Genomic DNA, 57,671 nt, shown 5'->3' on the forward strand with positions numbered 1-57,671 from the left:
TGGAGTGTGAGCGTACCGGGCAGTGGTTTATTGGCGTCAATGGTCAACCCGTGTTAACAGATGGTACGGTGATTATTGGTACCTATGGTAACTTGGTCATCAATCTTGATGGTTCATATGTCTACACACCGAACTCAGCAGCGGCAGGGATTGGTCAAGTCGATCACTTTACTTATGTCTTAAGAGATTCAGCAACGGGTGATCTGGCTCAAGCGACACTGAACATCCAATTAAGCTCTGTGAAAGCAGCCGATAACCTTGCTGTCGCAGAAATTAATCCAGAAGCCTTGCTTGTTACTGATGATCTTGCTCTTGGTAGTGCGAGTTATCTGGCTGCCGTTTCTCTGGCTGGATTGAACTTGCAATTGTTAGGAAATGCCACAATTGCATTTAATGTTGATGCCGATCGTGAAGGAACTGCAACATTTACATTCAGCGGATTACTGACTGCGAATGTATTGAGCGACTATACATTGGTTCTTCAAAAATATGATGCAACAACACAACAATGGATCTCTATTGGTGGTACTAATCCACAAGCGACATTGGTTGATTTATCCCTCATTGGTGGGGTTGCAACTGCGGTGGTGGAAGGTTTGGAAGCAGGCCAATATCGTGCCTTCATTGGTTATGAAGGCTTGTTGGGTGTTGGTTTAGGTGGAACATTGACAGGTACAATGGATGTTTATAATCCATATGTTGTGGCTGGATATTCAGTTGATCCTATCTCTGGTAACGTCATTAAAGATGTTGGTCTGAATGGTGCGGTTGATGCAGCAAGTCACAATGCCATTATCTCAATGGTGAATAGCAATCCAGTAAGTGCAACAGGAACAACAACCGTTGTAGGTACTTACGGCACTTTGGTAATCGATCAACATGGTAACTATACTTACACACCAAATGCCAATGGACTGAATCTCGGTAAAGTTGATGAATTTACCTATACCTTAAAAGATCCAGTAACAGGCAATACTTCGCAAGCTGTTCTCTATATTCACTTGGATAGTAGTGGTGTCGATATGACTTGGAATCCAGCGGACCCATCTCAACCTGCTGTGATTACAGGTCCAGTGCCTGTAGATGCAATGGATAACGTTGCGTCAGCTGAGATTGATCTGGTTTATCCAACAACGACACAGTTCTTTGATAATGCAATCAGCTACAACTGGTTACTCGGTGTCGGTGGTATTGTGATCGGAACCAAAGAGGGCACAGCAACCTTCACTGTTGCTCCAGGACATATTACAGAAGCAATTTTCGCGGTGAACTTTGGTTCAGTTGCGACGGTTGTTGATGGTTTACATGTGGTGTTAACCCGAGTTAACCCAGACGGTACGCGTACGGTAGTTGCGGATAGTTCTAATGCGGGTATCCTTGATTTACTCGGTATTTTTGGCTCTGAAGTGAAATTCAAAGTGGATAATCTAGGTGCAGGCACTTATGAGTTGTTCATGGAGAGCAACACACTTCTGACTGCTCTTGGTAATGTTACTGCGGATATCACCTTGAATCATGGTGACATTACTCAAGTACCGACATTGGTTGTAGATCCAGTCATAGGTAATGTGCTTGCAGATAACAATTCAGGTATATACGGCCCAGGTTATACGCCAGACTATATTACGACCACAACGGTTGTGACTTCGGTGACAGCTGAAAATGGTAATACAGCAGGTGTAAGCACAGGCTTAGCAACCATTATTGTGGGTGCATACGGTAGCTTAACCATTAATTCAGATGGTAGTTATAGCTATCAAGCGACAGCAAATACCTTGAATATTGGTAAAGTAGATAGCTTTACTTATACCGTGGTCGATCCTGTCACTGGTAGAACTGATACAGCCAACTTACATATCCAAATCGGTTCGCCAGATGTGGATGTTAATTGGAATGTTGCTAACCCAGGCGCAGATGCTGTTATCCCTGCACCAGTAGCAAACGCAGATACTAATGATGCAACAATTAGTATGAAGCCAGTCACTGATGCGGCTGTCGATGTAGCAAGTGGTAACGTAACCATCGGTAATTTAGCTGGTTTCCCTCCACTTCCTGTATTGAGTAGTACGGTTACATCGAACCAATTTGTTATTGCTGCAAATTCGGTGAGTGATGTACATGTTGCATTGAATTATACGACAGCAGGTGTATCAGTCTTACCAACTGCTGGTTATACCATTCAACAATTCGTTGGTGGTTCGTGGGTAAATACTGTTTATACCGGATCTGCGACAACTATACTTGGTGGTCTTGGTGCTTCAGCATTCTCTGCCGATATCGCACATTTATCAGCTGGCACATATAGAGTCGAGTTTAGCCTAGCAGGAGTGAGCGTTGGAGCACTTACACTTGATTCTGTAGTGACAACCAAAGCCACACACTTGAACACCTATACACCAGATAGCTTAACAGATTGGATTCACGGCAATATCTTGTTAGGTGATACTGCTGGTGGAGTGGCAGATACAAAAGATGCTTCTCAGTTGTTGGTTGAAGTCTCACCGGGCAATTATCAAATTGCGGCAGGCCAAGCGATTAATACGGGTGAAGGTACATTGTATCTTTACAATGATGGTTCGTATTACTACAAAGCACTTGATAGTGCAGCGAATGCAACCTTTGACTCAATTAACTACAAACTGGTCTCTGTGACTGGTGCTGAGTCTACCAGTACATTGACCATTAACTTAAGTCAAGAGTTGAATAGCCTTGCAGTCAGTACTTCTGCAAATGATACCTTCACGCTTGGTAATGGCTCTGATACCTTGATTTATAACACTTTGACAGCTGCAAGCGTTAACAGTGCAACTGGTGGTAATGGGGTAGATACTTGGACTGACTTCCATGTGGGCAATGTCGCGACGGATAGTCAAGCTGATAAGATTGATCTAAGTAATTTATTACTTGGTGATCCAACAAGCTTAACGCTTGGTCTGTATGTCTCGGTTAACTACGATGCGGCAACTCAAAATGCCACGATTAGTGTAGATCGTGATGGTTTAGGTCTCACTTATTCAAGTACACAGTTGTTGACACTGCATGTTGATGAACCGACAGCATCGTTAACACTGAATGATTTACTGAATAATGGACAAATCATTTACTAATCCAAATCCTTTACTTTAAAAAGAGAACCTTCGGGTTCTCTTTTTCATTTTGTGAAGTACATATAAATATATGCTATGGTGTTTAAAACACTTAAAAATTCTAAAAATTGAAGATATGAGCATTACAACGATTTCAGCACTCGAACAATTGATACATTTGCTGAGTGAGCAATTTTTTAAACAGGTACAGCCGCATATTGATGTGCCTAAAGCAGTGATCTTCTGTTCTTATGGAGAACAGACACAACGTTGCCAAGTTTGGCATTCAACCTGTTCAGATTTTGCTGATAGTCAACAACAATTATTTGATTTCTTAGAGCAACAATTCGCTGTAACTGAAAAGCTGCCTATATTTATGAAATTTGATGTTGCTTTTAATATCCAACAAGAAAATTGGCAAGACATTGAACAGACTTTAAAAAACCAATTCCATAATAATCATTACCGGAAAGGAATCAGTTTTGATGCAGATTTTAACTGTTGTTTCTTGGAGCAAGAGCTATACGGCAAAGCCATGATTCGTGCGCTGAGCTATAACACGCCTAACTTTATTGATGAGAAAAACCTAAATAGTAGCCTTTTAAAAAAATATCCAAATCAGCACCGCACTATAAAAATTGAAGAGCTTCAACAACTCTGGACGTTTGATACTCATGCTGTGTTTTATGAAGCAGGGCAGTTGATTCCTTTGCAGAGTCAGTTCACTGAAAATGGCGTGCGTTATCTACTGGAACCGAAAAAACAGCATTTTAAAAAGATGATTGAAGGGAATGCCCAATTTCTCTATCAGCAAATCCAAAGTGATGGGCGATTCGCTTATGGTTTTTTCCCTGCCTATGATCGTGAAATCCGAAGCTATAATACGGTTCGGCACTGTACGTCGGTTTATGCCTTGCTCGAAACTTTAGCAATTCAATCACATCAGGCTTATATCGAAAAAATTCAGGCGGCGATTGCTTATGCTTTGCAGCATTTCTATATCGAGAAACAGACGAAATTGGCGTATATGCTGGATGGTAATGAAGCGACAGGTCTAGATGAAATCAAGTTAGGTGCCAATGCCGCAGCGATTTTAATGCTCAGCAAATACCAAGAAATCACAGGAGATGATCGCTATCTAGTTTATGCACAGGCTTTAGCCAATGGTATTTTATCAATGGTCAATGATGCAGGCGAAACCACGCATGTATTGCATTACCCAAGTTATGAGATTAAAGAGAAATTCCGCATCATTTATTATGATGGCGAAGCAACCTTGGCCTTATTACGTCTTTACCAGCTTCAAGCAGATCAAAAATTACTTCAAACCGTCAAATGTATGTTTGAACGCTTCATAGAAAAAAAATATGACCGTTATCATGACCATTGGCTCAGCTACTGCAGCAATGAACTGACCAAAATCTGCCCCGAAGAAAAATATTTCCAGTTTGGTCTGAATAATTATTTAAGGCATCTGGTGTTTATCCGCAACCGTAAAACAGCTTATGCCACTTTGTTGGAAATGATGATGGCAGCCTATCAAATGGTTCTTCGGATTCGGGCACTTGGTTTAGAACATTTGTTTGAGAAGGCACAATTCGATGATTTAAAAAAGCTGATTGAGTTTCGGGCTGAGTTTCAGCGCACAGGATTTTTCTATCCAGAAGTCGCCATGTATATGGCACGGCCAGATAAAATCTTGAATGCCTTCTATGTGCGGCATGATCGTTTTCGTGTACGGATTGATGACCAAGAACATAATCTTTCTGGCTATGTTGCTTATGTTCAGCACTTTGAAACGGAAGCTTGAGGATGGAATCAATGAGTACGCCTCAAGAAATCAAAATTATTAGCCAGATAGGCAACCAAGACTTTCAATCTCCTGTTTGGCAGACAGAAATTTCAGGGGATTGTTCAGCTTGGATTCTATTGTATATGGCTTTAGAGGCAGTTGTTGACGGTCAGTTACAACTTGAAGATCTGATAGTTGTTGATTCAACTCTCCAAGCGAAGCAAATGGATTCCTCTGATTTGATCTGGAACCCAAGCAATTCAGTTTTACAGTTATTGCAATATCTCAGCTTTACTCAAAGCCATGCTGCCCAACAGTTACTAGGTTGCCATCTGTTTGGAAATTGGCAACAAGCAGAAATTGAAATCGCCAATAAAGCAGGGCAGTTTGGATTGAACATTCAGCATCAATCTACTGCGAACAAAAATACCCTGCAAAAACTCTATGGTTTAGCCGAATCCATCTTTAATCTACCGATTGAATTGCTGAAGCAGGTTTTTGTGAAAGGACTCAAGATTAATGAACAGGAGATTGCTTCTATTCATTCATTATTGACCTGCACACAACTTGATGCAGTGATTTATCTCACTGATCAAAAACACGATTACTTTTTTTCTTATCGTCATCAAAATCAGACACTCGGTATTTTTCTGCTCTTAGATCAGTTGCATCGTATTGATCATTTGGTGCCGTACTATCATTTTTTCCAACAAGGTCTATTACAAACTAAACAACTACAAGCCAAAACTGAATGGATCAATATTCTTGGTGATACCTATTTGGGTGAGTTTTATACCGAAAAAAGAAAAAACAAAGGCATAGATGATGCTTTACAACGTTATGGTTATAGCCATTCTTTTGAAGCAATTAAACAATTTTTTGGGTCTGATGATATTAATATTGCTAATTTAGAAGCAGTTTTCAATCTTGAAGAAAATTCAATTTTAGCAGGAAGAAAAGACTATATTTTGGGAGCAAAAGCTCAGGAAACCTTAGCTGAATTTAAACGTGTTCATCTCAATACTTTGTGTTTGGCCAATAATCATTTAAAAGACTATGGTGAAGCCAGTCTAAAATATACTTTAGGTCAGTTAGAACTCGCTAATATTGACTTTATTGGGGCGGGTGAGAATCAACAACAGGCACATCAATGTCTAGAAATTAAAAATAATCAGGGGCAATGCTTGGCTATTTTTAATGGCTATTGGCATAGAAGAGCTGCCTATCAAGCGTATGATTTTTATGCACTCGGTAACAGTGCTGGGGTGGCCTGTCTCAATGCGATTTTATTCGAACAGCTGATGCAATATCGTTTAGCGCATCCAACCCATAAAATTATGGTGATTTGTCATTGGGGTGTGGATTTTAAATTGATCCATCCTGAGCAAGAAAAACTGTCCAAGGTACTGACTCAGATTGGGGCTGATGTGGTGATTGGTCATGGCGCTCATACCATTCAGCCAATTCAAACGATTCATCAAAAGCCTGTTATTTTTGGCATTGGCAATGGGGTATTTAATAGCAATGGTCATTTTGAAAAATATCAGGCCTTGCCTTATGGGGCTGTTGTTCGAATCAATTTAAGCCAATCGCAATTAAAGCTGTATCCAATTTATACCCATAATCAGAAGACCTTTTGGCAACCTCACGTTGTTGATGAGATGCAATTTGAACAGGCAAAATCATTATTGACCCATCAATTAGATCCAGCAAATTACATTGTGGGGCAGGATGATTTAGGTCATTATCTTCAGCTTAACTTTTAAGGATATTGGTTGTAATTGTTGAGCATGATGTTCAGTTGTTCTTTGTTAAATCCCAGATTGCGTAAGCCACCACTGCCTAAGCGACAATCATAACTGCTCATAATATTGGTCGGTGTGGTTTTGGTCGCTTTAGGTGAACAAACATGACTGAGACCGAAAGCATGTCCCATTTCATGGATACTGGCAGCTTGGGTTTGGTAATTGAGCCGTTCCCAATCAATCAAAATAAAAGGTTGCCCTTGATTGCGGAATCCCCAACTGGTGATATCGGCATCTTTTAATTTTTCGCCATAAGAATCATAAATAATAAACAGCACTTCCTTGCTCTTTCGGCGAGGGAAGCAGGTTCTGACCGCACTAGGTAAATTGTCTGGAACGATGGCTTTGGATTGGCTTAGTTGATTGGCGAGATCACATTTACGTTTACTAAAATCTTGATAGGAATAGTAACGATGAATTTTAAACTTAAAGATTTTTTGATTATTTTCATCGACAAAGTATCGGTTCAAAATTGCCAGTTCTTTATACATTTGTGCTTTACGATCTAGGGCTTTTACTTCTGGACGATTGCTAGTCACAATAAAACTGACATTGACTACAGGTAAATGGTCTACATCTAGCGGATACTGATAGGGTAATTTTTTTATCGGGGCTTTTTGAGTGGTACAAGATGCACTAAAGATCAGACATAATAGCGTCAGGGCAGTGATTTTTAACCGCATTTTTTGTTCTCTCAAATGGTCGCGTTTTAATTATTGTAAAGCTAGCTTTTCGCATGATTTTTATTATCTTAGCAGATTTTTGGAGCTTGTATGGTGCAAGATACCAATGAACTACATCGGCAAATTTTAGAAGTGATTGCCTTGATTCCTTATGGAAAAGTAGCAAGTTATGGACAAATTGCCAAGTTGGCAGGTTTGCCTAAACATCCACGTTTAGTGGGTTATGTACTCAAGCATTTAGATAAAGATAGTGAGATTCCTTGGTATCGTGTGATTAATTCACAAGGCAAGATCAGCGTGACTCGAATCAATGAGAAAGGGGAAAATGTTCAACAGGCGTTGTTGGAACAAGAAGGGGTCTATTTGTTAAATGGTAAGGTCAGTTTAAAAATCTTTGCTTGGCAGCCTTAAATAGTTTTGGACGAATCAGAATTAATATTGAAATTAGCTTACGGTTTATTTACAATCCAGATACATAAAGTTACATTGAAATAATTTTGGTATTTAAATGAAAAAACTGTCTGTTATTTTCGGGGTTGTCGCACTAAGTTTATCTGGGTGTGCAAGTATTATATCGGGTAAAACCCAAACCATGACATTCCAAAGTACGCCAGAACTTAGTGATATTACAATTTTAAATCGTGATGGCAAGAAAATTCATGTTGGAAAAGCACCTATAACCGTAAGTCTGAATCGTGGGGCTGGTTTCTTTGTTCCTGAAAGATATACGGTTATCTTTGAAAAAGAAGGTTATGAAAAGAAAGAAATCAAAGTTACTTCGAGCATGAATGGTTGGTATATCGGGAATATTTTATTTGGTGGGGTAATTGGCTTGTTAATTATCGATCCTGCGACTGGGGCGATGTATAGTTTAAATACAAAAGATACCAACGTTGTTCTAAATGACTTAAAGAAAGAAAATCTTCAAGCCAATGCTCAATCATTAACAATTGTTTCTACGAATGTGCTTTCTGAAGAAGTTTTAGAAAAAGCAAAACCAATTCAATAAAAAGCTTAGTAATAAAACAATAAAAAAGCATGCTAAATATTTATCATGCTTTTTTAATATTTCTAAATGATTAATATAAATTATCAACGTACAATTAATACTGGAATGTGACTTTCCGCTAAAACTTTCTGTGCCACACTACCGAGTACAAATTGTTTAAAGCCTGTTCGTCCATGAGAACCCATAATAATCAGATCTGCACCTAGGTTTTGCGCCGCACCAATAATTTCCTGATGGACTGAAAAGCCTTCTAAGACTTGAGTGGCGACGGTAAGCCCATGTTCTTCAAACTTTTGCTCAGCTTTAGTTAAATTCTCTTGAACATAGCCTCTGACACGTTCAATCAAATCATTGCTTTGTCCCATACGCACATAGGCATCGGCGAGATAGGGATCTAAGGTCATTACTTCAGCAACCGTGATTTCACTGTTTAAAGCCTTTGCGAGTTGAGCTGCTTCTCGAATGACATTTGCCGCAATTTCAGAGTCATCGATCGCCACTAAGATTTTTTGATAAGCCATGAGGGATACTCCTTATATTTATGATTTTGCATTGAATTAGGTATTTAAAAATTGTTTAAATTACAAGCTATATTGTTATAGTAAACCTCTTTGGAGATAAATAAAACCTAGCATTTTTATAGGGATAGTTATTATTTATAGCATTATGGTTAAGCTTGAAAGAGTTTAAGAATAGATGAAATTTCCATAAAAATAAAAGCATGTATCATCATGATTTATCTATAAAAGCAGTCTTAATCACGCTCAAAGAATTGAATCAGTGCATCAACATTATCCGTCTGCAATTGTTCACGCATTTTCAAAATCTGTTTTTCATCTAAGTCATAAAGTTTAAGGGAAAGCAGTTTTTCAATGTCTTGTTCAGGAAAGCGGTATTTGATGACTTTGGCTGGGACACCACCGACAATCGCATAGGGTGGTACATCTTGGGTGACCACAGCACCTGTCGCCACCACAGCACCTTCACCCAGTTTCACACCTTGCATGATCATGGCACGGCTACCAATCCAGCAACCATCGGCAATGATTGTATCACCCGCAGGTTGAAAGCTACGTGTATCAAAAGGGAAGGTTGAAATCCAATCAGGGCGGTGCAATTGGTTGCCACCCATCATGATCACACATTCCGCGCCAAAGCAGACAAAGTTGCCAATATGTAGTTGGTCAATTGGTTTTTCAGCTGTCGAGGCTTTGTCATGTAGATAACGCACCACACAGCGTTCAAAACCCTGATCCCAATAAGCCGAATAATAAGAGTAATTGCCTTTGATATGGATATTCGGATTGTTTACCGTTTTAGCAATAAATTCGAACTCACACCAATGTTTAATAGGGGAGTTGATTAACTTTTCGGACATAAAGGAGATATAAAAAATAGGGAATTCGCCATTATACCGAATTGTAATTCAAGCTGAACCAATAATCTCAATTCAGCCTGTGAGCCGGCGGCTAAGTACTGTGAGGAATACGCGCAATGACTTTAATCTCAAAGTCAAAACCTGCCAACCAGGTTACGCCAATAGCAGTCCAGTTGGGATAAGGTTTTTGTGTAAATATCTGATTTTTAACTTTCATGATTTTATCGAATTGTTGTTCAGGATCAGTATGAAAAGTGGTGACATCAACAATATCATCGAAAGTGCAGCCAGCCGCTGCTAATGTCGCCGCTAAATTTTTGAAAGCTTGTTCTACCTGTTGTTCGAAATCGGGTTCTGGCGAGCCATCTTTACGGCTACCTACTTGCCCTGAAACAAAGAGTAAATCTTTAGATTGAATTGCAGCTGAATAACCATGCTGTTCATATAAAGCGTGGCGGTCTTGGGGAAATATCGCAGTTCTGGTCATGTCTGTTCTCCTTCAATATTTAAAATTTAAAGCCGCAATCCGAAAGTTGTTTAACTTTCACATACGCCTCGTATGTAAACATAATTGACATACGAGGCGTATGTCAATTAAAATTTTTGTGATGATTGATTGGTGACATACATGTCTGTTCGTGAACGAAAGATGGCGGAAACCCGTACAAAACTGATTGAAGTAGCACGTCGTGCATTTGCTGAATATGGCTATGCCGATACTTCAATGGATAAACTCACGGCAGAAGCAGGACTAACTCGTGGAGCGCTATACCATCATTTTGGTGATAAGCGTGGTTTGTTTGCAGCAGTTGTTGATCAGATTGACTCGCAGATGGCTGAATATGCTCAGCAGCATTTGGAGCAACCTGATGATCTTTGGGAAGGATTATTGCTTGAAGGGCAGACTTATATTAAAAATGCTTTAAATCCTGAGTTTCAGCGTATTGTGTTACGTGATGGACCTGCTGTGCTGGGTGATCCAGCGCATTGGCCAAGTCAAAGCAGATGCCTGCAGTCTACGCGTGAGTGCGTTGAGCAACTTTTGGCGGCAGATCGAATTAAAATGGTAGATCCAGAAGCTGCAGCAGTATTTTTAAATGGCGCGGCCATGAATGCTGCATTATGGGTGGCCTCTAGCGAAAATCCTGAACAGTTACTTCCTGAAGCCTTAAATGCTTTTCAAATTTTCGCATCAGGTTTTTTGAAAAATATATAGCTAATTATATTTTGATCCAGCATCTGAAATATAAAAAACCCCTCAAAATGAGGGGTTAATTGCATATAGAATATTAAATATATTCCACACTCACGATTTCGTATTCAACTTCACCTTGTGGTGTTTGAATTTTTGCTTCGTCGCCTTCGTTCTTACCTAAAAGACCACGTGCAATCGGTGAGTTCACTGAGATTTTATTGATTTTAAAATCTGCTTCGTCATCACCAACAATTTTATAAGTCTTACGTTCTTCGGTATCAAGATTTTCAATCGTTACAGTCACGCCAAAGACAACACGGCCATTTTGCTCAAGTGTTTTGACATCAATTTCTTGTACTGCGCCCAGTTTACCTTCGATATCCTGAATACGACCTTCGCAGAAACCTTGCTGTTCACGCGCAGCATGATATTCAGCATTTTCCTTTAAATCACCGTGTTCACGAGCTTCAGCAATCGCTTGGATAATACGTGGGCGATCCACTGTCTTGAGCTGTTGTAATTCTTTCTCTAAGGCAACCTTGCCTTCGGGAGTCATAGGATAACGTTGCATTCTGGTCCCCTCTAAATTGGTTGGGAAAATACAGGATTAAAAAAAGAAAAAGCCCGCCACCGATAAGGTGACGGGACTTTATCGGTAGAGAATTAACCTACAGTTTGTAAATCTTGCAAGCGGTATACATCCATTGGCAATTTCACAGCAAATGCTTGGCAAACTGCTTCAGCACCGTTAATTGTCGTGGTGTAATACACCTTGCCTTGGAGGGCAGCACGACGAATCATGGCAGAATCATACTGAGCTTGTTTGCCTTCAGTTGTGTTGACAATAAGATGAATTTCACCATTTTTCAAGCGGTCAACAATATGTGGGCGACCTTCGGTCACTTTATTGACTGCTTCGCACTCAATGCCTGCTTCTTTTAGGACACGATGCGTACCATTGGTTGCAACAAGCTTAAAGCCATAAGCGATTAACTGTTTTGCAATGTCGGCAATGTATTTCTTATCTGATTCACGAACAGATAAGAATGCATGTTTGACTTCGCCTTCGGTTGGTAAGCCCGGTAAACGTTCATTTGAACCAAGCACTGCTTTGTAGAATGCTTCACCAAATGTTTTACCAACGCCCATCACTTCACCTGTAGATTTCATCTCAGGCCCAAGCATTGGATCTACGCCAGGGAATTTGGCAAATGGGAACACCGCTTCTTTAACAGCAAAATGTGTTGGAATGATTTCTTTGGTGAAACCTTGTGATTCCAAAGATTGGCCAGCCATACAGCGAGCAGCCACTTTTGCTAAAGAGTCACCAATACATTTAGAAACGAAAGGAACGGTACGTGATGCACGTGGGTTCACTTCAAGGATATAAATGTCGTCGCCTTTCACCGCAAACTGAACGTTCATCAAGCCAATAACGCCAAGCTCTTTTGCCATCGCAACCGTTTGACGACGCATCTCATCCTGAACTTCTTGTGAAAGCGAGTAAGGAGGAATTGAACATGCTGAGTCACCTGAGTGAATACCGGCTTGTTCAATGTGCTGCATGATACCGCCGATCACAACATCTTTACCGTCAGATACGCAGTCCACGTCAACTTCAGTTGCATCGTCAAGGAAACGGTCAAGTAGGACAGGGGCTTCATTCGACGCTTGTACTGCTTCACGAAGGTAACGTTTAAGTTCCTCTTCGTTATAGACGATTTCCATTGCACGACCACCCAATACATAAGATGGGCGAACAACTAGTGGATAACCCACTTTAGCCGCTTCAGAAATACCTTCTTCAGCAGATTTTACAATGCTGTTGTTTGGTTGACGAAGTTGTAGACGTTGAATCATTTGCTGGAAACGTTCACGGTCTTCTGCACGGTCAATTGCATCAGGAGATGTACCAATGATTGGTGTACCTGCTTCTTCCAAAGCACGTGCCAATTTCAAAGGTGTTTGACCACCGTACTGTACGATCACGCCTTTAGGCTTCTCGGTACGTACGATTTCAAGTACATCTTCAAGTGTTACTGGCTCGAAGTATAAACGGTCAGATGTGTCATAGTCGGTTGAAACAGTTTCAGGGTTACAGTTCACCATGATCGTTTCATAACCGTCTTCACGCATTGCAAGCGCAGCGTGTACACAGCAGTAGTCAAACTCGATCCCTTGACCAATACGGTTAGGACCACCACCAATCACCATGATCTTGTCACGGTTTGATGGATTTGCTTCACATTCTTCATCGTAAGTTGAATACATGTAAGCAGTACCAGATTCAAACTCTGCTGCACAGGTATCAACACGTTTGTAAACTGGATATACACCCAAGTTCCAACGTTGTTTACGGAATTGCTTTTGTGAAATACCCATCAAGTCAGCAATACGCAGGTCAGATAAACCTTTGCGCTTGAATGAACGGATATTGTCAGCATTTAAGTCACCAAAACCTAATGCTTTCACTTGAGCTTCAGTTTTAATGATGTCTTCGATTTGGATCAAGAACCAACGGTCGATCTTGGTTGCTTCAAATACGTCATCTAGAGAGAAACCATGACGGAATGCATCAGCAACGTACCAGATACGCTCTGGACCAGGAACTTTAAGCTCTTTTAAGATGATGTCTTTGGCATTGGCTGTACCAGCTTCAACTTTCTCGTCAAAGCCGCTTACGCCCACTTCAAGACCACGAAGTGCTTTTTGTACAGATTCTTGGAAGTTACGACCAATCGCCATCACTTCGCCCACAGATTTCATCTGAGTCGTTAGTACTGGCTCAGCTTGTGGGAATTTTTCGAAGTTAAAACGTGGAATCTTAGTGACAACATAGTCAATCGATGGTTCGAAAGATGCAGGTGTAATACCGCCAGTGATGTCATTTTTCAATTCATCAAGGGTATAACCTACTGCAAGTTTCGCCGCGATTTTAGCAATCGGGAAACCTGTTGCTTTAGATGCAAGTGCAGATGAGCGAGAAACACGTGGGTTCATCTCGATCACAACCATACGACCGTCTTTCGGGTTAATACCGAATTGAACGTTCGAACCACCAGTCTCTACACCAATTTCACGAAGAACTGCAACAGATGCATTACGCATCAATTGATATTCTTTGTCTGTCAATGTTTGAGCAGGCGCAACGGTGATTGAGTCACCTGTGTGAACGCCCATTGGGTCGAAGTTTTCGATCGCACAGACGATGATGCAGTTGTCGTTTTTGTCACGAACAACTTCCATCTCGTATTCTTTCCAACCAATCAAAGATTCATCAATCAATAATTGTTTGGTTGGAGAAAGATCGAAACCACGTTCACAGATTTCTAGGAATTCTTCGCGGTTATACGCGATACCGCCACCTGAACCACCCATCGTGAATGATGGACGAATGATCACAGGGAAACCGAAGCCTGCTTGAATCGCCAATGCTTCTTCCATTGTTTCAGCAATGGCAGCTTTTGGACATTCCAAACCAATTTTACGCATCGCGATATCAAACAGTTTACGATCTTCTGCTTTTTCAATCGCTTCTTTTGATGCACCAATCAATTCAACATTATATTTTTCAAGAACACCGTGCTCATCTAAAGCAAGGGCACAGTTCAATGCAGTTTGGCCACCCATGGTTGGCAGAACTGCATCTGGACGTTCTTTTTCAATGATTTGTGCAACTGTCTGCCAAGTGATTGGCTCGATATACGTCGCATCCGCCATTGCAGGGTCAGTCATAATGGTCGCTGGGTTAGAGTTCACCAAAATAACGCGATAACCTTCTTCACGAAGCGCTTTACATGCTTGCGCACCTGAATAGTCAAATTCGCAGGCTTGACCAATGACAATAGGACCAGCACCAATAATTAAGATGCTTTTAATATCCGTACGTTTAGGCATTATTCGCTCCGTAATTACTTCTTAGCTGCTTCGATAAGTTCGATGAAATGATCGAACAATGGGGCACAGTCATGTGGACCAGGGCTGGCTTCAGGGTGACCCTGAAAACTGAATGCTGGTTTGTCAGTGCGATGAATACCTTGGTTTGTACCATCAAACAGTGAGCGATGTGTCACTTTTAAGTTTGCAGGTAAAGTACTCTCGTCAACAGCAAAGCCGTGGTTTTGAGAAGTAATCATCACTGTACCTTTCTCAAGGTTTTGTACAGGATGGTTAGCGCCGTGATGACCATGATTCATTTTCATGGTTTTCGCGCCAGAAGCGAGCGCCAAAATTTGGTGACCCAAGCAAATACCGAATACAGGTAGGTTGGTTGTATCAACAATAGTTTTCACTGCTTCAATTGCATAATCACATGCTGCTGGATCGCCAGGACCATTCGATAAGAACACGCCATCTGGATTGAGTGTGAGCACTTTTTCAGCAGGGGTTTGTGCAGGAACAACAGTTAATTTACAACCACGGTCTGCAAGCATACGTAAGATGTTGGTTTTGACACCGTAATCGTATGCAACAACATGAAATTTTAATTCTGGTTGGGTGAAACCTTCGCCCAAAGTCCAAGAGCCTTCAGTCCATTCAAAACCTGTCGGATCACAGCATTCTTTCGCAAGATCTAGACCGTTTAAACCACCAAATGCACGTGCTTTTGCAATTGCTTCTTCTTCTGTAATATTTTCGCCAGCAAGGATGCAACCATTTTGTGCACCTTTGTCGCGTAGAATACGCGTCAATTTACGCGTATCAATATCAGCAATCGCAACAACATTATGTTGTTCTAAATATTCACTCAGTGATTGCTCAGCACGGAAATTACTATGTAATAAAGGCAGATCACGAATAATTAAACCATTCGCCCATACTTTATGGATGCGACCTGATTCAACGTCTTCACTATTACAGCCAGTATTTCCAATATGAGGATAAGTCAACGTCACAATTTGTTGTGCGTAGCTTGGGTCAGTCAAAATTTCTTGATAACCAGTCATGGCAGTGTTAAAAACGACTTCACCAGTCGTACTACCCGATGCACCGATAGACGTTCCTTTAAAGATCGTTCCATCTGCGAGGGCTAAAATGGCGGGGGTGCTCAAACCAAAGCTCCTGAACTAAGACCACAAAAATAGGGCTGTAAAAAAGCGAGAAGACATAAAAAAAGGCAGGCCGTCTTTAAAAAAACATGCCCCTCCTTCCAGTCTGCTCGCTTGTAACTTAACAGCGCATTATACGCATGAGTCGGTGAAAAGTCTATGTGTTTTATTTATTAAAGTCAGAATTTACCAATTTCTTTTATAAGCATTCGCAGGGCAGTGTCTATTGCAAAATCAATCATCCTTCTATCGATATCATGAGATATTATGCAAATTGTTAGACAATTTTTTTTGTGTTTGGGATGTGGCCGTTTTATCTTATATCTAGCCAAAAAATCAACAATCAATAAAGAGGGTAATCAAAATGGCTGAGAATCAAACCACACCTGCAACTGCTGAAGAAGTAAAAACTGCTGTAGTTGAAAAAACCACGAAAGCGAAAGAAGCTGTTGCTGAAAAGACTGCTGAAGTCAAAGAAGTGGTTGCTGAAAAAACTGCAAAAGCAAAAGAGGTTGTTGCAGAAAAAACTGCGAAGGCGAAAGAAGTGATTGCAGAAACTCAAGAGCAAGCCAAAGAAGTGATCGCTGAAACTCAAGGTCAAGTAAAAGAAGCTTTAGCTGAAACTCAAGAAAAAATTGAGGCTGAAGCGAAAGAATTGAATCAAAACATTCAAAACCAGCTGACTCAAATCAAGCAAGATCTTCTAGAGCGTATTGAAGTGATTAAGACTCAACTTAATTCATCGCAAGGTAACTTACTTGAACTTAAAAATGCATTGAAAATTGAATTAAATGCATTGATTGAAGACCTGACCAAAGTAAGCAAAGAACTGAAAGATGACATTAGCCAGATTTCAGTGAAGCACAAAGATACATTGGTAGGTAGCTTTAAACGCACTAAAGAACAAGCGGTTGAAGCTTGGAATAAAGTACGTGCTAGCTAATTAATTGCAGGCATAAAAAAAGCGAGAATTTTTCTCGCTTTTTTTATTTTTTAAATTTAAAACTGATGTAACCAATCACGTTTGTTATGAAAGTCAGCTTGAGGACTACTGTGTTGCATCGCAAAATACTGCATACCTTGCGTAGTTTCCAGAACAGCAGTCAAACCAAGATATACGTCAGCCCATTTTAATTCATGCTCGCGCATAAATTGCGACAAATCTAAACTGACATTTAAGCCATAATGGGTGCGCTGTAAATGATTCAATTCAATGTCATATGCTGCAATCGGCGGCATATTTTCAGGAAAACGGTATTCTTCAAATTGATAAACTTGCCAAGCCTGAGAAGGTGATAGATTAATTTCACGGTAGAGATCTTGATCTTTCACGCCGACAAAAATTTCAAAGCAAGTGTGTTCCCATAAAAAGTCTTGACGTGGATGTGCCGTGACTTGATTCGGGTAAATCAGAAATTGATTTGGGTCACGAACCCAAAAACCAACATTTAAGGTTGCTGGTGTTTGTTGCTCAATCGCTCCAACGACCGTAATGGCACTAAAGCGATCAAAGGCAGACAGCTCATAACTTGCCATCGTAATTACTTATTATTTAAATGAGCAAAACGAACCAAGTTAGACAGGTGTTGGTTTTGCTTTGCTGCTTTTTTATAAAGCAAAACAATTTTACCAATTTTCTGTACAGATTCTGCACCTGTTGCTTCAACAATGGCATCAATCACTGCAGCACGCGCATCACGGTCTTCACCCGCAATTTTCACTTTAATCAATTCGTGATCATTTAGCGCACGATTTGTTTCTTCAATGACGTTTTCTGTAAGACCTTGGCCACCAACCATTACCACTGGATTAAGTGCATGACCAATTTGACGTAAACGTTTACGTTCATGGATAGATAAAGCCGCCATTAAAAATACCTGATTGGAAAAACGACCTAGTATAACTTGCATCCCGATTCTAAGATAGATTCAGAAGACAAGCACTTGAAACAAATATGTGAAAATTGCTGAAATATCCAATGATGATGATCGAAAAAAATCTGTAAAAGTTCGTGTGAATGAAGTACATCCGTACTGTAATGAGAGTAATTTTCACGTACAATGACTCATCAGAAGTTTTTTGAAATTTAGTGAGTTATGGCGACACGCATTACCAATCAAAAATTGTCTAAAAGCAGTCGTGTGTGGATGCGAGAGCACTTAGATGACCATTTTGTGAAGAAAGCACAAAAGGAAGGTTATCGCGCACGCGCGGCATATAAGTTACTTGAAATCCAAGAAAAATATAAAATGATCAAACCTGGGATGACGGTTGTCGACTTAGGCGCGGCGCCAGGTAGCTGGTCGCAAATTGCAGGTAAATTGGTCGGATCAAATGGTTTAGTGATTGCTTCAGATATTTTGGCAATGGATGCTCTTCCAGATGTGACCTTCTTGCAAGGTGACTTTCGCGAGGAAGAAGTTTTCGAAAAATTGTTAAATATTTTAAATGGACGTCAAGTAGACGTTGTAATTTCAGATATGGCCCCCAATACATCAGGTAATAGGGCTGTTGATCAACCGCGTCAAATTTACTTATGTGAATTGGCTTTGGATTTTGCTCAGAAAGTACTCGGACCCAACGGACAGTTTCTTGTTAAAGTGTTCCAAGGTTCAGGATTTGATGAGTTCAGAAAACAAGTGGTCGATGGTTTTGATGTATTAAAAACAGCCAAACCTGCGGCTTCACGTGCTCGATCGAAAGAAGTTTTTTTGATTGGCCAAGGTCGTAAAAAGGCATTGCAATAAAAGTGTACTTGCCAAGTTGTTAAAAATTGTGCATTTTGTACCTTTTAAGTTTTTTGCAACGCAAATTCATTGCTGTTTTTGTGAAGGTCAGCCAAGATTAGGTATGATCAAATTAGATTGATATGGGAATAAAGCCTTGAGCGATTACTTCAAGAATGCCGTATTGTGGCTCATCATACTCGGTGTTTTGATTTTTAGCAACGTCAGTGACCGCAATAAGCCTGCAGCGATGAAATATTCTGATTTCGTTGCAGCGGTGAATGCTGGGCAAATTAAACAAGTCACAATTGACGGTTTAAATATTAATGGTGAAAAAACCAATGGCTCTGCCTTTGAGACGGTTCGTCCTCAAGTAGAAGACACTGAGTTGCTACCAAGCTTGAATAAACAAAATGTAGTTGTTGAAGGCACAGCGCCACAACGTCAAGGCATTTTGATGCAACTTCTCATTGCGAGTTTCCCTGTATTGCTCATCATCTTATTATTCATGTTCTTCATGCGTAATATGGGCGGTGGTGCAGGTGGCAAAAACGGTCCTATGAGTTTTGGTAAGTCAAAAGCAAAAATGTTATCTGAAGATCAAATCAAGTTAACATTTAGTGATGTTGCAGGCTGTGACGAAGCAAAACAAGAAGTGGTTGAAATCGTTGATTTCTTAAAAGACCCTGCTAAATTCAAACGCCTTGGTGCAACCATTCCACGTGGTGTACTCATGGTTGGTCCTCCAGGTACTGGTAAAACATTATTGGCGAAAGCCATTGCTGGTGAAGCTAAGGTTCCATTCTTTAGTATCTCTGGTTCTGACTTTGTTGAAATGTTTGTTGGTGTCGGTGCATCTCGTGTCCGTGACATGTTCGAGCAAGCAAAACGCCATGCGCCATGTATCATCTTTATTGATGAGATTGATGCAGTTGGTCGTCATCGTGGTTCGGGTACAGGTGGTGGTCATGATGAGCGTGAACAGACCCTGAACCAGATGCTTGTTGAAATGGATGGTTTTGAAGGCAATGAAGGCGTTATCGTTATTGCTGCAACCAACCGTGTTGATGTCTTGGATAAAGCATTGCTTCGTCCAGGTCGTTTTGACCGTCAAGTGATGGTTGGTTTACCAGACATTCGTGGTCGTGAACAAATCTTGAATGTTCACTTGAAGAAACTTCCTTCTGTTACAGGTGTAGATCTTAAAGTTCTTGCACGTGGTACGCCAGGATTCTCAGGTGCGCAACTTGCAAACTTAGTCAATGAAGCTGCATTGTTTGCTGCTCGCCGTAATAAAAACACGGTAGATATGCATGACTTTGAAGATGCAAAAGACAAGATCTACATGGGTCCAGAACGTAAATCGATGGTGATTCGTGAAGAAGAACGTCGTGCGACGGCTTACCATGAAGCTGGCCATGCCATTGTTGCTGAAATTTTGCCAGGTACAGACCCTGTGCATAAAGTGACAATCATGCCACGTGGTTGGGCATTGGGTGTGACTTGGCAGTTGCCTGAACAAGATCAGACCAGCCACTATAAAGATAAGATGTTGAATGAACTTTCTATCTTGTTTGGTGGTCGTATCGCAGAAGAAGTATTCATTAACCAAATGTCGACAGGTGCATCTAACGACTTTGAACGTGCAACCAAAATGGCACGTGCAATGGTAACCAAGTACGGTATGTCAGATCGCCTTGGTGTCATGGTTTATGAAGACGAAAACCAAAGTGGTTTCTTCGGTAATGTGGGTAGCCGTACGATTTCTGAAGCAACTCAACAAAAAGTTGATGAAGAAGTACGTCGTATCTTGGATGAACAGTATAAAGTTGCGCGCGACATCTTGGAAAATAACAAAGATATCGCACATGCAATGGTGAAAGCGTTGATGGATTGGGAAACAATCGATCGTGATCAAATCCGTGACATCATGGAAGGTCGTGAGCCGCAACCACCTAAAGTTTATGTTGCTGAAAATCCTGTGGCTGCATTTGAACCGCCGAAAGATGGTCCATCTACTCCACCACCATTACCAGCAATGGGCTAATCAAAGATAAAATAAAAAGAGCGACTTCGGTCGCTCTTTTTTTGTCTCGATTTTGGCCTAAACTGAAAATAAATCAGCTATGCACCAAGCTCTGTCTTGTTAAAATAAACATATTCCAATGTGGAGCGTTTTGATGCAGTTGATGCCCTTAGCACAATGTAAGTTACAGTGCGGCCGTTTTAGGTTAGACCTCTCCCAACCCCAAGTGATGGGGATTTTAAATGTCACACCTGATTCATTTAGTGATGGTGGGCAACATCATCAAAAAGACCAAGCCATTCAACATGCGTTGCAGATGATGCAAGATGGGGCCAGCATTATTGATATCGGTGGTGAGTCGACTCGTCCGAATGCTTCAGCAGTTGCATTGGAAGAAGAAATTCGTCGTGTGATTCCTGTGGTTGAAGCATTATCTAAATACGATGTGATTATATCGATTGATACCAGTCAGCCAGAAGTGATGCGTGCAGCCGTTCAGGCAGGAGCACATATCTGGAATGATGTGCGTGCATTAACCCGCCCAAAGGCATTAGAAACGGCTGCTGAATTAAATATCCCTGTGGTGCTGATGCATATGCGTGGTGAACCGACTAATATGAATCAGCTTGATCAATATAATGATGTGACTGAAGATGTGATCTATGAATTGCAACAACGCTTAGATCAAGCCATTGCTGTTGGTGTTAAAGCTGAACATATTATTATTGATCCTGGTTTTGGCTTCGCTAAAAATGCCCAACAAAACTTTCAGTTATTGAATGAGTTCTGGAAACTCAATCGAATGGGCTATCCGATTTTATCTGGATTATCACGGAAACGTTTTATTGGTGAAGCCTTAAATGGTGTACCTGCTCAAGAGCGAGCGGTTGGTAGTGTGACAGGACATCTCTTAAGTATACAGCAGGGTGCGAGTATTGTTCGGGCACATGATGTTAAAGCCACCAGCGATGCGATAAAAGTCTGGAACATGATGCAAGCTTAAACGTTCTTGATGTGTCAGTAGAGCTTAAGGGCTCTATTGACTTGCTTGATCAGATTAAATATAACAAAGCTATAAAATAAGATAAGTGATATTAAAAATGGAAAATAAAACAATTACATATAAAAGTTTATGGGTGTTTGCCCTTATTCTGAGTCTTGGTTTTATTGTTTCTGCTGCCGTGATGGGGTATTCGCTTAAACAGTTCAATAGTACTAAAAATTCAATTACGGTCAAGGGGTTAGCAGAAAAACCGATTCAAGCGGATTCTGCACGCTGGGAAATCAACTTACAAACCAACCACACTTCAGACACGATTCCACAAGCCTATCAATTGCTTGATCAACAAATGAAAGCATTACAAGCATTCTTTGTTGAACATGGTTTTAAAGCAGCGGATATGCAGCTCGGTAATAAGAGTTCTCAATCTTATTATGAGGAAGTTGATACAGGCGAGGGACGAACCAAGCGTGAGTTTAAAGGCTATATCGCCTTGCAGTCTTTGGTCATTAGTAGTCGAGATATTAAGAAAATTGAACAGGCGGCAAAAGATGCTTATATGTTGGATGAAAAGGGCATTGCAATTGAACAGAAGCCTGAATATTTGGTTTCTAATTTAGAAGAAATCAAAATGTCGTTGATTGCCAATGCCACCAAGAATGCCTATAGCCGTGCCAATGAGTTTGCAAAAGTTGGTGGTGTGAAAGTGGGAATGATGCGTTCAGCCAGTCAAGGCGCATTCTATATTCTGCCTGAAAGTGGTTCAGATGATGACAGTGATTATGGGGGTGCTTATGACAAAGCCACCATCAATAAAATTGCCCGTGTGGTGGTGACCATCAATTATGCGATTGAATAACTTTTCAGCCTTGCGTTAAGTCAAGATGCTCTAAATAGATCGAAGGAAAGATACATACAAATACCATGTATCTTTCTTTTTTTGCATACAATCTTTGATTATCACCTTCATTTGAAAAGACAAAATAGAATTTAGGAATTTAAGTATGCACCAATCCACAAAAATATTAACACTGAGTTTGCTCAGCTGTATGATCATGGCTTGTAGTAATCCAGTCAAAGAACAGAGTCGCGTAGCAGTTGAAACAACAATGCCAGTGTCACCTGCACCAATGACCATGTCAAATCAGGGATTGGCACAAACTCGCAAGATGATTGCACCTGCATCTTATATTGCTGTCATGCCGACGATGGAAAGACCGCGATTAGAACAGAATACGGAAAAGTATCAAAAAAATGAGGTCAATCCTGTTTACCGTGTTGCGGATCAAGCTGTTTCAACTTTTAGTATTGATGTCGATACGGGAAGCTATACCAACACACGTCGTTTCTTGAATGATGGTCGTTTACCGCCTGTGGATGCAGTTCGTGCCGAGGAGATGATTAACTACTTTGATTATCAATATCCACAGCCAAATAGTATTCATCCATTTTCAGTGACCACGGAAACCGTAGATTCACCTTGGAAAGAAAATGCCAAACTGATCAAAATTGGTATTCAGGCTAAAGATCTCACCACCAAACAATTACCTCCTGCCAATCTGGTATTTTTGGTGGATGTCTCAGGTAGTATGGATGCAGCAGACAAATTGCCTTTGGTTAAACAAACTTTGCGGTTACTCACTGAGCAATTACGCCCTCAAGACAAAGTCACCATTATTACTTATGCCAGCGGTGAAAAACTGGTTCTAGAACCAACCTCTGGAAATGAAAGAGACAAGATTTTAGCCGTGATTAATGCCTTGCAGGCAAGCGGGGCAACCGCAGGTGAACAAGCGATTCAACTGGCCTATAAACAAGCTGAAAAAGCTTTGGTGAAAAACGGGATTAACCGAATTTTATTGGCGACAGATGGTGACTTTAATGTCGGTATTACCGATTTTAATACCTTAAAAGGCATGGTGGCTGAGAAACGAAAAAGCGGGATCTCGTTAACGACTTTAGGTTTTGGTACAGGCAATTACAATGAGCAGTTGATGGAGCAACTGGCAGATGCTGGGGATGGAAACTACAGTTATATCGATAATAAAAATGAAGCGAAAAAAGTGGTGCAGCGTCAGCTTTCCTCAACTCTGGCCACGGTCGCTCAGGATGTCAAAATTCAGGTGGAGTTTAACCCAGCTACAGTGAAAGAATATCGTTTAGTCGGTTATGAAAATCGGATGTTAAAGCAGGAAGATTTCAATAATGATAAAGTGGATGCAGGTGATATCGGGGCAGGCCATAATGTCACAGCAATTTATGAAATCATTCCAGTTGGTCAACAGGGCTGGCTCAATGATTCACGTTATCAGGAGTCTGCGAAAACAGATACAGCGAAAAAGTCTGAATATGCTTTTGTAAACTTGCGCTATAAATTACCAAACCAAGAAAAAAGTATTTTGCTCAATCAAGCAGTAAAGGCAGAAAGTAAAACCCTTGCACAGGCCAATAACGATACCCGTTTTGCGATTGCAGTGGTTTCCTATGCGCAGCAACTAAAAGGTGGCCAATATAATGGTGCCATGGGTTGGGATCAAATTATTCAGTTGGCACAGCAATCAGCAAAACCAGATCCTTATCAAATGCGAGAAGAGTTTGTGGAGCTGGCGAAGATTGCCAAAAGCTTAAGCGCCAAAAAAGATTAGACATCATTTAAAAAAAGCGGTCAGAAAAAACCGCTTTTTTTATGACTTAATATCGTGATTTTGGCCAGATTATGTTATAAGCATGGCGTTTTATTGGCATATTATTTTTTATGTTTGAAAATTTACTCCTCCCCATGTTTGACGATGAATATTATCCCGATATTCTCGTTGCCGAAGTGAAACAGCATATCCAGCAGTTTTCCAAAAAGGTCAGCCGTACCGACCTATCTGAAACGGAAATCTATCGTTATGCACATCAGACCATGATTGAAATTAACGAAATGAAGCCGCAGTTTGAAGATTTGGAATCAAGCTTGGATGACACCGCCGCAGACTATATTGCTGAAGCCATGATGATGGTGGTGCAAGATGTCGGCTATCTAGATGTTGAAATGGAAGAATTGATTGCCAATCGAGAGTGGTAAAATACACTCTACCATTGGCGTTTTAAAAAGCGTTCACGTTTTAGAATAAATACCGCAATCAAACCTGACCAGAGTGGCGCTGTACCATAAATAATTGAAATCATACCCGATGAAACACGGGTTGCGCCCATATAACAAAAAGTCATAGAACCAAATAAACCAACCGCACCTGCGCCATAACTGATCAAGGCCTGAGGTGTCAGAATAAGCTTTTGTCGAAAATAAAATAGGCAAATCAATGCCAATGGAATGGCGATACTGAATCGGAAAAACAGTCCCCAAGCCCAATGAATTTCGTGCACAGTCAAAACCGCGGCCAATGGCGTGAATGACCAGATCAGCACGACTGCAATAAATTGACCGACTGTGGCAAGGCGAGGGGAAACGAGGACCACAGCCGGTTGCATCTGTGTACTGGATATAAAATTCTTTTCTGGTAACTGGCTCATGTTGAGGCTCCTGTTATAACAATGGTAGATTGGGTTAAAAAATTTAGGCAACAAAAAAGGTCGCTGTTGAGGCGACCTTGGGATTCAAATGATGCTTTTTTTAAAGGGTCATCGGATGAAGCTGTACAAAGTCTCCTCGCATAAAAATGCAGACGCGTCGCCATGCCGCATGGACAGCAATAGCATGCGAAATTACGATGAGGGATATTGAAGACACTTTGTTGCTGAACATATCAATATTCTGAAATAAGCTTGAGATTTTTATAACATAGGCTTTGGGTGAAAAAATAGTCGTTTTCTCAAATAAAGATAAAAATATAAGCAAAGTAAATAAACAATTGGGCATTGCTAAAATTGCAGATTTTTCCATAATGTTGCCATCAAATTCTGAAAGAAGTTTGCTCTTGTCTGCCTTTGAAATTTTTGCGGTAGTGATTAGTCTGATTGGTGTGACCTTGACCATTCGACGCAATATGTGGTGCTGGTGGTTTAACTTTCTGGCGTGTAGTTTGTATGCCTATTTTTTCTTTACCATCAAGTTATATGGCGAAACGATCCTGCAGTTTTTCTTTATTGCGATGAATGTTTATGGATTCTATTACTGGCTCAAAGGCAAACGTCAAGACCATGATATTCGGATTGAACCGATTGCCAAGACCACTGTATTGGCGCAAATGTGCTTGGCGCTGATTTTTGGTTTGTTGTTTGGCTTGATTCTTAAACACTTTACCGATGCTGCTGTACCGATGTTAGATTCACAATTGGTGGCATTTAGTTTACTTGCTACCTACTGGACCAGTCGTAAGCATATTGCCACTTGGATTCTCTGGATTTTTGTCAACATTATCTATGTCGGTATGTTTATTTACAAAGAGGTTTTCCTGACCGCAGGACTATATGCTGCTTTTGTTGGATTGGCAGCCTATGGTTGGTGGCAATGGCAACAGGTCAAACAAAAACAACAGTTTCAACTATAAATAACCAGGGCAGCTGAGCTGCCCTTGTTATTGTGGATAAAGATTATTTCGTCGTTGCCTGATAGGTCTGTACAGCTTGACGGCCTAAGGCTGGATCATCGGTAAATACGCCATCGACCCCCGCTTTAAAATAAAGCTGCATTTCTTTAATGGACCCTGTGCTGCAACGCTCAGCTGCTTTTGCAACATCAGCACTACATTTCAGCGTATCGGGTAGGAAGTTGTTTTCTGGACGGAAGGTATAAGGATGTACTTTTAAATTCACTTTATGTGCATCTGCAATAAAAGAGGTGGTCTGTGTCATTCCAGCATCTTTAAAGACATAGACTTTCCATGGACCGACACCATTGGCGTAGGCCGAAACGTCTTTGAGGCCCTGTGCCGTTGCCAGATCCGCATAGGTTTTAGGATTGTTTTGAACAACATAATCTGCCGGTCTTGCTTCTGGTGCATCATAGAGCTGAATTAATTGTGCATGCTTAACACTCTTGTGTAAGTCGAGTTGGCTCTTTAAGTATTTTAAATTTCCAACTTCAAAAGACTGTAAATAAATAGGCGCAATATCTCGGCTGTATTGATACTTTGATAAGGTTTTTAGTAAAGCATCTTCCATCGCCAAATTCTGTTGCTGGAAGTAGGTCGGATGTTTAGTTTCAATATATAGACCAATGATTTTGCCTGTTTTTTTATAATGTGCTTCTGCCAGTTCAATGATTTGTTCTAAGGTTGGAATGGCATAGAGATCATTATATTTCTGGTTGTCTGGTCGGAATTGTGGAATACGTTCACGGGCTTTAAGTTGTTGTAACTCTTTTAAAGTGAAGTCTTCGGTAAACCAGCCTTCTAAAGTTACCCCATCAATGACTTTACTTTTTTTACGATCTGCAAATTGAGGTAGGGTGGACACATTGGTGGTCCCACCAATTTCATTTTCATGGCGTGCGACCAAGATGCCATCTTTGGTTGAAACCAAATCAGGTTCGATAAAATCAGCGCCGTCGTCAATGGCTTTTTGATAAGAGGCGAGGGTATGTTCTGGTCGAAGTGCACTGGCACCACGATGTCCAATCACTAAAATTTTTGGCAGTTGATATTCAGGTGGGGTGGTATTACTTTGATTATTATTGTCATCATTACAGCCTGCAAGACTGATCAGGCAGAGACAAAGCACAGCTTTTTTAAACATGAACAAACTCATCAGTTTTTATTTAAGCGGCTAGTTTGAAAGCTAAAGTTATCAAATAAATGACAGTTGCATGATGCTTTTATGAAATTATCAAGAATTTTAAAATGTCGGTGTGATTTATAGCAAACATCCAGTTGGGCAATTGAGCACAACCGGATGTTTGCTCATGATTTTAGGATTTATGTTTCCAATAGGGCCAATTGATCTCTGGGATAAATTGGTAGTTTTTATCTTGCCAATAAGACTGTCCAAGTGATGATTTATCTTTCAGTCCCATAATGTGCATCAGGTTATTATCAAGTTCGGCGGTATTGATGGTTCTGTCTTTGTTGACACCAGTGGCGAGCATTTTATCTGCCCACATGATCACAGGAACCTGATAGCCTGCTTTAGTATTGGGACTATGTCCAGCATAGTCAATCTCATGTCCCACTTCATTGCCATGATCTGACACAACGGTGAATGATCTAAAATCCGGGATTGTATCGGCTCTCAACGTATCTAAAAATTGAGCCAATAGAGAGTCTTCGTATAGCACGGCATTGTCATAATCATTACGCAAGGAACGAATCCAAGGGTCAATATCTCGATTCTTCAGTTCAGTCTCTACGGTATCATTACTTTCACTACTGAATTTATTGAAGGCAGCAGAATAGCGCTCTTTATAATTCGGATGTACACCAATCAGATGAAGAATAATTAACTTTTTCGGATCTGGGTCAGCCAGTGCTTGTTGGTAATCAGGCAGTAAACTTTCATCTAAAGAGGTGCTGCTCCGTCCGGAGCGGGTGTTTTTATACACTGCTTTATCGGCATAGGAGCCAAATAAAGAAGACAAATAAGTATCATCCTGATTACTGAGCCAGTAAATCTTATAACCTGCAGCACGTGCGTAAGCCAGCACACTCTCAGGCGAATATGTATCATGTTCAGGTGCAGGACTTTCAGTCAACAAGACTCGTAATGCATTAATTGTAGATGGTGACGGTGAGAAGGCATTACAGAAGACTTTGATGTCAGCCAGTCGTTTGGCTAATTCAGGCGTGGTATCGCGTGCATAACCACAAACCCCCAGATTCAAACTGGTGAGACTTTCAGAAAGTACCAGTACATGGGTTTGTTTACCTGCTGCTTGTTGGGTCAGTGAGAGATTTTGTTTAGCACTGACATCCCATTGCTGATGGACATCTTTATGTTGCTTAATTCTATTTTGGAAATCTTCAATTTTAGCCTCAAACTCAGTCCAAAAAATAATGGGGTGGACTTTTCGTGAAGGTTTCATCAAATAGCTGGTCACGGTCAATAACATCAATAAAATAATGCAACTGCGATAAATGCGACTGTGCCAGAGTTGACTAAAATGGGCAGGCTTAACCAGTTTAAATACAGAAAAACTATAGATAGTCAACACACTGAGTAAAGCAAAAATTACCGCAGCAATCGTGACCAGATGCAGTTGTAAGAATCCCCAAATTTCTTGTTGGTTGGTATTGGCTATCGCTTCAATAACAAAATAGGCTTCATTATCACTATTAAATAAAAACCAAGTACTTGAACGTAGCAAGGCATCTAACCAAGCAATAAACCACCAAGCAACGGTCAGGACATACCAATATGTTTTCTGACGTGTAATTGCCAAATAGACAAATAATACGCCAGGGAGAGATAAAAAGCCGAGCCTTAAACCATCAGATAAGTTACCTGCAGCAATGAGCAAGCCACCGGTGATCAATGCGGGCAGCAAAATCAGCAGCAAGATATTCAAGTTTTTTAAGCTGGCCTTCATATATGCCTAGTACTGTGGGGGAGAGAAGTTAAGCGGCTAATATCGGTTTAACGGGGGAATGTGTCAATTCTAAATTAAGAAGTATTTGATTGCACAGTAAATTAAATTAATTAGCACAGCTAAACTGTTAAATTAGTGCAAAGGTTGTGCATGAAGTTATGCAGAAGTGTCTCAAAATCCATTATTTCTCCTCAATTTCTGCTTTTTGAAATGATATGTTAATAGGGATGGTGTTTGCCTGAAAGCTCGGTAATGATCATAGTTTGAACGTACTCGTATTCTCTCTATCTTTTTGAAAAATTGACTGTTTCTAGAATGGAATAAACAGCCATGTTATCTAAGTTTTTTATTCATCGCCCGATCTTTGCTGGTGTACTGGCAATCATAGTCATGGCTGTGGGTCTCTTTTCAATTCTAAAGTTACCGGTGGAGCGTTATCCCGATATTGCACCACCACGAATTACTGTTGCGGCAAATTATAGTGGTGCAGATGCACAAGCAGTTGAAGACAGCGTTACCCAAGTTTTAGAACAACAAATTAAAGGCATTGACCATCTGCTGTATTTCAACTCTAGCAGTGATGCCAGTGGTAATAGCCGAATCAGTCTATTCTTCGACCAAGGTACAGATCCAGATCAAGCACAAGTTCAGGTACAAAATGCGATTAATGGCGCGATTAACCGCCTACCCGAAGATGTACAACGACAAGGCGTCAATGTTCGCAAGTCGCTGAGCGATTCGTTTATGGTGATCGGTCTGGGAGATAAATCAGGGCGTTCAACCAATTTAGATATTTCAGATTATTTAACCAATAACTTCGAGTTAAATCTCAGTCGAATCGAAGGCATTGGCGAGGTCAGCGTATTCGGATCGCAATATGCCATGCGTATTTGGCTCGATCCACAACGCCTAGAACGTTACCAATTACAAGTGAGTGATGTGCGCTCTGCCTTGGAAAACCAGAATGCACAGGTAGCAGCAGGTGCGATTGGTGATTTACCTGCCGCTCAAGATCAATATTTAAATGCCAAAGTCACATCGGGTTCTTTATTACGGACACCTGAACAGTTTGAAAATATCATTGTCAAAGCCAATACAGATGGCAGCTTTGTTTACTTAAAAGATGTCGCTCGTGTTGAAGTTGGTGCAGAGAATTATCAGGTCTTTAACCGTTTAAATGGCTATCCCGCATCAGGGCTTTCACTGTCCTTGACGGTTGGAGCCAATGTGATGCAAGTTGCCGATGCAGTGTATAAGGAAGTGGCACGCTTAGAAAAAGCCCTACCTGAAGGTTATTTTGTGGTCTATCCACGAGATGACACACCTTTCGTAAAAGAATCCATGTCGCAAGTGGTGTCAACCTTGATCGAAGCCATTGGACTGGTGGTCTTGGTGATGTTTATCTTCCTGCAAAACTGGCGGGCTACCTTAATTCCCGCAGTCACCGTTCCCGTGGTGATTCTCGGAACCTTCGCAGTTTTAGCGGTTTTAGGGATGAGCATCAATACATTGACTTTGTTTGCGATGGTGTTGGCGATTGGTTTGTTGGTCGATGATGCGATTGTGGTGGTGGAGAACGTTGAGCGGCTTATGCATGAACAGCAACTCAGTGCCAAGGAAGCCTCAATTCAGTCCATGCATGAGATTAGTGGTGCCTTAGTTGGGATTACGTTGGTTCTCACTGCCGTGTTTATTCCAATGTCTTTCTTTAGTGGTGCAACAGGCATCATTTATCGGCAGTTCTCGATCACGCTTGTGGTCGCAATGGGGCTTTCATTAATGGTGGCATTGATTTTAACTCCTGCTCTCTGTGCCATTCTATTGAAGCCTCAACAGAAACAGGCACGTTGGGCAATCAAGTTCAATCAGGGCTTGGACTATATTAAAACGCGTTATCTCAATGTTTCCCAAAAAGTCATTAACTTAAAAACCATTTCATTGCTCGGCATTGTATTGTTGATTGCCAGTTTTATTTGGGTCTATCGTGATCTACCAACCAGTTTTCTACCACAAGAAGACCAAGGCTTGTTAGGGGTGCAATTCCGTTTACCTGAAGGGACACCGATGAGCAAGACCGAAGAGGTCGGAAAACAAATTTCAGATTATTTCCTTGAACATGAAAAGGCCAACCTGAATGGCGTGATGGTGATTCATGGACGTAACTTTTCAGGAACAGGGCAGAATCTGGGGCAGGCTTTTGTTTCATTAAAACATTGGAATGATCGCAAAGGCACAGAAAATAGCGCACAGCAGATTCGTGCGCGTGCAATGAAGTATTTCTCCCAAAATAATCAAGCGCGTATTATGGTACTGATGCCTTCGGTGATTCGTGGACTGGGGAACTCTGACAAAATGGAGTTTTGGTTACAGGACACCAAAGGCTTAGGTCGAGAAAGTTTATTGAACTCTTTCCGAAGTTTGCAACAACAAGGCAATGCACTGCCTTCGGTCGAAAACCTTGATAAAAAAGGCAATGATGATCAGGCCGTATTGAATATCAAGATTGATCATAAAGCTGCGATGATTCATGGTCTTAATGTCAGTGAAATTAACCGCACTCTCTCGACAGCGTGGAGTGGTAGCTATATCAATGACTTTATTGATCGTGGGCGTATTAAGCGTGTTTATTTACAAGGTGATGCACCTTATCGTTCTAAGCCAGAAGATCTGAATTATTGGTATGTCAAAAATGCCAATGGGCAGATGGTACCCTTCTCGCAATTTAGTCAGATTGCTTGGCAAGGTGCACCACCGATGTTGGAACGCTTTATGGGCTATCCTGCCATCAGCTTAGAAGCAGATGCAGCTAATGGCTTTAGTAGTGGGCAGGGGATGCAGGCCATTCGTGGTCTGGTGGATCAAATGCCTGACGTCGGTTTGGAATGGAGTGGATTGTCTTATCAAGAACAGGAATCCAGTAATCAGGCGATTTGGTTATATTTGGTGTCTGTTGCCTTTATTTTCCTTTGTCTTGCCGCACTTTATGAAAGCTGGTCAATTCCTTCAGTGGTCATGGCGGCGATTCCACTTGGGATTGGTGGTACGATTCTATTTAGTTATTGGTTTGGTTTCGCCAACGATATTTATTTCCAGATTGCGCTGCTGACCACCATTGGTCTGTCTTGTAAAAATGCGATTTTGATGGTTGAGTTTGCAGCAAGTTTGCAGCAGCAAGGTCGAACAGCATTAGAGGCCGCATTACATGCAGCTGGGCTTCGCCTCAGACCAATTTTAATGACTTCAATTGCATTTGGTGCAGGCGTGATTCCATTGATGTTCTCCAGTGGTGCGGGCGCATTGAGCCGACAAGCGATTGGCTATAGTGTGTTTGGTGGAGTCGTGTTTGGTACGATCCTTGTGCTGATCTTTATTCCATTTATGTATGTACTGGTCAGAACGTTGTTTAAGCCTAAAGATAACGTTGAGTTGGCTAAATAAGAACACTATAAATTAGTGGCAGACATGAATAATTCGTTCCTCCAATAAGGGTTCGAATTGTTCATTTTTGTTGTCTAAGTTGAGAATATAAAAAAATATTTGTAGTATTGCCGTGCCGTATAAGCGGCCTAATGAGGTTTGATTCCCTAAATGGACACGCAGAGTTGTAGTTTATTTCTAATTACACATTTTTATATTAATCAGAATCTGAATGAAGTTTTCTATTCGATCGTAAAATAATACGCCGCGTTTAGTCCTTCATTGCAGATACTTTGTAGTGAAGAGGCGATTATGAGCTACAACAACTTTTTATATTTATTAAGCGACGCACTTAAAAATAATCATATTGAACTGGCACTTGCATCAGTTGAAACATTTCAAGCAGTCGATATTGCAGATGTTTTGACACAGCTTTCGGCTGAACAAAGTCAATTGTTGCTCACGCATTTACCTGATCGTGCCTATGTATTTTCATATCTTCCACCCAATGAACAAGTCAAACTCGCCCAAGCGATGCCCAGAAATGTTCTGGCAGAGATTATTGGGGAAATGTCATCGGATAAACGTGCTGACGTGTTTAAGTGTTTAGATGAAGAACAACAAAATGCGCTATTACCAGCTTTAGCACAGGCGGAGAGAGAAGATATCCGTCAACTGTCCTCCTATTTAGAGGGAACAGCAGGGGCAATCATGAGCTCGGAATATGCGACCTTAAAACCGAATATGGCGGTCAATGATGCAATTAAAATGTTGCGTCTTGAAGCACCAGATACCGAAATGATCTATTTTGCTTATGTGTTGGATGAAGCGCGTAAAATTCTGGGCGTATTGTCTTTAAAACAGCTGATTCTTGCGCCTGAAGAGCAAAACATTAATGAGTTGATGGAGACCAATGTCTTAACCGCGTATGTGGATACCGACCAAGATGAAGTGGCAAAAACCATTGCCCGTTATGACTTGCTTGCATTGCCGATTATTGATCATCAACGGATGATGGTCGGGATCGTCACCTACGATGATGCGATGGATGTGGCCAGCGAAGAGGCAACCGAAGACTTCTTAAAAGTCGGTGCGGTCAATGCATCTTCTAAGCTCAGTATTAAATCGGCGCCGATTCTGCAACTCTATCAGAAACGGGTATTTTGGTTGGTCTTTCTAGTGTTCGGTAGTTTACTGTCGGGTATTGGTATTGCTCACTATGAAGATGTGATTGCGAAAAATCTGGTATTGGTGTTCTTTTTGCCCTTATTGGTGGGTAGTGGCGGGAATGCTGGTTCGCAATCTTCAACCTTGATGGTGCGTGCCTTAGCCACAGGCGACGTGCAATTCAAAGACTGGTTTCACCTATTAGGGCGAGAAAGCTTAGTGGCTTTATGCTTAGGTGGAACTATGGCAGTTGCGGTGTCATTGCTGGGCTATTTCCGTGGCGATGAGATGGTGGCCTTGGTACTGGCCTTGAGTATGATGGGCATTGTACTGATGGGTTGTCTGATTGGTATGAGCTTGCCGTTTATCTTAAATAAGGCTGGACTTGACCCTGCCAGTGCTTCTGCGCCATTGGTCACCTCGATCTGTGATGCGACAGGGGTATTGGTGTATTTATTCATCGCGTCGATGATTTTATTCTGATTGGTAATAATAATTGTACCGACAAAATGGAAAATCTGCTTTATTCTCAAGCATAAACATGGTTTTTAGGTTGCGTGAATGACGGCTCCAACAGAACAAAAAAAATTAACTCAACAGCAAGCGATTGCTGTCGAACGGGATTTAGCAAAATTTGCCAATACCATGGACAGTTTGGTTCGGATTCCTTTCACCAAACAAGGTGTCGGAGCCGATGCTGCACTGAGCACCATTCCTTTTGCAGGTGATATCGCAGGTTTTATTTTAACGCTGTATGCGTTTAAAAAGGCGAGGGAGGTCGGTGTACCACAACATAAACTGAAAGGTGTGGTCAAACTGGCAATTATGGATATGTTGGTCGGTTTTGTACCGATTGTTGGCACATTATTTGACGTATTTATTCGTCCGAGTCGCAAGACGCTTGAAATTGTACATGAGCATATCCGTGAGGAATATCAAGTGCACAGTGATATTCATGTGGTCCATCCATTCTTACATGAATCGCTAGAGCAGAAGCAAAAGACCTCGGTGTTTTGGCGTAATCCGATCGTGAGTTGGATTTGGTTGCGTATCCCAGATTTACTTGGAATTGCAGTACTGCTTTTACTCGTTGTGGCACTGTGGGCAGGTTTGAGTTTTCTGTGGCAGTTTTATCAATCTTTCCAAGCACACTAGATTCTTAAGCAAAAATAAAGCCTCCGTGATGGAGGCTTTATCGTTTATCTGATACTGATTATTGAACATTTAATTGCTGTAATGCAGCAACACGTTGTTCAATGGTTGGGTGAGTTTGGAATAAAGCAGCTAAGCTAAAGCCTTGTTCCTTACCTTCCGCAATCGCAAATGCTTTCATTTCTTTCGGCATTTGATCTGGCATTTCTGATTCTGCTTGTAAACGAAGTAGAGCAGAGATCATCGCTTGTTTACCTGCTAAACGTGCGCCGGCTTCATCTGCGCGATATTCACGTTGACGAGAGAACCACATCACGATGGCAGAGGCCATAATACCGAATACGATGTCGAGTACGATCGTAATGGCAAAATAAGCAAGACCAGGTGCTTCACCTTCTTCACGACCAAATACATTACGGTCGATGAAATCACCAGCAATACGTGCAAAGAACATGACAAAGGCGTTAACTACACCTTGAATCAGCGCAAGGGTCACCATGTCACCGTTTGCAACGTGACCGATTTCGTGCGCGAGTACTGCACGCAGTTCATCTTTGTTCATACGCTCTAATAGCCCTGTTGAAACAGCTACTAATGCGTCATTTTTATTCCAACCTGTCGCAAATGCATTGGATTGGTAAGAAGGGAAAATACCCACTTCAGGCATGTTAATACCTGCACGTTGAGATAATTGCGCCACTTCTTGTAATAACCAAGCTTCTGCTTGACTACGGGGTGCATTTGGGTCAATTAATTCAGTCCCAGTGGTTTTTTTAGCCATCCACTTCGACATGAACAGGGAAATAATAGAACCCACCATACCAAAGACAAAACAGACGACTAAAAGGTTGCCTAGATTCAAGCCCCCTGCGCCATGGTAACTACCGACACCGAAGAGTGACAAGATAATGCCAGCTACAACCAGTACCGCGAGGTTGGTTAGCAAGAACAAACCAATCCGCATCATTGAGAAAACCCTCTTATAGAGAAAAAGTGATCTGATTTATAAATTATAAATCATAGCCCTAATATGCAGGGCGAATTGTAAAAATTCAAGCAAAAAATAGGCATAGATACATTTAGCCTATAAAACGATGAACTGGCTGATAAACAGTGACTTAAAACAATTTCTGTATGAAAACAATCAGCTAAAATCACGCTGTGAGAATAGCATTCTTGAATTGTTAATCACTCAGACGGATTCGAGCAGATGCAGTGGCATTTGTGGTGGTATATGTACCTGATGGCGCATCGGTAAAGGTACCATCTGCAAGGGTAATAATTTGACGATTATATTGTTTCGGGGTCGGTGCAACTTCTGCTGCTTCGGTTGATGGTGTAGTGTAATTGGCCGATTGTGCAATCACTTGTGTAGTTGAGCTCGATGATGAGCCGATGCTTGATGCATAAAGATTTTGATAACGGCTAGTGACGCGACGGACATAGTCTTGGGTTTCACGAAATGGAGGAATACCACCATATTTATCGACATTACCTTCACCTGCGTTATATGCGGCGATTGCAAGTTGTGTATTGCCATTAAACCGCTTCAGTAACCAACTTAAATATTTTGCACCAGCAAAAATGTTTTGTTGTGGGTCATAGGCATTATTCACGTTAAAGCGGCGCGCTGTTGCTGGCATCAGTTGCATTAAACCTTGCGCTCCTACTGGAGAGCGGGCATTGATATTAAAGCCTGATTCAGTATGCATCACGGCTTTGATTAATCCCTCAGAAATGCCATGTTGCTGTGCCGCTTGGCGAATCAATGGATCAAATGCATTTTTATTACGACTATAACTCGGAAGCACTGAAGCCTCGCTTGCACCCCAGTTACTATAGCTATGGATATTACTGTCTGGATAATAAGTCGCTTTCACCACTTTTAAATGGCTATATTCTGCTTTCTTCTTATTGGTCAGCAACGTTGTACCATTGTTGTCTTTAAATTGATAAATCGTCTGCCCAGCATAGCTTGGTGCTACGCCATTAAAAAAACCGATTGTCCCCAAGCAAAGGGTAAAAAAATATGTTGTTTTGTTCATCATTATAATATTCACGAAAGGATGAGCATAAGTTCTTCACAGCAGTGTAACAAAAAAAAGTAAAAAAAGAACTTTCGCTACAATTTTTTTATTTTCGACTGTCAGACAAAAATCAAGTCATTTTGTTCGAATGTTCAGCAAAAAAAATTAAAAAAAAATTTTAAAAACTAAGTCTTGACTTATGTAAGTCATTGATTTTATTTTTATAAAATCATTGGTTAAAAAATGATCAATCTAATCAAAAGCCTTATTTTAAGATAAAAAGAGTTTGTCAATAGCGAAGAAATCCACAAATTTATCCACAGCTTTTGTGGACAACTGTGGAAAAGTTTGAAATATAAGCAATCCAGCCGAATCTAAATTTTTTTGGTCAGAATTTTACCAGTATGAAACTCAAATATGACGATTGGAAGAAATTGAAAAATTCTTTAGATGCGCATTTTTTCGGAATGAGATAAAATCTTGCGGGTATTTTTGTTTATGAGTAAATCACGTCTATGTACGCGCCAGTGGAATCCAACCAAGGATTTAATTTCAAGCCAGAACTTCCGACAAGTTCAGCGTATTATCGCCTGTTGAAAAAGCTTCGTCGTCAGGTTGGGCATGCAATTCGTGATTACAACATGATCGAAGATGGTGATAAGGTCATGGTTTGTGTGTCTGGTGGTAAAGACAGCTATACCTTATTGGATATCTTGTTGCAGTTTAAACGGATTGCACCCATCAATTTTGATGTTGTGGCTGTGAATCTGGATCAAAAGCAACCTGGCTTTCCAGAAGATATCTTGCCGCGCTATATGGAAGAGAACAATATTCCATATTACATCCTTGAAAAAGATACTTACACTATTACCAAGCGTTTAACACCTGAAGGCAAGACCTACTGCGCAGTATGCTCTCGTTTACGCCGTGGTTCACTGTATGGCTTCGCTCAAGAAATTGGTGCAACCAAGGTTGCATTGGGCCATCACCGTGATGACATCATGGCGACCTTCTTTTTGAACTTATTCCATGGTGGTAGTTTAAAGGCGATGCCGCCAAAATTACTTTCATCGGATAAAAAGAATATCCTGATTCGTCCTTTGGCTTATGTCGAAGAGAAAGACATTATCAAATATGCAGATTTACGCCAGTTCCCGATTATTCCGTGTAATTTGTGTGGCTCACAAGAAAATTTACAACGTGCCATTATTAATGACATGTTGCGTGAATGGGATAAGCAGCATCCAAAACGTTTACACAGTATTTTTGGTGCCTTACAGAATGTGTCTCCATCGCAACTGGCGGATCGTGAGTTATTCGATTTTGAAGCGTTGGATGCTCAGCGTGAGTTTGATATGAAAGACCCAGAAGAGTTGAAAAATCGCTTAGATGTGGTCAATCTCAGTTTTGCTGCTGAGTAAAGTGTAAAAGTTTTTGAAAAGGTACTTGTTAAGTACCTTTTTTTATAAAAAATTTAAAAATTGAATCACGCGTACAAAAAATCATAGCCTAAAATAAAAATTACATGCTATAACAGGGCACGAGCAAATTGCTTCATGAGATGTCGTCTGGATAGATGGCACAAGAAATTGAACAAATACATTTGAGGAATAATCATGGCTGCATTTTTAACTGATGATTGGTTTGCAACTGTTGAAAAACTTACTGCTGAAGCAGGTGATTTAAACTTGCCACCAGCACTTGCGAATTTAGCGATTAACTTGGTTGTAACAGATGCAGCTGGTAATACAGAGTTGGCTTTAGATGCTGGTAAAATCCAAAAGGGTTTATCTTCAAATGCTAAAACAACTTTGAACATGGATGCTGAAACTTTACGTAAAGTATTCTTGGAATTTGATATGGCTGCTGCAATGCAAGCATTCATGACTGGTAAAATCAAAGTTCAAGGCGATATGTCTCAGCTTATGGCTTTACAAACAGCGAAGCCAAGCCAAGAGCAAAAAGATTTATTTAAGAAAGTACTTGAGCTTACTGCTTAATTCTTTCTGAATAAAAAAGCTTACCCAGAGGTAAGCTTTTTTTATATCTATTCAGTTATACATCAATACGGCTATTGGTTTTGAGATGTTCTAAATAGGTACGAATACGCGTCACATATTGTACGGCTTGTTTATATCGACCATTTCGTGCTTGGTTACGCTGTAAATAGTCATATAAATTGACCCACTGATTTGGGTCTTTACCTTGTGCACGAATACGTTTCTGAATCTGGCTGACTGCACCAGGACCCATATTGTATGCAACCAAAGCATACCAATTACGGTCTGGATAAGGCACATTGTCAAATTGATCTAACATGAGATCAAAATATTTCGCACCACCTTGAATACTTTGCAGTGGATCTGAGCGATTACTTACGCCCATCGCTTTGGCTGTGCTGTTGGTCAACATCATTAAACCACGTACGCCAGTGGGAGAAACTGAGCTCGGTTTAAGATAAGACTCTTGATAGCCAATTGCTGCGAGTAAGTGCCAATCTAGATTGTATTTAGATGCGCTTTGTTTAAAGCTTGCCTTATAAATCGGTAAGCGCTGATTCAAATCTCTTTGAATCGTAGACCAAGACTCTGGTTTAACCACATTGCGGTTATAGAATGAGGCCAATTGCTGGGTTGTACCCGATTGCTTACTTTGACAGATAAAACCACTCGCCGTGAGTGTGAGGGGATCATCAGCTTGCTTAAACACCCAGTTTAACTGAGGATTTAAACCATTTTTGCTTAAGCTTGCTTGATCGCCACAACTTGCCGAAAATGAAACCAGTTGTTTATTTTCAATCGCAGCCAGATTGGCTGTTGTCATGGCAATGTTCGCTTTACCTTGAGCAACCCATTTCAATGCCGTGGCATTGTCTGGAACGGTTTTGAAATCAAGCTTTACATTTAAGCTTTGTGCATAGTTACGCACTAAGTCATAACCAAAACCATGTTGGAATTGGCCGTCTTTAAAGACTGTGGTTGGACTTTCAACTGCAACTACAGTTAAAACGTTGGTATTCACAACCGTATTGTATTGATGTGATTTTTCAGCATTCAAGCTATTGAAAGGAAGGATTGCAGCTCCTAACGCTAAAGCTTGAAAAGGTCGTTTGGAAGATAAAGAGTTAAGGCTAGGCCTCGACCCAGAACTTGAATTACTGTGCATGTTGTCTCCGCTACAGGTAATTTATGCCCAAAAAGTTCAGCAAAACACTGCCTTAACTTTTAAAAGTTGATAAATTCAATAAGGGTGGGCAAGTCATGAACGTCATTCAGTAATGACATTGAGTTAAAGGGAAAGATGGTGCAAATGTTTCACAACATTTACAAAGTGTATAAAAAATAAACAAAAACAAACTTAGGGGCGCATATTAAGCGGCAAAACCAAGAATGTCAAATTTTGCACAATAAAAAATTGAGAGTTACATCACAAACCTATGATTTGGAAAAGAATAAAATTTATACACTTTAGTCGTGGCGAAATAAGGCATACAATGCAAAAACTTGTAAATGGACTGTTGTATTAACGTATTTGGGCTTATGAAATCGAATTTAATTACGCGTACTGGACATGATTTATTGGTCGCTGAGCTAAAAAAGCTTTGGCATGACGAACGTCCTGAAATCACTAAAAAAGTAAACTGGGCGGCAAGCCTTGGCGATCGCTCCGAAAATGCTGATTATCAATATAATAAACAAATACTTAGAAAAATAGATCGTCGGGTTCGCTACTTAGGAAAACGTTTAGAAGAATTAAAAATTGTCGATTATGTGCCTGAGCAGGAGGGAAAAGTCTACTTTGGTGCTTGGGTTGAAATAGAAAATGATGCAGGGGAGCAAAAAAAATTGCGTCTCGTGGGTGTCGACGAAATCTATGATCACCATCCACAACATATTTCGATTGAGTCACCCATGGCTCGAGCTTTACTGGGTAAACAAGTGGATGATGAAGTTGAAGTACATACTCCATTGGGCAAAAAACTGTGGTATATCAACTCAATTCGCTATGAAAAACTTGAAAATGTTTAAAATTACAGGGTGTTGATTTTATTTTGAGCGGTTGATGCATTATTTTGAATAAAAGATTTGCCAAGTTGAACTTTTATTTATATGATAGCCGCCATTGGAAGCGTGGCAGAGCGGTTTAATGCACCGGTCTTGAAAACCGACGAGGGTGTGAGTCCTCCGTGAGTTCGAATCTCACCGCTTCCGCCACATTGAAGTTTCTGACACTGTTTAACACTATATAAGTAATTGACTTATAAGGTTAAAGTTAGAAACAAACGATATAGCAGGCTATGACACAGTACGTCAATGAGCGGTTATAAAGTAGTAAAAAATGCAGTAAGATAATCTCTTACTGCATTTTTTTTTGTTTATACGCTATGACTGCACGTGGAATTAATAAACTGACTGCTTTACAGGTTAAAAAAGCCAAAGCGAACCCTGATAAAATGTATAAGCTTCCAGATGGAGGTAATCTTTATTTACGTATCGATTCGAATGGCAGCAAATACTGGATATTTAACTATACCCGTCCCTATATCGCAAAACGCAATGATTTGTCTTTAGGTACTTATCCTGAAGTGACGCTCGAAGAAGCACGTACAGTTCGTGATGAATACAAGAAATTAATCAAGCAGGGCATTGATCCAGCCACAGTACGTTTAGAAACCAAAAATCAAAAACAGAAAGAAGCTGAGCATACCTTTCGTGTGGTCAGTACAGAGTGGCTTAAAAAGAGAGAACTAGAAGGCAAACAAGATGAAGAAACCTTACGCCGATTAAATCATGATGCTTATCCTTACATTGGTGAGATGAGCTTTCCGCAACTGACTGTAGACGTATTAGAAGTCAAAGTATTCCAACGAATTATTGATCGTGAAGCTTTATCTGTTGCTAAACGATTAAAGTCAGATTTAAATCAAATCTTTAAATCAGCACGAAAAAAGAAACTGATTCAATACAACCCAATAGAAGATATTGATTTGCCTAATCCTCAAGGAGGAAATTTTGCAGCGGTAACTGAAGAACAAGACCTCACACCGATGCTGAATAAAATCTGGAATTATTCAAAATTACATGCACGTTGCTTGATCACCACTCAAGTTGCCTTAAAGTTATCAGTCTTGACCTTTCAACGACCCGGAGAAATCCGTAAGCTTAAAAAGGCTTATTACTATCCAGAAGAGCGCTGCTTTAAATTCATTACCAGTAAAACCAAACAACAGCATGTGGTTCCTTTGTCCGATCAAGCATTTGAATTGGTGCAGTCAATCATTGATCTGCATCCACACAGTGAATATCTATTTGTTGGACGTGATGCAAAAACTTATCTATCAGACAATACGATTAATACGGCATTGAAACGCTTGGGCTATGGGGGTAAACAGACGGCACATGGCTTAAGAGCTACAGCACGAACCATGTTGGATGAAATATTGGAACAGCGTGTAGATTATATTGAGCACCAATTAGCACATAAGGTGAAAGACAACAATGGTACAGCCTACAACCGCACCAAATTCCTAAACAATCGTCGAGAGATGATGCAGGAGTGGGCGGATTATTTGGAATCTCTGCTAGATGTTTCAGCACAGAGTTTGTAAAAAGATTTGATCTCATACAAATAAAAGAATAAAAAAGCCTGTCTATGACAGGCATTTAAGCTTTTATGCAACTTTGGGTACTTTCTGTTCAAGCCAACCATTAATTTGACTTTCAGCCCAAGTGGGCATACTTGCCGTTAAATAAGTCGGTTCAGGAAAATCACCTCGACGGATCATTTTCCAAAAGGTAGATTCTGCAATATTTAATAGCCCCTTTGTTGCAGGCTTATACGATAATCGACGATGGCGACCACCACGATCGATATAATCCTTGGCTGTACGCTCAGGATAATTGACTAAATCTTTAACACGATAACGGTGTTCTAGCATGGCATATGCTCCCAGAAATTAATTTGTATTTAAGTCAAGAATCTCATTCACTGGATCCTATCTGACTCGCTATGCCACAATCATATTGATTCATATTAAGGATTAAAATAATACTGGTAAAGTAAAGAATTACTGCACTATAATGATATAAAATATATTTGATAAATAATAAATAATTGGAATGTTTGGTTTATGGCTTATGTTGAACAAGAAGAGTTACGTGTCTTCGTATTTGAAGTGTGCCAAGGCTTTCTTAACTACTGTACAAAATCAAAATATGAGCATGAAATTGAAGCGCCTGATCGAGACGAACTAAATCTCAATGCATTGCTAGAAATCCGCAGTTTTTCCAACGTGGATGAAGTTCAAACAATCATTCAACTTATGCAACAGCCGATTACGGTTCAAAGATATAACACAATTTATTCAAGCCATGACTTTTTTGAGGTTTTAGATGGGCTTGTTAACTTAATAGACGAACTGGAACAACTTACTGATAAACAGATCAAAATACAGTACAAAAGTATACTGAGTAAGTATGCCAGTATGAATGTTGATATTTTATATAGCCGAAAAATTCATACAAGGATTCGAGGGATTCGTGGAGCACAGAAACGCTATCAAGATGTGCTCTATAAAAAGCATCAAGTTATTTTTGATTTTATGTTGAATAAAGCCAAAGAGCAGGGGAAATGGCAAAACTTGAACGCTGCTGTAGATAGTGTTTTATCTGAATTAGATATTCTCCTAAAGCAATTTGACAAGGAATGGATTGCAACACAATTAGCAGAAAAAACTAAAAATCTAGTAAAACTCCAGCAAGAGTTTGATCACTTTAAACAGAATCTTCCACGTTATAAACTTGGCTCAGCCAAAATAATGACAGCCACTCGGGCACAAACCTATACCAATAAAATTAGAGAAATCCGTGTCGAATGTAGTGAACTAAACAAAGCCTTAAATATGCAAGATCCATCAATATTGCTAAAAAAACAACTTCCGTTCAATACAGCCTATCAGCCAGAAGTCATCAAAAACTTGTTAAGAAAAGAAACTGATCTGCTGGCAAAGATCCTGAAAAAACCACAAAAATAATACTTTTGAGGAAAAAATATCTTTTAGTATTTCTTGGGTTTCCCCTCAGCATCAGTCATGCATTCGGTGTAAACTTTATCAATGACAAAATCTAATACATCTGGAATAGATTTATTGAAATACTCTGCTAAGTTTTTTAATTGTTCATGTCTATTTTTAGTTAATGGGAGATGGTGAGGCTTTTTAATTTTACCAGAATCTCTATATTTTTTTTGAGACCACGTTTTTTTCATGTTATTCAAAAATAATTGTTTGGCATCAGAGTTTTTTAAGAAACCCATAAAGTCAAGAGAAGCAAGAACATAAAAATAACGATGTAAAGATTCTGTTGGCTGGTTAGGTAAAAAAACTAAGTTATTTGTTTTTTTTAGATAGTCCCAAGCCCAACTCACCTGTTCAATGTTTTTATCATTTAGCCATTTAATATCCTTATCTTTACTTTCGAAATTAGCCCAAAGCGATTTTATTTGATTTATTTGGTTTATTTTTAAATCCTTACTTAAATTTATACTATCAATTAATTCTATAAGGTAGTTGCGATCATTAGTTTGAATTAAATTAAATACATATAAATTATTCATTTTAATTAATGTATTGATGGTAAATATTATCATTCTTTCGCTTGAGGTTTTAATCCATGCTAAGTCTTTTTCATTAATTAAGAAATTGTCTTTTTCCCTAAGTGTTCTCTCTAGAAAGTACGCTCCATCTCTCTCATTATTGAATAGATTATGTACGATTTTTCTCTTTTCTAAAATAGAGCTAGATTGGACATAAGGGTGATATTGATAAAGTTTATTAAAATTCCAAATCCAATTTATATCTCTATCGGTAAAGCCTCGATCATCTTTAAAAGGCTTGGCATCATTTCCTTGGAGCATTTTGTTATCACTATGTAGAATCTTTAGTGGAATTATAAGTGAAAAACTAGATATATACGAGAGAAAAATAAGCGTTATACTCATGAAATATTAGCGATATATTGAAGATTTTAATAGTTTATTAAATATAAAAAACAAATACTTAGTATTTTATGTAATCGAATTTTATGGTTTTAAGTATTGCTTTGTAACAGATAAACTTGTTCTATAGGTTTTAGATGAATTGAGAAAGGATGAAGTTGTCTTTTCAGAATTAGGAATGAAAATCCTGACTTAACTTTAGCTTGTTCTAAATTCTAAGAATCTGCCTATTGACAGGATGAAGAGTTTTAAAATTTGATGTGTGAGACAGGGATTGATTAAATATTGCTTAATCGGTTATTAATATAATGAATATATATATATCATTTGTATCTAATTAATATTCTATTAATCTCAATTGATTACATACTATGAGCTTTTAAGTAAAAGATAACTAACTCCCTAGTGATATGAGTTAAACCATCACTAGGATATTGATATGTGTATATTACCAACAATTGTAAATGAGTCAGAAGTGCTGATTAGGATAGATCAATTTATACAATCAATCAGCATCAAAGAATTTAATCCACAGCAGTTTAGTTCTGAATTCGTTGAATTATCTTCTTTGTTTAAAACCATATATCAAGTGCATTTAAAGTATAGTATAAGTATTAATGTATTTCGAAGAATGGTACATGCATTTGATGAATATTTAAGCTCATCATCAATCACCACTATTGATGATTTAAAAGAATTTCAGTTACGTTACCTGACAACCATTGCTCTAGAGGCTTATCGTGATATTCAAGATGAATTGATATCGTTTAAGTTACAAGAAAATAAAAATAAGAATGGTTTAGAAGAGTATATAAAACAACTGACACAGCATTATTCTAAATTGCTGTTTATACGGATAGATTTAAGTATTGAGCTAAAGTATCAACATCAGATTGGTATTGAGCAATTCTATGAATATTTACGTACCTTTATAAATCGAATGCAGAATCAAGATACTTGTTTCAAAGACCTACAAGGTTATGCATGGGCGATAGAACAAGGAGGCAAAAAGGGCTACCACTGTCATGTGTTACTGATCTATGACGGACATAAGCATCAGAAAGATTTTGGTATGGCGATACAGGTAGGACAGTGTTGGAGTGAAATCACGGCGAACAAAGGGTATGTCTTTATCTGTAACGCACCTGAGTACAAGGCGCAATTTCAACAAAAGGGGACATTGGGCATCGGTATGATCCATCGTAATAATCCTCAGCAAGTTGAGAATGCGGTCAATGCAGCCATTTATTTAGTGAATCCTGAAAAGGAGAATCAGTATCTGAGAGCTAAAGTGGCTAGAATGAGGAGCTTTGGTAAAGGACAGTATGAGATCGAAAAGCGCAGAAGCTGTGTTGCTTCCACTTTATCAGTAGCGAAAGGCTTTAGGTTGTGTACAGATTACTACGATTGATATGGGAAGGGATGTGTAATGTATTACAGCATTACACATCTTATGGGGAGTGAATCAATCAAATAAGTGCGATAGAGAGGTTAAATCATCTACTTCAGTTTACAGAAAATTGCAGTGCTGATCGATGCTAAATGTTGAATGGCAGAAATTAGAAAATCATTTAAATCGGATATATATATGATTTATATGGGATGAGTCATTAGGCTTACGTTTATCTATCTCAAGATAATTGAGATTTTCAACTAATGCACCTAATTTCTCATAACCATAATTGCGAGGGTCAAAGGAAGGATCACTTTTAATCATATATCCTCCTACTCCAGATAAAGCAGCCCAATCTGAATCTTTAGAGGATGCATTAATAGCAACTCTCAGAGCCTCCTTTAACTTTTTATCTTTAGATAGTTCAACTTTTTTCGTCGTTTTTGGCTGTTTCTGATCTTCTAGTCCGATAATAGATGTTACTTCTTCAACTTTAGGCGTCAAATTTTCAACAAAAATAAATTGATCACATGCAACAATAAAGGCATTTGGAGTCTTTTTTTCACCAAATCCATATACAACTAAACCATTCTCCCGAATTCTTGTTGCTAGTCTTGTAAAATCACTATCTGAAGAAATTAAACAAAATCCATCTAAATGACTTTGATGCAGTAAGTCCATTGCATCAATAATTAAGGCAGAGTCTGTCGCATTTTTCCCTGAAGTATAGCTAAATTGTTGAACAGGTTGAATTGCATGTTTATGTAACTCTTCTTTCCAAGACTTTAGATTTGGTTTAGTCCAGTCGCCATAGATTCTTTTAATGTGCGCTGTGCCGAAACGGGCGATTTCTTTCAATAAGTTTTCACAAACGGAAGCTTGAGCATTGTCAGCATCTATTAGGACAGCAAGTTTTAAATTATTTAATTCAGACATTTTTAAATATTTATCAGTAAATTAATCAAAATTATAACAATAAAATAACAATTTCAACAACTTGTTGTCAATATTTTCTTCTTACATTTTAATTCTGGTTTTCATAAGTAGAAATGCCTAAGATTTTTTTGAGTCAAGTATAGTATTTAGTTTTTATATGCTAAAGTTGAATGGATGATCGATTTCAATTGCAATTATCCACTTACTGAATTAAAAATGAAATCCCCCTCTTGAAGAATTTAGGTCGTTAAATTTAGCGAGGGCTAATATAATTAATTCAAATTTAATCTAACACGCACATTAAATAATGGGTAACTGTCTGATCAGATTTAAGCTAGTAAAACTTAGATTTTATAAATAATTTTTAATTGGATTTTAACATCTAAATTTCGCATAAGAAATTTTATGTCAGATAATAAAAATGTTATTATTGCTCGTCTTATATCTAAGTTTTAGGGAGGTTCTTAATATCTTCATATGCAATGTAACATTCACCTGTTTCAGATGCATGTCTTAACTTTGCTTCTAATAAGACAGGAAAAGGTATGTTTGACTTCAAGCATTGATATATGTCTTTTCCTGAAATACAAACGATTCTATTACCATTTCCAAAAGCAATTAAACCATCACTACTAAATCCTTGCCAACTGATAAAAACACCTCTAGTCCACGAAGCCTTTCCATTGAGTTTCCCTTGAAATGCGTGTAGATCACTAGCAGGAGTTTCTTTACTGTGCCATTTTGCTTCCATTAAATAGTAAGCTCCATCCATTCTGAAACTACCGTCTATTTGTTCCCCAGTATTTCTAAAGCTCCCTTTAGGCGCCATTTGAAACACTTTAAATAGCTCATTTAACCATAGTTCAAATGCATATCCACGAGGATGAGGAAGTAAAAGTTTAATCCTATCCATTTCTGATATTAAATGACTGTAATCAATTCCAATAAATGAGTTTTTGGGTGGTAAACCAGCGGATAAATTTTTGTTTAAAGACTTTATACTTGTTAGCAAAGCATGGTATTCAGCTAGATATTGAGTCGCCCCAGATGCATCTAGAGCCATTCGATATAACCATAATTTATCTAAAATACGCAAAGCAGTATCTGCATCGACTTTTTTTAGAAGGCAGCGTACGCGTTTAGCTTTACTTGTCCCATCTTCTTTGTATTGCTCATCATCAATGTCGATATTGAGTTCTTCATCAAAGAACTGTGTAAGGGTTCTATCACTAAAATCTAGAAGATATCCGCTTTCAGCATTAAATATGCGATTAAATATAGTTAGGTATCTAAGTTTTAATTTCATGAATATCCGTAGTTAAACTATAAGCTGTTATTTTTACTATTTGTTTTGACATGGGGACATATATCTTCCTTTATATTAGTTTATAAAGTCAACTGTCTAAGAGCTTCCCTAACAAAAGTAGAATACAGCTAATGCGTAATGCTTGAATTTTCCTCTTTACCATCAATATCTTAAAGTAACTAGTTCTAGGGTTTAGCGCACTTGAACTGATTTTCATGATTATTCAAGTTCCAGCAGACACCTACTCATTGATCACCATTTAGTGCTTTTATTTATTTCTATTAAACACTCGAATCAATAAGCTAAAATCTTAAAATTAGTGTCAAAGTTTTACTCAATCCGATAAGCATAAGTTCCATTTGCTGTACTGATCCTCACCTCACGAATGTATTTCACCTTACAACGTGGATAAGCCAAAGCCACTGAGCCATAGCGCATATTTTGGTAATCGTACATACGAGTAACGCCACAGTTGCCCCGATTGATTTGGATGCCTGTAATCGTGGTGGCTTGGTCATTGAGCGACGTGATATCAATCTTATCAATATAACCCGTCATTGAACCTTGAGATTCAGCACGATAGACCCGAATATCAAACTGTTCTTCGACCTGTGCTGGTGTTTCAGCTTCAGCTTGTTCAGTATTGAGGGATTCATTTTCCTGAGGGACTGGATTTGATTCTGCTTCAGATAAAACTGGAACTTCATCATGAGGTGTTTTTTGTTCACTTGGATCAGTTTTAGGAGTTTGAGCGGGTTCGGTTGCTTGTGCTTTGTCTTTGCTGGACTACAAGCACCGAGAAGTGTAAATGATAACAACACAGGTAAAATGAGTGAAGTATTAGACATATTTTTCTCTGAAAGATATTGCGGTTTCAACTCAGCTTCGACATGAATATTTGTACTGATTCAATGTTGGGTACTGAGCCGAAACAAAAAAAGTGGAGATTTATTTGTATTGATTTTAAACACTTATTGCTCAACAATAGCACGATAGGTGATTTTGCCATGTGTGGTATACAGATAGACTTCCTTAATTTCCTCAGCAGAACAGCCTTTTAAAACAATGTTAAATATTGCACCGTAATAAGACACACTCGGAAATTTAGTGGTAAATGGCTCTAGCCCTACGACTTTACAGTTTGGATTGTCCATTTCGACTTTATCAATCACATCGTTCACTTCAGACACTACCTTTAGGCGAGTGGTTTCATAAACAGTACTTGTGATGACTTGAAAGTTTGGGTAAGCATCCACAGGGCGGTATTTGACTTCGAGTGCTTCACCTGCCAATAACTCACGTTTAAGCTGAGGTGGTGGAATATCAATATTATCAGCCCCTGTGTAAGTACTATCAGGATCATAACGATCATGGGCAATAGCTTCGGCTTCTTGCTCTTTTACTTGTAGATTAGATTCAGTTTGAGTTTGGGTATCTATAGATGCTTGTGCCTCCGAGGATACTGCTGAGGAATGCTCATCAGGTTTCTTTTGGCAGGCAGAGAGTGTCGACATAATCAAAGTTACTAGGATTAATTTTTTCATAATGGAATCCTCTTACTGTGACGAAAACTGAGTACGTTGCACATACTTCAGCACCGCTAAACCTTTGACGTATAACCATCGGTCATTGCCATTCTCAGCATGATAATCAAAGACTTGATAAGCAAAGTCATCAATATCCATTAACTTTGGCTCTTTTAGGTCTTTGCCTTCTCTAATCATGGCATTCAGATCAGCGCTATATATAAAATAACGGAGTCGATCACCTTTGGGGATGATTTGCCATTGTTTGCTAATCGCAACAAAAGCATTGCAGTTAATATTACCCTCACAGCGTTTCACGACGGGCGCATTGGCTGGTGTATTGATCAATGCCATGACCTGATTCATATCTGCATGACAGACTGAGGTTATAGAAAGGGAGGTAAAAACAGCACCTGACCGTAAAAAGCATTTGATTCGATTATTCATAAAATTGAATCCTGATTATTGTTGTTCGATACATTTTTAATTGAGTGATATTAATTAAACATCGAGATCGGCCATACCACGGCTTTGCCTAAGTTATAGGCATAGCTTCGATCGGCTGTGGCACTGCATCCCTTTAAATAAACAGAAAATAGCAGGGCAATCACGATATAAATTCCAATCAGATAGTGTTTGATTTGCATGACCTCCCTCCTAAGATGTTTGACAAGTTTGTGCAGCGCGATACATTTGCTCGCCAAAATCTTGCGGTAGATCAAGACGACTGACATTTTGTTGAGCCAGCTTCTCCATCACAGCAGGGGAATAATGTGCTTCGAGCTTGTCATAGACACAGGAACAGGTAGAACGATCTGTACCTCCCGATTGACAACCTGCATTAAAGTCACGTTTAGATTTGCTTTCACAACCTGCTAATACAACAGCCGTGAACAGCGTGATCCCAAGAATGGGCAGATGATAAAAAACAGACATGATGATTCTCGCCATAAATAGAGCATGAATGGTGTCTGACTTCAAAAGGCGTAGAAATGAAATGATTTACTGAAGAGGCTTATTGCAGCCAGCCAGTTCAACCAATAGCCAAAACAGCAACATCATCAGCAAAAATCCAATGACAGCAGGTCCCAACCAGATCAATACAGCGACGATTAAAATCAGACGTACAATGATCTTCATTACTGAAGCAATGTAGAGATACGATTCAGCTGAGTGAGGCGAGATAAAATGAGAATAAAGCGAAATTTTAAAAATAAAGAAACAGTCATGATTGACTCCTTTGGCTATAAAGAAGTTCTACCAATTACTGCTAAATAATGGTGGCAGAACGAAAGGGGGTTAGCAGACTGATAGCCAAAGGATCAGCACACCTGAAGGTGTCCCCCTCCCGTTCCACCGCAGAGGGGGCACGCAGGGTCGCCCACCAAAAAGTTAGACTTTTTAGTGTGCTTTGGCTGAACGGTCTGCTAAAACCGACTGGCGATGTAGACCAGCAAACACATCATAATGCCAAGCCTGATTGGGGTCAATTTCATTTACGTACTAAACTGTGATAACGAGCTAAAAACAATCAAAAATAGAATGTAAATAATTTCAGATACATAACACCTCAGTGAAGAAAGCGCGTTTGTTTACCTTACAACAAGGTCAAGGAACAGCAACATTGTTATTCACTATCAGGAGTTTTTTATGCCGTATCGAGATTTTGATCAAGAAGAAGAAGGAATGTTTCCGCAACGTGGAACGATGAAGCCCATGATGCAAGGTTTAGGTTTAACCAATTCACCGACCACTTTAGCCCTATTGGGGATGTCACTGGCACGTTCCTTGGGCTATTCACCTTTTATTGGTGGGGTTGCAGGTGCCATGTTGGGTGGTGTGATTCTAGTCATTGCCGAACAAACGCCAAATAACGCACGATCACCTTTTAGCAAATAGCTTGTTCAGCAAGCATTCAACGCAATCACTACGATCGTAAATAGCATATTCATTTTTAAATTCAAAAAATTAATTATCTTAAATTAGGACTATATTTTATGGCACATCTTATCGAACAAATGGCATATGTGGGTACAACCCCTTGGCATGGCTTGGGCAATAAGCTTTCTCAAAACCAACCGATTGAAGTCTGGGCACAACAAGCAGGCATGGACTGGCGTATAGAATCATCTGATGTTAGCTACATGGCACAAAATCAACGTGGGCAAAGCATTATCATGCCCTATGAAGAACAACGTGTCTTATACCGTTCCGATACCCATGCCCCTTTATCTGTGGTCAGTCAACGCTATCAAGAAGTTCAACCTAAAGAGATTCTACACTTCTACAAAGATTTAACCGAACAATCAGGCTTTGAATTGGAAACCGCAGGCGTCCTCAAAGGGGGTAAGAAATTCTGGGCATTGGCACGCACAGGGCAAACGACAGCACTCAAAGGCAAAGATGTCAGTAATGGCTACATACTCCTCGCCACTGCCTGTGATGGGACACTTGCCACTACCGCACAATTCACTTCAATCCGTGTTGTGTGTAACAACACCTTAGCCATAGCGCTCAAAGGGCAAGACGCCAGTCGAGGTGTGGTTAAAGTACCTCACAGTACCAAGTTTGATGCAGACAAGATCAAACAGCAATTGGGTATTTCAGTGCGTGCATGGGATGAACACATGTATGAAATGAAACAGCTCAGTCAACGTAAAGTGACTCAACAAGAAGCGGCTGCTTATTTCGATGCTGTGTTTAACAATACGACCCTCAGCCAAACAGAACAGGATGAAGGCATCATTCAGTTCTATCGCAATGTGGCTAACAATCAAGTTGAGTCAATTAAAACGAGCGTAACAAAAACAAAAGCAGAACCCAATGGCCGTGCAATGTCGAAAGTGATGACCATGTTCAATGGGCATGGACGTGGCGCAGAGCTCTCCTCAGCTAAGGAAACTGCCTATGGCTTACTCTGTTCCATCACCGAATTTTCAGACCATGAGCGTCGCTCTATGAGTCAAGATCATCGACTGGATTCAGCTTGGTTTGGTGCAGGGGCTGGTTTAAAGCAACGAGGATTAGAACAGGCTTTAAGAATGATTACTTAAGCTTTATATGCAAAGTTTCAAGAGCCTGTAAATTATTTAGACTAAGCATCAGCAAATAAAATATCAAAATTCAACCCATTTTATCTCAAAAAACCACATCTACGGATGTGGTTTTTTTATGCCCTAAATTTATCAATTAGAGGAAATACCCATGAATAGATCACAACCCAGTCATTACAAAACAACAGTCAATAGACCCACCACACCGCCATTATTCCCACCTCAAACCATACCCTCAAAACCGATAACAACAGATCGTCGCAAACTATTTACAGCCAAACGCTTCGTTGAGACCAAAAAACTTAGTCAAGCCGAATGGTTAGAAATACGCAGACAAGGCATCGGCAGTAGCGATTGTGCAGCAGCCTGTGGACTCAATCCCTATATGTCGATGCTAGAACTATGGATGATTAAAACAGGACGCATCCAACAAAATATTGAAGATGAAAGCGAAGGACATGCACCCCTGTATTGGGGCAAACGTCTCGAACCCTTAGTCGCTGAATACTACAGCATGCACACCAACAACAAAGTCCGTCGCGTCAATGCTGTATTGCAACATCCTGACGAAGATAAGCATTTTATGTTGGCAAACTTAGATTACTCAGTTGTAGGAAGCGAAGACGTTCAAGTTTTAGAATGCAAAACCGCTGGGGAGTACGGCGCAAAACTGTGGCGAGATGGCGTACCTTTATACGTGCTATGCCAAGTTCAACATCAACTGGCAGTCACAGGTAAAAAGGCAGCACATATCTGTGTGCTGATCTGTGGGCATGAAACCCGTATCTTCAAAGTGACACGGAGTGAATCGGTGATCCAGCACATCGTCAATGTCGAACGCTACTTCTGGGAATGTGTGGAAAAGGACACCCCACCTGATGCGGATGCATCCGAATCCGCAGCCAAAGCCCTACAACTGCTTTATCCCGAACATATACCACTGAGTACCACAGACTTATCCGAGGACGAACAAGCCAATCAACAGTTTAAACAATTGCTTCAAGCACGACATCAAATTGAAACCAGTCAAGAAAACTTCGATCAACTCAAACATCAATTACAAGCCAAGATGCAGAATGCTGAACGGGCAGTATTTAGCACAGGTTCAGTGACGTGGAAGAGATCAAAGGACTCAATCAGCTTAGACAGTAAGGCGCTACTCAAACTACACCCTGAATATCTCAACCAGTTCCCACAAACGAAACAAGGTTCACGACGTTTCAATATCTATAGCAAAGATGATGAATAAATAAAAATTCATCCTAACTCAAGCCCAAACCCAATTTAGCGCATATCTGCAAAAAATCGCAAAACAGCCCCCGTTCTCTGTAAGCACCGAAGTACTTACAGAGAACAAAATGGACTGAATTGCGAAGTTTAATATGCATTTAAAAATGATTGATTTCTACATATCAACCGAACATTGGTAACAAATAACTGAAGAGGACAACAACATGATTAAAGGCTTAGCCATTACACCACCGATACTTGGACGAATCAGCATTGGTAAGATTGTCGAAAAGAACGGCAAACGCATCCCTGAAAAGGATGATCAATTCACCATTACCTCTCAAATCCAAAACAAGGACGGGTGGGTAAAACATCCATTGGATGAGCAACTACGAGCGAATCAAAACCATCAACAGAATCAAAATCAAACACCCAAATTGCGCTCAATTCCAGTCAGAATGATCTTTAATGATCCTGAATTGAACCTACGAGCAGAATACAGTTTGTTTGATCGACAAACGGGACGCCCTGTATGTATTGGTAATGGTGAGACTTGTCAAAGGCAAACCAACAAAGGCATTGAACAACATCCATGCCCATCACCTGATTTATGTGCATTGGCACAAGGAGGGAACTGTAAACCCTTTGGTCGATTACATGTCAATCTAAATGAGTCGGATGAATTAGGGACGTTTATTTTTAGAACCACTGGTTTTAATAGTATCCGTACTTTGGCAGCTCGCTTGTCTTACTACCATGCAGCATCCAATGGCTTACTTTCATGTCTACCATTGCAATTGACCTTGAGGGGAAAGAGCACCACACAAAGCTATCGAACGCCAGTGTATTACGTCGATTTAACTTTAAGAGATGGTGTCAATCTTGAACAAGCCATTCAAACGGCTAAGGAGATTGACCAACAAAGCAAGGCTTCAGGATTTAATCAACATGCTTTAGATCAAATAGCACGACAGGGTTATGGCAATGCTAAGTTTGAGGTGAATTCTGAAGAGGGCTTGGATTTGGTGGAGGAGTTTTATACGGATAAGAATTCTGAAGAAGAACATCAACAGGTTGAGCATGTTCAGGCTAAATCAAAGGTAAGGGCGAAATCAAAGCCTAAATTGCAGCAAGGGCAAGACTTTGTGCAGGATATACAAAAAGGATTACAGGGGAGTGTGAGGGCGGTGAATTAGGTGTAGAAGAGAATCCGATTTGTAGGATTCTCTTTTTTGCTTGTTAGTCAATTTTTTTTGTGTAATATTATTTAATAAATCAAATAATTGTATAAAAGATAATGAGATCAGAGGCAGATACTAGAGCGAACTATATAGATCCTGCACTTGTGAAGGCATCTTGGCAAGCAGGAAACATTATTCGTGAGCATTATTTTACAGATGGTCGTAAATTAACAGGCGGTACTCGTGGCAGGCGTTGTTTTGTCGATTATCTTTTGTATAAAGATAATCGTTATTTAGCCGTTATTGAAGCAAAAAAAGAATCAGAACATCCAACTAAGGGATTACAGCAAGCTATTGAGTATGCGAAAAAGCTGAATGTGAGATTTGTCTATTCAAGTAATGGTAAGCAAATTTATGAGTTGGACTTAGAAACAGGACGGGGTGATTACATAAATCAGTACCCAACTCCTTTTGAGTTAAGCCGACGTTATGATGATGTTTCATCCGATATTGGTCAAGAGTTAAGGAGTATCCCTTTTTTATTGGAAGGAGTGATGCAACCTCGTTATTATCAAGAGCTAGCAGTAAATGCTGCTACTGATGCTATAGGTCAAGGTAAATCTCGAATTTTACTTACTCTAGCTACAGGTACTGGTAAGACGTTTATTGCTTTCCAAATAGTGCATAAACTATTTCAAGCTCGATGGAACAGCAACAATCTAGGTTTACGACGACCACGCATTCTTTTTTTAGCAGATCGAAACATCCTAGCTGACCAAGCAATTAATACCTTTAATCCGTATGAAAAGGACTTGATCAAAATTAATGGAGATGAAGTTCGTAAGCGTAATGGTGTGGTACCAACAAATGCACATATTTTTTTCGCAATCTATCAGGCGATTGCTGAAAGGGAAAATATTGATGGGTATTACAAAGCTTATCCTAGGGATTTTTTTGACTTAGTGATGATTGATGAATGTCATCGCGGCGCTGCTAATGAAGCAGGTTCTTGGCGAGCCATTCTTGATCATTTTAATAGTGCCGTCCATTTGGGGTTAACGGCTACACCCAAACGCACAGACAATGTAGATACTTATGAATATTTTGGTAAACCCGCTTATGTTTACTCATTGAAAGAAGGTATTAATGATGGTTTCTTAACACCATATCGTGTTAAACGCGTTAGAACTAATTTAGATGAGCTAGTCTTAACTAATGGTGATGTTATCATTGAAGGTGAGGCTAGTCAGGATCTATATCAGGTAGCAGATTATGACCGTAAGATCATCGTTGATGAGCGTACAGAACTAGTTGCGAAAGCTATTTTAGATAATATTAATCTGCTTGAAAAAACTATAGTCTTCTGTGAAAACCAAAATCATGCATTGACTATGCGTGACATGATTAACAAATATAAAACCATACGAGACCCACATTACTGTGTACGGGTGACCAGTGATGAAGGCAAAATTGGTCGTGAACTACTAGAAAAATTCCAAGATAACGACAAAGACATTCCAACCATTATCACTTCATCTCAAATGCTAACAACAGGAGTTGATGCTCGGAATGTTCGCAATGTTGTGCTTGATAGAACTGTTGGTTCAATGGTGGAATTTAAACAAATTGTCGGTCGTGGTACACGTATCTTTGATGGAAAGGACTACTTTACTATTATTGATTTTCGGGGAGCAACGAATAAGTTCTATGATGAGGAGTGGGATGGCGAACCTGAAACACTACGACCTAAAGATACTGGTGGTGATATAACACCAGAACCATATGTTTCAGAGCAGCCAGAAGGAGATGAGGGAGGGGGAACTGGATCAGATGAACCTAAACCTCGTTTAAAAGTTAAGCTAGGACAGCATCGAGAACTTAAAGTAATCGATGTGGAAATCCGTTATATCGATGAAAATGGCAAACCTCTAACCATTCAGGAATTTGTTGAAAAATTAATCCAACAATTGCCAGGTCTATTCAAAAGCGTTGATGAACTGAGGGACATCTGGTCTGATCCTGACCTACGTGAACAATTGTTGGTCAAGCTAGTGCAAGTTGGTTTTAATAGA

At 39.8% G+C, this 57,671-nt stretch carries 53 protein-coding genes, 1 tRNA gene and 1 pseudogene (1 of these 55 cut by a window edge); 29 read left to right on the forward strand and 26 right to left on the reverse strand.

Annotated elements, in window-relative coordinates:
• From F896_RS14935 to F896_RS14925, 3 genes are all read left to right on the forward strand, one after another.
• Positions 1 to 3,107: BapA/Bap/LapF family large adhesin (locus tag F896_RS14935; protein ID WP_016162811.1), on the forward strand; the 3,107-nt coding region annotated here is incomplete at its 5' end.
• A 115-nt stretch (positions 3,108 to 3,222) separates the two neighbouring features.
• Entirely contained in the window at positions 3,223 to 4,896 is a 1,674-nt protein-coding gene (locus tag F896_RS14930; RefSeq protein ID WP_032882073.1) for a hypothetical protein, read from the forward strand.
• Positions 4,897 to 4,907: 11 nt separating this feature from the next.
• Positions 4,908 to 6,644: a CapA family protein gene (locus F896_RS14925; protein ID WP_016162813.1), complete on the forward strand. Its 1,737-nt coding sequence runs from the start codon at positions 4,908 to 4,910 to the stop codon at positions 6,642 to 6,644.
• Here the strand turns inward: F896_RS14925 and F896_RS14920 are convergent.
• The gene (locus F896_RS14920) at positions 6,641 to 7,366 is read right to left on the reverse strand and encodes a hypothetical protein (protein ID WP_016162814.1); all 726 of its coding nucleotides are present in this window, start codon (positions 7,364 to 7,366) and stop codon (positions 6,641 to 6,643) included. The two genes, F896_RS14925 and F896_RS14920, sit on opposite strands and share 4 nt — an antisense overlap.
• Before the next feature lie 90 nt (positions 7,367 to 7,456).
• Here F896_RS14920 and F896_RS14915 point away from each other — a divergent pair, with 90 nt between their 5' ends.
• Both F896_RS14915 and F896_RS14910 read left to right on the forward strand, forming a co-directional pair.
• Positions 7,457 to 7,777, forward strand: a complete 321-nt coding sequence (locus F896_RS14915; RefSeq protein ID WP_016162815.1) for an MGMT family protein — start codon at positions 7,457 to 7,459, stop codon at positions 7,775 to 7,777.
• A 97-nt stretch (positions 7,778 to 7,874) separates the two neighbouring features.
• A complete protein-coding gene (locus F896_RS14910; RefSeq protein WP_016162816.1) occupies positions 7,875 to 8,375 on the forward strand; it encodes a hypothetical protein in 501 nt (166 codons plus the stop codon).
• Positions 8,376 to 8,458: 83 nt separating this feature from the next.
• Here the strand turns inward: F896_RS14910 and F896_RS14905 are convergent, their stop codons facing one another.
• The 3 genes from F896_RS14905 to F896_RS14895 form a co-directional block, all read right to left on the reverse strand.
• A complete protein-coding gene (locus F896_RS14905; RefSeq protein ID WP_004801609.1) occupies positions 8,459 to 8,896 on the reverse strand; it encodes a universal stress protein in 438 nt (145 codons plus the stop codon).
• Between the two features lie 233 nt (positions 8,897 to 9,129).
• Positions 9,130 to 9,753 (reverse strand): CatB-related O-acetyltransferase, encoded by a 624-nt coding sequence (locus F896_RS14900; RefSeq protein ID WP_016162817.1) that lies wholly within the window; start codon positions 9,751 to 9,753, stop codon positions 9,130 to 9,132.
• Between the two features lie 91 nt (positions 9,754 to 9,844).
• A complete protein-coding gene (locus F896_RS14895; protein WP_016162818.1) occupies positions 9,845 to 10,240 on the reverse strand; it encodes a RidA family protein in 396 nt (131 codons plus the stop codon).
• 141 nt (positions 10,241 to 10,381) lie between these two features.
• On the opposite strand from F896_RS14895, the gene F896_RS14890 reads away from it, so the two are divergent.
• Complete coding sequence (locus F896_RS14890; RefSeq protein ID WP_016162819.1) at positions 10,382 to 10,969, forward strand: TetR/AcrR family transcriptional regulator; 588 nt, start codon at positions 10,382 to 10,384, stop codon at positions 10,967 to 10,969.
• Between the two features lie 73 nt (positions 10,970 to 11,042).
• Here F896_RS14890 and greA read toward each other — a convergent pair whose 3' ends face one another.
• The 3 genes from greA to carA all read right to left on the reverse strand — a co-directional run bounded on the left by greA (position 11,043) and on the right by carA (position 15,999).
• A complete protein-coding gene (gene greA, locus F896_RS14885) occupies positions 11,043 to 11,519 on the reverse strand; it encodes a transcription elongation factor GreA (RefSeq protein ID WP_004651928.1) in 477 nt (158 codons plus the stop codon).
• A 92-nt stretch (positions 11,520 to 11,611) separates the two neighbouring features.
• Positions 11,612 to 14,845, reverse strand: coding sequence for a carbamoyl-phosphate synthase large subunit (carB, locus tag F896_RS14880; protein ID WP_016162820.1), 3,234 nt, complete (start codon positions 14,843 to 14,845; stop codon positions 11,612 to 11,614).
• A gap of 14 nt (positions 14,846 to 14,859) precedes the next feature.
• A complete protein-coding gene (gene carA, locus F896_RS14875; RefSeq protein WP_016162821.1) occupies positions 14,860 to 15,999 on the reverse strand; it encodes a glutamine-hydrolyzing carbamoyl-phosphate synthase small subunit in 1,140 nt (379 codons plus the stop codon).
• A 361-nt stretch (positions 16,000 to 16,360) separates the two neighbouring features.
• On the opposite strand from carA, the gene F896_RS14870 reads away from it, so the two are divergent.
• A complete protein-coding gene (locus F896_RS14870) occupies positions 16,361 to 16,939 on the forward strand; it encodes a hypothetical protein (RefSeq protein WP_004801599.1) in 579 nt (192 codons plus the stop codon).
• Positions 16,940 to 16,995: 56 nt separating this feature from the next.
• On the opposite strand, the gene F896_RS14865 is transcribed toward F896_RS14870, so the two are convergent.
• Together F896_RS14865 and yhbY are read right to left on the reverse strand one after the other, a co-directional pair.
• Entirely contained in the window at positions 16,996 to 17,532 is a 537-nt protein-coding gene (locus tag F896_RS14865) for a DOMON-like domain-containing protein (RefSeq protein WP_016162822.1), read from the reverse strand.
• A 5-nt stretch (positions 17,533 to 17,537) separates the two neighbouring features.
• Positions 17,538 to 17,864, reverse strand: a complete 327-nt coding sequence (gene yhbY / locus F896_RS14860; RefSeq protein WP_004651934.1) for a ribosome assembly RNA-binding protein YhbY — start codon at positions 17,862 to 17,864, stop codon at positions 17,538 to 17,540.
• Positions 17,865 to 18,092: 228 nt separating this feature from the next.
• Here yhbY and rlmE point away from each other — a divergent pair, with 228 nt between their 5' ends.
• From rlmE to F896_RS14830, 6 genes are all read left to right on the forward strand, one after another.
• A complete protein-coding gene (rlmE, locus tag F896_RS14855) occupies positions 18,093 to 18,743 on the forward strand; it encodes a 23S rRNA (uridine(2552)-2'-O)-methyltransferase RlmE (RefSeq protein ID WP_004801593.1) in 651 nt (216 codons plus the stop codon).
• Positions 18,744 to 18,879: 136 nt separating this feature from the next.
• A complete protein-coding gene (ftsH, locus tag F896_RS14850; protein WP_016162823.1) occupies positions 18,880 to 20,769 on the forward strand; it encodes an ATP-dependent zinc metalloprotease FtsH in 1,890 nt (629 codons plus the stop codon).
• A gap of 133 nt (positions 20,770 to 20,902) precedes the next feature.
• Positions 20,903 to 21,751, forward strand: a complete 849-nt coding sequence (gene folP / locus F896_RS14845; protein WP_016162824.1) for a dihydropteroate synthase — start codon at positions 20,903 to 20,905, stop codon at positions 21,749 to 21,751.
• Between the two features lie 97 nt (positions 21,752 to 21,848).
• The gene (locus F896_RS14840; RefSeq protein ID WP_016162825.1) at positions 21,849 to 22,607 is read left to right on the forward strand and encodes an SIMPL domain-containing protein; all 759 of its coding nucleotides are present in this window, start codon (positions 21,849 to 21,851) and stop codon (positions 22,605 to 22,607) included.
• Positions 22,608 to 22,752: 145 nt separating this feature from the next.
• Complete coding sequence (locus F896_RS14835; RefSeq protein ID WP_016162826.1) at positions 22,753 to 24,393, forward strand: vWA domain-containing protein; 1,641 nt, start codon at positions 22,753 to 22,755, stop codon at positions 24,391 to 24,393.
• Positions 24,394 to 24,503: 110 nt separating this feature from the next.
• Positions 24,504 to 24,818, forward strand: coding sequence for a DUF5713 family protein (locus F896_RS14830; protein WP_004801585.1), 315 nt, complete (start codon positions 24,504 to 24,506; stop codon positions 24,816 to 24,818).
• An 11-nt stretch (positions 24,819 to 24,829) separates the two neighbouring features.
• Here F896_RS14830 and F896_RS14825 read toward each other — a convergent pair.
• Together F896_RS14825 and F896_RS20750 are read right to left on the reverse strand one after the other, a co-directional pair.
• Positions 24,830 to 25,267 (reverse strand): annotated as a pseudogene (locus tag F896_RS14825) (EamA family transporter); the annotation flags it as partial.
• 100 nt (positions 25,268 to 25,367) lie between these two features.
• Positions 25,368 to 25,637: a hypothetical protein gene (locus tag F896_RS20750; protein WP_155765776.1), complete on the reverse strand. Its 270-nt coding sequence runs from the start codon at positions 25,635 to 25,637 to the stop codon at positions 25,368 to 25,370.
• Between the two features lie 34 nt (positions 25,638 to 25,671).
• Between F896_RS20750 and pnuC the strand changes: the two genes are divergently transcribed.
• On the forward strand, positions 25,672 to 26,244 hold the full coding sequence (gene pnuC, locus F896_RS14820; RefSeq protein WP_171069640.1) for a nicotinamide riboside transporter PnuC: 573 nt from the start codon (positions 25,672 to 25,674) through the stop codon (positions 26,242 to 26,244).
• A gap of 43 nt (positions 26,245 to 26,287) precedes the next feature.
• Here pnuC and F896_RS14815 read toward each other — a convergent pair whose 3' ends face one another.
• Both F896_RS14815 and F896_RS14810 read right to left on the reverse strand, forming a co-directional pair.
• Positions 26,288 to 27,430, reverse strand: coding sequence for a glycerophosphodiester phosphodiesterase (locus tag F896_RS14815; RefSeq protein ID WP_016162829.1), 1,143 nt, complete (start codon positions 27,428 to 27,430; stop codon positions 26,288 to 26,290).
• Positions 27,431 to 27,602: 172 nt separating this feature from the next.
• Positions 27,603 to 29,216 carry a phosphoethanolamine transferase gene (locus tag F896_RS14810; RefSeq protein ID WP_016162830.1) on the reverse strand — a complete coding sequence of 538 codons (1,614 nt, stop codon included), beginning with the start codon at positions 29,214 to 29,216 and terminating at the stop codon, positions 27,603 to 27,605.
• A gap of 330 nt (positions 29,217 to 29,546) precedes the next feature.
• Here F896_RS14810 and F896_RS14805 point away from each other — a divergent pair, with 330 nt between their 5' ends.
• From F896_RS14805 to F896_RS14795, 3 genes are all read left to right on the forward strand, one after another.
• Positions 29,547 to 32,654 (forward strand): efflux RND transporter permease subunit, encoded by a 3,108-nt coding sequence (locus F896_RS14805; protein WP_016162831.1) that lies wholly within the window; start codon positions 29,547 to 29,549, stop codon positions 32,652 to 32,654.
• Between the two features lie 291 nt (positions 32,655 to 32,945).
• Positions 32,946 to 34,283, forward strand: coding sequence for a magnesium transporter (gene mgtE, locus F896_RS14800; RefSeq protein WP_016162832.1), 1,338 nt, complete (start codon positions 32,946 to 32,948; stop codon positions 34,281 to 34,283).
• 78 nt (positions 34,284 to 34,361) lie between these two features.
• A complete protein-coding gene (locus tag F896_RS14795) occupies positions 34,362 to 34,955 on the forward strand; it encodes a DUF4112 domain-containing protein (protein ID WP_016162833.1) in 594 nt (197 codons plus the stop codon).
• Positions 34,956 to 35,013: 58 nt separating this feature from the next.
• Here the strand turns inward: F896_RS14795 and htpX are convergent, their stop codons facing one another.
• Both htpX and F896_RS14785 read right to left on the reverse strand, forming a co-directional pair.
• Positions 35,014 to 35,919, reverse strand: coding sequence for a protease HtpX (gene htpX, locus F896_RS14790; RefSeq protein WP_005184378.1), 906 nt, complete (start codon positions 35,917 to 35,919; stop codon positions 35,014 to 35,016).
• A 217-nt stretch (positions 35,920 to 36,136) separates the two neighbouring features.
• On the reverse strand, positions 36,137 to 36,997 hold the full coding sequence (locus F896_RS14785) for a lytic transglycosylase domain-containing protein (RefSeq protein WP_032882075.1): 861 nt from the start codon (positions 36,995 to 36,997) through the stop codon (positions 36,137 to 36,139).
• 497 nt (positions 36,998 to 37,494) lie between these two features.
• On the opposite strand from F896_RS14785, the gene ttcA reads away from it, so the two are divergent.
• Both ttcA and F896_RS14775 read left to right on the forward strand, forming a co-directional pair.
• On the forward strand, positions 37,495 to 38,400 hold the full coding sequence (gene ttcA, locus F896_RS14780) for a tRNA 2-thiocytidine(32) synthetase TtcA (RefSeq protein ID WP_004801563.1): 906 nt from the start codon (positions 37,495 to 37,497) through the stop codon (positions 38,398 to 38,400).
• A 195-nt stretch (positions 38,401 to 38,595) separates the two neighbouring features.
• The gene (locus F896_RS14775; protein ID WP_004801562.1) at positions 38,596 to 38,979 is read left to right on the forward strand and encodes an SCP2 sterol-binding domain-containing protein; all 384 of its coding nucleotides are present in this window, start codon (positions 38,596 to 38,598) and stop codon (positions 38,977 to 38,979) included.
• Positions 38,980 to 39,034: 55 nt separating this feature from the next.
• On the opposite strand, the gene F896_RS14770 is transcribed toward F896_RS14775, so the two are convergent.
• Positions 39,035 to 40,144 (reverse strand): MltF family protein, encoded by a 1,110-nt coding sequence (locus F896_RS14770; protein WP_016162835.1) that lies wholly within the window; start codon positions 40,142 to 40,144, stop codon positions 39,035 to 39,037.
• Positions 40,145 to 40,518: 374 nt separating this feature from the next.
• Here F896_RS14770 and greB point away from each other — a divergent pair, with 374 nt between their 5' ends.
• From greB to F896_RS14755, 3 genes are all read left to right on the forward strand, one after another.
• Positions 40,519 to 41,007 carry a transcription elongation factor GreB gene (gene greB / locus F896_RS14765; RefSeq protein WP_016162836.1) on the forward strand — a complete coding sequence of 163 codons (489 nt, stop codon included), beginning with the start codon at positions 40,519 to 40,521 and terminating at the stop codon, positions 41,005 to 41,007.
• Between the two features lie 96 nt (positions 41,008 to 41,103).
• Positions 41,104 to 41,193, forward strand: a tRNA-Ser gene (locus F896_RS14760).
• 170 nt (positions 41,194 to 41,363) lie between these two features.
• A complete protein-coding gene (locus tag F896_RS14755; protein WP_016162837.1) occupies positions 41,364 to 42,587 on the forward strand; it encodes a tyrosine-type recombinase/integrase in 1,224 nt (407 codons plus the stop codon).
• A 63-nt stretch (positions 42,588 to 42,650) separates the two neighbouring features.
• Here the strand turns inward: F896_RS14755 and F896_RS14750 are convergent, their stop codons facing one another.
• Positions 42,651 to 42,917: a helix-turn-helix transcriptional regulator gene (locus F896_RS14750; RefSeq protein WP_016162838.1), complete on the reverse strand. Its 267-nt coding sequence runs from the start codon at positions 42,915 to 42,917 to the stop codon at positions 42,651 to 42,653.
• A gap of 192 nt (positions 42,918 to 43,109) precedes the next feature.
• On the opposite strand from F896_RS14750, the gene F896_RS14745 reads away from it, so the two are divergent.
• Positions 43,110 to 44,012, forward strand: a complete 903-nt coding sequence (locus F896_RS14745; RefSeq protein WP_016162839.1) for a hypothetical protein — start codon at positions 43,110 to 43,112, stop codon at positions 44,010 to 44,012.
• Between the two features lie 23 nt (positions 44,013 to 44,035).
• On the opposite strand, the gene F896_RS14740 is transcribed toward F896_RS14745, so the two are convergent.
• Positions 44,036 to 44,893: a hypothetical protein gene (locus F896_RS14740; protein ID WP_032882041.1), complete on the reverse strand. Its 858-nt coding sequence runs from the start codon at positions 44,891 to 44,893 to the stop codon at positions 44,036 to 44,038.
• Positions 44,894 to 45,413: 520 nt separating this feature from the next.
• Between F896_RS14740 and F896_RS14735 the strand changes: the two genes are divergently transcribed.
• Complete coding sequence (locus F896_RS14735) at positions 45,414 to 46,385, forward strand: YagK/YfjJ domain-containing protein (RefSeq protein WP_016162841.1); 972 nt, start codon at positions 45,414 to 45,416, stop codon at positions 46,383 to 46,385.
• Positions 46,386 to 46,541: 156 nt separating this feature from the next.
• On the opposite strand, the gene F896_RS14730 is transcribed toward F896_RS14735, so the two are convergent.
• From F896_RS14730 to F896_RS20755, 8 genes are all read right to left on the reverse strand, one after another.
• Positions 46,542 to 47,303 (reverse strand): NYN domain-containing protein, encoded by a 762-nt coding sequence (locus tag F896_RS14730; protein WP_016162842.1) that lies wholly within the window; start codon positions 47,301 to 47,303, stop codon positions 46,542 to 46,544.
• 445 nt (positions 47,304 to 47,748) lie between these two features.
• Positions 47,749 to 48,609 (reverse strand): restriction endonuclease, encoded by an 861-nt coding sequence (locus F896_RS14725; RefSeq protein ID WP_016162843.1) that lies wholly within the window; start codon positions 48,607 to 48,609, stop codon positions 47,749 to 47,751.
• Positions 48,610 to 48,939: 330 nt separating this feature from the next.
• Positions 48,940 to 49,167 (reverse strand): hypothetical protein, encoded by a 228-nt coding sequence (locus F896_RS21190; protein ID WP_016162844.1) that lies wholly within the window; start codon positions 49,165 to 49,167, stop codon positions 48,940 to 48,942.
• 413 nt (positions 49,168 to 49,580) lie between these two features.
• Positions 49,581 to 50,153 carry a hypothetical protein gene (locus tag F896_RS14720; protein WP_016162845.1) on the reverse strand — a complete coding sequence of 191 codons (573 nt, stop codon included), beginning with the start codon at positions 50,151 to 50,153 and terminating at the stop codon, positions 49,581 to 49,583.
• Positions 50,154 to 50,165: 12 nt separating this feature from the next.
• The gene (locus tag F896_RS14715) at positions 50,166 to 50,582 is read right to left on the reverse strand and encodes a hypothetical protein (RefSeq protein ID WP_016162846.1); all 417 of its coding nucleotides are present in this window, start codon (positions 50,580 to 50,582) and stop codon (positions 50,166 to 50,168) included.
• A gap of 50 nt (positions 50,583 to 50,632) precedes the next feature.
• Positions 50,633 to 50,782 (reverse strand): hypothetical protein, encoded by a 150-nt coding sequence (locus F896_RS20995; protein ID WP_016162847.1) that lies wholly within the window; start codon positions 50,780 to 50,782, stop codon positions 50,633 to 50,635.
• Between the two features lie 10 nt (positions 50,783 to 50,792).
• Positions 50,793 to 51,071, reverse strand: coding sequence for a hypothetical protein (locus F896_RS14710; RefSeq protein WP_016162848.1), 279 nt, complete (start codon positions 51,069 to 51,071; stop codon positions 50,793 to 50,795).
• A 66-nt stretch (positions 51,072 to 51,137) separates the two neighbouring features.
• Positions 51,138 to 51,275 carry a hypothetical protein gene (locus F896_RS20755; RefSeq protein ID WP_155765777.1) on the reverse strand — a complete coding sequence of 46 codons (138 nt, stop codon included), beginning with the start codon at positions 51,273 to 51,275 and terminating at the stop codon, positions 51,138 to 51,140.
• A gap of 510 nt (positions 51,276 to 51,785) precedes the next feature.
• Here F896_RS20755 and F896_RS14705 point away from each other — a divergent pair.
• From F896_RS14705 to hsdR, 5 genes are all read left to right on the forward strand, one after another.
• Positions 51,786 to 52,034 carry a hypothetical protein gene (locus F896_RS14705; protein ID WP_016162850.1) on the forward strand — a complete coding sequence of 83 codons (249 nt, stop codon included), beginning with the start codon at positions 51,786 to 51,788 and terminating at the stop codon, positions 52,032 to 52,034.
• 98 nt (positions 52,035 to 52,132) lie between these two features.
• Complete coding sequence (locus F896_RS14700) at positions 52,133 to 53,188, forward strand: DUF932 domain-containing protein (protein WP_016162851.1); 1,056 nt, start codon at positions 52,133 to 52,135, stop codon at positions 53,186 to 53,188.
• A gap of 151 nt (positions 53,189 to 53,339) precedes the next feature.
• Positions 53,340 to 54,437 carry a YqaJ viral recombinase family nuclease gene (locus tag F896_RS14695; RefSeq protein ID WP_016162852.1) on the forward strand — a complete coding sequence of 366 codons (1,098 nt, stop codon included), beginning with the start codon at positions 53,340 to 53,342 and terminating at the stop codon, positions 54,435 to 54,437.
• Positions 54,438 to 54,642: 205 nt separating this feature from the next.
• A complete protein-coding gene (locus F896_RS14690; protein ID WP_016162853.1) occupies positions 54,643 to 55,614 on the forward strand; it encodes a recombination directionality factor in 972 nt (323 codons plus the stop codon).
• Positions 55,615 to 55,715: 101 nt separating this feature from the next.
• A protein-coding gene (hsdR, locus tag F896_RS14685) for an EcoAI/FtnUII family type I restriction enzme subunit R (protein WP_016162854.1) crosses the window boundary here: on the forward strand, positions 55,716 to 57,671 show its 5' portion. It continues 363 nt past the right edge of the window; only the first 1,956 of its 2,319 coding nucleotides appear in the window; it begins with the start codon at positions 55,716 to 55,718; its stop codon lies off the right edge, out of view.

It is taken from the genome of Acinetobacter genomosp. 15BJ (assembly GCF_000400715.1).
GTDB lineage: Bacteria > Pseudomonadota > Gammaproteobacteria > Pseudomonadales > Moraxellaceae > Acinetobacter.

Bases quoted from the DNA above. Each gene is read 5' to 3' on its own strand.
- F896_RS14870 (WP_004801599.1), top strand. From the start codon at position 16,361: ATGGCTGAGAATCAAACCACACCTGCAACTGCTGAAGAAGTAAAAACT.
- F896_RS14835 (WP_016162826.1), top strand. From the start codon at position 22,753: ATGCACCAATCCACAAAAATATTAACACTGAGTTTGCTCAGCTGTATG.
- F896_RS20995 (WP_016162847.1), bottom strand. From the start codon at position 50,782: ATGCAAATCAAACACTATCTGATTGGAATTTATATCGTGATTGCCCTG.
- F896_RS14705 (WP_016162850.1), top strand. From the start codon at position 51,786: ATGCCGTATCGAGATTTTGATCAAGAAGAAGAAGGAATGTTTCCGCAA.
- F896_RS14775 (WP_004801562.1), top strand. From the start codon at position 38,596: ATGGCTGCATTTTTAACTGATGATTGGTTTGCAACTGTTGAAAAACTT.
- carB (WP_016162820.1), bottom strand. From the start codon at position 14,845: ATGCCTAAACGTACGGATATTAAAAGCATCTTAATTATTGGTGCTGGT.
- htpX (WP_005184378.1), bottom strand. From the start codon at position 35,919: ATGATGCGGATTGGTTTGTTCTTGCTAACCAACCTCGCGGTACTGGTT.
- F896_RS14815 (WP_016162829.1), bottom strand. From the start codon at position 27,430: ATGTTTAAAAAAGCTGTGCTTTGTCTCTGCCTGATCAGTCTTGCAGGC.
- F896_RS14805 (WP_016162831.1), top strand. From the start codon at position 29,547: ATGTTATCTAAGTTTTTTATTCATCGCCCGATCTTTGCTGGTGTACTG.
- F896_RS14865 (WP_016162822.1), bottom strand. From the start codon at position 17,532: ATGGCAAGTTATGAGCTGTCTGCCTTTGATCGCTTTAGTGCCATTACG.
- rlmE (WP_004801593.1), top strand. From the start codon at position 18,093: ATGGCGACACGCATTACCAATCAAAAATTGTCTAAAAGCAGTCGTGTG.
- folP (WP_016162824.1), top strand. From the start codon at position 20,903: ATGCAGTTGATGCCCTTAGCACAATGTAAGTTACAGTGCGGCCGTTTT.
- yhbY (WP_004651934.1), bottom strand. From the start codon at position 17,864: ATGGCGGCTTTATCTATCCATGAACGTAAACGTTTACGTCAAATTGGT.
- F896_RS14755 (WP_016162837.1), top strand. From the start codon at position 41,364: ATGACTGCACGTGGAATTAATAAACTGACTGCTTTACAGGTTAAAAAA.
- mgtE (WP_016162832.1), top strand. From the start codon at position 32,946: ATGAGCTACAACAACTTTTTATATTTATTAAGCGACGCACTTAAAAAT.
- F896_RS14710 (WP_016162848.1), bottom strand. From the start codon at position 51,071: ATGTCTGTTTTTTATCATCTGCCCATTCTTGGGATCACGCTGTTCACG.
- F896_RS20750 (WP_155765776.1), bottom strand. From the start codon at position 25,637: ATGGAAAAATCTGCAATTTTAGCAATGCCCAATTGTTTATTTACTTTG.
- F896_RS14720 (WP_016162845.1), bottom strand. From the start codon at position 50,153: ATGAAAAAATTAATCCTAGTAACTTTGATTATGTCGACACTCTCTGCC.
- F896_RS14795 (WP_016162833.1), top strand. From the start codon at position 34,362: ATGACGGCTCCAACAGAACAAAAAAAATTAACTCAACAGCAAGCGATT.
- F896_RS14770 (WP_016162835.1), bottom strand. From the start codon at position 40,144: ATGCACAGTAATTCAAGTTCTGGGTCGAGGCCTAGCCTTAACTCTTTA.
- F896_RS14715 (WP_016162846.1), bottom strand. From the start codon at position 50,582: ATGAATAATCGAATCAAATGCTTTTTACGGTCAGGTGCTGTTTTTACC.
- greB (WP_016162836.1), top strand. From the start codon at position 40,519: ATGAAATCGAATTTAATTACGCGTACTGGACATGATTTATTGGTCGCT.
- F896_RS14915 (WP_016162815.1), top strand. From the start codon at position 7,457: ATGGTGCAAGATACCAATGAACTACATCGGCAAATTTTAGAAGTGATT.
- F896_RS14700 (WP_016162851.1), top strand. From the start codon at position 52,133: ATGGCACATCTTATCGAACAAATGGCATATGTGGGTACAACCCCTTGG.
- F896_RS14690 (WP_016162853.1), top strand. From the start codon at position 54,643: ATGATTAAAGGCTTAGCCATTACACCACCGATACTTGGACGAATCAGC.
- F896_RS14725 (WP_016162843.1), bottom strand. From the start codon at position 48,609: ATGAAATTAAAACTTAGATACCTAACTATATTTAATCGCATATTTAAT.
- F896_RS14810 (WP_016162830.1), bottom strand. From the start codon at position 29,216: ATGAAGGCCAGCTTAAAAAACTTGAATATCTTGCTGCTGATTTTGCTG.
- F896_RS14900 (WP_016162817.1), bottom strand. From the start codon at position 9,753: ATGTCCGAAAAGTTAATCAACTCCCCTATTAAACATTGGTGTGAGTTC.
- F896_RS21190 (WP_016162844.1), bottom strand. From the start codon at position 49,167: ATGACGGGTTATATTGATAAGATTGATATCACGTCGCTCAATGACCAA.
- F896_RS14905 (WP_004801609.1), bottom strand. From the start codon at position 8,896: ATGGCTTATCAAAAAATCTTAGTGGCGATCGATGACTCTGAAATTGCG.
- F896_RS14745 (WP_016162839.1), top strand. From the start codon at position 43,110: ATGGCTTATGTTGAACAAGAAGAGTTACGTGTCTTCGTATTTGAAGTG.
- F896_RS20755 (WP_155765777.1), bottom strand. From the start codon at position 51,275: ATGAAGATCATTGTACGTCTGATTTTAATCGTCGCTGTATTGATCTGG.
- F896_RS14840 (WP_016162825.1), top strand. From the start codon at position 21,849: ATGGAAAATAAAACAATTACATATAAAAGTTTATGGGTGTTTGCCCTT.
- F896_RS14735 (WP_016162841.1), top strand. From the start codon at position 45,414: ATGTGTATATTACCAACAATTGTAAATGAGTCAGAAGTGCTGATTAGG.
- F896_RS14895 (WP_016162818.1), bottom strand. From the start codon at position 10,240: ATGACCAGAACTGCGATATTTCCCCAAGACCGCCACGCTTTATATGAA.
- F896_RS14730 (WP_016162842.1), bottom strand. From the start codon at position 47,303: ATGTCTGAATTAAATAATTTAAAACTTGCTGTCCTAATAGATGCTGAC.
- F896_RS14695 (WP_016162852.1), top strand. From the start codon at position 53,340: ATGAATAGATCACAACCCAGTCATTACAAAACAACAGTCAATAGACCC.
- F896_RS14925 (WP_016162813.1), top strand. From the start codon at position 4,908: ATGAGTACGCCTCAAGAAATCAAAATTATTAGCCAGATAGGCAACCAA.
- F896_RS14920 (WP_016162814.1), bottom strand. From the start codon at position 7,366: ATGCGGTTAAAAATCACTGCCCTGACGCTATTATGTCTGATCTTTAGT.
- F896_RS14750 (WP_016162838.1), bottom strand. From the start codon at position 42,917: ATGCTAGAACACCGTTATCGTGTTAAAGATTTAGTCAATTATCCTGAG.
- F896_RS14830 (WP_004801585.1), top strand. From the start codon at position 24,504: ATGTTTGAAAATTTACTCCTCCCCATGTTTGACGATGAATATTATCCC.
- ttcA (WP_004801563.1), top strand. From the start codon at position 37,495: ATGTACGCGCCAGTGGAATCCAACCAAGGATTTAATTTCAAGCCAGAA.
- F896_RS14785 (WP_032882075.1), bottom strand. From the start codon at position 36,997: ATGAACAAAACAACATATTTTTTTACCCTTTGCTTGGGGACAATCGGT.
- greA (WP_004651928.1), bottom strand. From the start codon at position 11,519: ATGCAACGTTATCCTATGACTCCCGAAGGCAAGGTTGCCTTAGAGAAA.
- F896_RS14910 (WP_016162816.1), top strand. From the start codon at position 7,875: ATGAAAAAACTGTCTGTTATTTTCGGGGTTGTCGCACTAAGTTTATCT.
- F896_RS14740 (WP_032882041.1), bottom strand. From the start codon at position 44,893: ATGCTCCAAGGAAATGATGCCAAGCCTTTTAAAGATGATCGAGGCTTT.
- F896_RS14930 (WP_032882073.1), top strand. From the start codon at position 3,223: ATGAGCATTACAACGATTTCAGCACTCGAACAATTGATACATTTGCTG.
- F896_RS14890 (WP_016162819.1), top strand. From the start codon at position 10,382: ATGTCTGTTCGTGAACGAAAGATGGCGGAAACCCGTACAAAACTGATT.